Raw genomic sequence first — 57,671 nt, 5'->3', positions numbered from 1 at the left:
CACCGGGCCGTGCGCCTGCGAGGATTCCACGGACAGCGCCCAGCCCTGCATGTCGCAGACCCGCTTGGCAATCGCCAGGCCCAGCCCGCGCGTCGTCTCGGCGCCGCCATCCATCGCCGAATCGCGCAGGCGGCCGCGGAAATAGCGACGGAACAGGAAGGGCAGGTCGGCGGCGGCGATGCCCTTGCCGTCGTCGCGCAGCGCCAGCCCGCCCTGCGCGTCCAGCGTCGCCGTCAGGGTGGCCGGGGCGGCATGCTCGATGGCGTTGCGCACCAGGTTGCGCAGCACGGTCAGCAAGGCGTAGCGGTCCAGCGTCAGCACGTGGCCGGCAGGGATACGGTTGTCGAAACGCAGGTTCGCCAGCTTCGCCTGCGCGGCATAGCCGCGCCAGGCGTCATCCATGCACTCGGCGAGGTCCACGGGTTCGGGCTCGCGCAATTGGTCGCGGGCCATCGCGCGCGCGCTCTCCAGGCTGACGATGACGTCGTCGACGTTGTCGACCACGCGCGTGAGCCGTTGCTGCTGGTCCGGCGTCAGCGTCTGCGTCAGGAGCATGAGTTCGCTGTCGGAGCGGATCGCCGCGAGCGGCGTACGCACCTCATGGCTGAGATTGCCGGCGAATTCCCGTTCGCGGGCGATGGACCGGTCCACCTGGTTCTGCACGCGGTTGAAGGCCTCGATGAGCCGCCCGGCCTCGTCGTCGCGAGTGACGGCCAGGTCGGGCGAGCCGGGGGCCCAGGTCGACAGCCGGTCCGTCAGGTCGAGCAGCGGACCGACCGCCACCGCCGCCACCCGCCGCGACAGGGCGTACGCCAGCACCACGCAGAGCGCGCCCACACCCAGCACGATGAGGCCGAAATCGCGCACCCGCTCTTCATTGTCGGTCGCGTCGTACAGCAGATACACCGTGCCGCGGCCGGTCTCGGCCACCATCACATGCCAGGTGTAGGCGCCCGGCTCGATCAGATGCAGCCCATTTTCCAGCGAGAGCAATTCGGGCGGCATGCCGGCGGGCGGCTGGCCGTCGGCGCTGAGCCAGGCGCGCATGGAACCGCCCAGCTCGCGGGCGCCATGGCGCGGCAGGAATTCGTCGCTGCTGCGGGCATGCTGGACCAGGCGGTCCATTTCCGTGTTGAGGATGTCGTTGACCAGATCGTCTTCCATCTGGTCGAACGTCAGGTACGCCAGCAGGGCAAGCGCCGTGACGAACAGCGCGACCGTTCCCGTCAGCGCCCACACGACGCGCTGGGTCAACGTGCCGGCGGCGGCGCGGCTCATGAGGACGCGCCGGGCAGCGTGAGGCGCCAGCCGGTGCCGTGCACGGTCTCGATGCCGTCAAAGCCCGCGTCGGCCAGCGCGCGCCGCAGCAGGTGGACTTGGCTGCGCAGGGCGTCGGACGAGGGCGGCTCGTTGCCCCACAACGCCGATTCCAGCTCTTCGCGCCGCACGACGCGGCCCGGATCGCGCAGCAGGACCTCGATGATGAGGCAGGCCTTGCGGGTCAGGTGGACGGGAACGTCGTTGACCGACACCGCGCGGCTGCGCGTGTCGAACTGCAAGGGGCCGAAGGCGCGCACGGCGTCCACCGTGGAGCCCTTGGCGCGCTGGATCAGGGCCAGCAGCCGGGCTTCCACCTCGAGCAGCGCGAACGGCTTGGTGAGGTAGTCGTCCGCCCCGTGCGAGAAACCCGCCAGCTTGTCTTCCAGGCTGTCGCGCGCGGTCAGCATGAGCACCGGCACGTCCAGCCGCCTTTGCGTGCGCATGTCATGCAGCACGGCGTTGCCGTCCATGCCGGGCAGGCCGATGTCCAGCAGCACGGCGTCGAACCGCTGCTCCTGCAGACGCTGCAGGGCGGCCGGCCCGCTATAGGCCACGTCGGGGAGAAAGCCGCGCGCCTCCAGGAAGCTGTATAGATTGCCGGCGATGGTGGGGTCGTCCTCGACGATCAGCACCCGGTAATGCGCACCCGCTGCGGGACTGGCTGCCATGGTTTGCGTCCTGGACGTGTCAGGCCTGCAGCACCTTGCCGGGGTTCATCAGCCCCTGCGGATCCAGCGCGCGCTTGATCCGCCGCATCAGCGCAAGTTCGACCGGCTGCTTGTAGCGCGGCAGTTCGTCGCGCTTGAGCTGCCCGACGCCGTGCTCGGCGCTGATGGAACCCTGGTGCGCGTGCACGCTGTCGTGCACCACGCCGTAGATTTCGCTTTGCAGCGCCAGCAGCTCGGCTTCGGTCTGCCCCGGCGCATTGGCCACGTTGTAGTGCAGGTTGCCGTCACCCAGATGGCCGAAGATCACGTGGCGCACGCCCGGAAAGCGCGCCTGCAACAAGGCGTTGGTCTTGTGCACGAAGCCCGCGATGGACGAGATGGGGATCGACACGTCATGCTTGACCGACTTGCCGAGTTCGGCCTCGGCCAGTGGAATGCTTTCGCGCAGGTGCCACAGCGCCTTGCTTTGCGACACATTGGCGGCGATGGCGGCGTCGTTCACCAGGCCGGCCTCGATGGCCTCGCCCAGCACGCTCTCGAAGCGTTCGCGCGCGTGGCTTTCACTTTCGCTGTCGGACAGTTCCAGCAGGGCGAACCACGGCGAGGCAGCCGATTCGCCTTCGAATGGCAGGCGCTGCTGCGGGAACAGCCGTACCACGCCTTGCAGGCAGGCGCCGCTCATGAGTTCAAAGCCGGTCAGCGAGGCGCCGAACCCGGAGCGGGCGCGCGACAGGACCTCGACGGCGTTGTCGATGCTGTCCAGCGTCAGCAGCGCGGTGCAGGACGCCACCGGACGCGGATACAGCTTGAGCGTGGCGGCGGTGATGATGCCCAGGGTGCCTTCGCTGCCGATGTAAAGGTCGCGCAGGTCGTAGCCGGTGTTGTCCTTGCGCAGGCCGCGCAGGCCGTCCCAGATCTCGCCTTCCGCGGTCACGACCTCCAGTCCCAGCGTGAGGTCGCGCGCGTTGCCATAGCGCAGCACCTGCGTGCCGCCGGCATTGGTCGCCAGATTGCCGCCGATGGTGCAGCTGCCTTCGGCGGCCAGGCTCAGCGGAAACAGCCGGTTCGCGGCCGCGGCGGCCTCCTGCACGGCCTGCAGGATGCAGCCGGCTTCCACGGTAATGGTGTCGTTGTCGGTGTCCAGCGCGCGCACGGCGGTGAGCCGGGTGGTGGACAGGACGACGGCGCTGCCGGAGTCGTCCGGGGTGGCGCCCCCGCACAGGCCGGTATTGCCCCCTTGCGGCACCACGGGCACGCCGTGCTGCGCACACAGTTTGATCGCGGCGGCCACTTCCGCGGTCGATCCGGGACGGATCACCGCCAGCGCCGCGCCACGATAGCGCCGGCGCCAATCCAGCACATAGGACTCGGCGTCGTCGCCCGTCAGGACGTGGGAATCGCCCAGGAGGGCCTGTAGATCGCTCAGCAGTGTCATGGATGCCGCACAAGAGGTAGGCCCGGCCGCGAGGGCCGGGCGCTGTTCATCGGATGTGCGGACTATTGTAGGGGCTGGGCGGCCCGCCCTGAAGCCCCGCCTGTCAGCCGACCGCCTGGTCCAGCCGCGTGCCCGTCATGCCAGTGCAGAACGCCCGGGAGGCGATGCGCTCCATCAGGAAGGCGCGGTCCACGCCCGCGGGGCCGGGCAGTTCGGACAGGGCGCGATAGGCGCGGCGCAGCACTTCGCCGCGCGTCGCGCCGCAGATCATGAGATGGGTGCTCGGCAGGCGGCGATCGCCGCAGCCGTCGATGCGCACTTCCAGCACGTGCGCGGCGATGGGATCGTGTTCGGCAATCGGCATGGCCGGCGTGCGGGCCTGCGCATGGGCGTCGATGACGCGGAACACGCCGCTGCGGTCGTCGAGCGAGAACGACACCGTGCCGGCAGCCTGCCAGCCGCGGTCCCGGGCCACGCTGGCGGCCACGGTGCGCAGCGCGCTTTCAATCGAGGCGGCCAGGTGCGGCGCCGGGCATTCCGCGATCAGGACCCGGGCATCGCGCCAGACGCTGCGTTCCCAGGCGCGGCCGGTGGCCAGTTCGCCGGTGGCCGCTGCAAACACGTGGATATCGAGCCGGCGTTCCCGGCCGGCCGCTGGCCCGGCAAAGTCCGTGGGTGGTCCCCGCCTGCTGGTGGCGCCGCCCGATGACATGACTGTGGATACTTTGGCGCCCATGGCCCCTCCTGGTCTTTCTGCTTGCATGGCAAGCGTATCACCTTCGGATGACGAGCAACTTTTGTGCCATCCCTGGCCACCCCGTGCGCCCCTGTGGACGGCCTGCCGGACGGCTGGCGCATGCACCGCAATCAGGCCGCGCCGCCCCAGGCGGCGCACCATCGCGGGGCAAGTCGCCACCGGGAAAACGCCCTACTCCGCCCGAAGGATGAAGGCCCCTGCGCCGATGGGGGATAATCCAGCTTTGACCCCTAGTCATAGCGGATTGGAGGTACGGGTTTACCACTACCCGACCGTCGCCGCGCTGTCCCCCTAACAAGGAATCGTCGTGGGCAACAATACACAATTTCCGGCCTCCGTTTTCAAGGCCTATGACATCCGCGGCACCGTGCCGGACCTGATCGACGCCCCCTTCGCCCGTTCGCTGGGCGTGGCGCTCGCCGCCCGCGCCCGCGCGGAAGGCGTCCAGACGCTGGTGGTCGGGCGCGACGGCCGGCTCAGCAGCGAAATGCTGTCGCTCGCGCTGCAGGAAGGCATGCTCGAAGGCGGCGTGGACACGCTGGACGTCGGCATGGTCCCCACCCCGCTCGTCTACTTTGCCGCGAACATCATGCAGACCGGCTCGGGCGTGGCCATCACGGGCAGCCACAATCCGCCGAAGTACAACGGCTTCAAGATGATGATGGGCGGACGCGCGCTGTATGGCGATGACGTCCAGCAACTGGCCCAGGCCATGAACGGAGATGCGCCCGCCCCGGCGGCCACCGCCGGCACGCGCCGCCAGCTCGACCTGGTGCAGACCTACATCGCGCGCGTCGCCTCCGGCGTCAAGCTCGCGCGTCCCATGAAGATCGCCATCGACTGCGGCAACGGCGTGGCCGGCGCGGTCGCCCCGCAGCTCTTTCGCGCGCTGGGCTGCGAGGTCGACGAGCTGTTCTGCGACGTGGACGGCAACTTCCCCAACCATCATCCCGATCCCGCCGAACCCAAGAACCTGCAGGACCTGATCAAGCACGTCGCCGAAACCGACTGCGAACTGGGCCTGGCGTTTGACGGCGACGGCGACCGCCTGGGCGTGGTCACCAAGTCGGGCCAGATCATCTGGCCCGACCGGCAACTGGTGCTGTTCGCCCGCGACGTGCTGGAACGCAATCCCGGCGCCACCATCATTTACGACGTGAAGTGCAGCCGCCATGTGGGCCTGTCCGTCGAAGCCGCCGGCGGCGCCCCCCTGATGTGGAAGACGGGCCACTCGCTGGTCAAGGCCAAGCTGGCCGAAACCGGCGCGCCGCTGGCCGGCGAGATGAGCGGGCACATTTTCTTCAAGGAACGCTGGTACGGCTTTGACGACGGCCTGTATACCGGCGCGCGCCTGCTGGAGATCGTGTCGCGCTTTGCCGATCCCTGCGCCCCGCTGGAAGACCTGCCGCAGGACGTTTCCACGCCGGAGCTCAAGCTCGAAATGGAAGAGGGCCAGCCCTTCACGCTGGTCAAGGCGCTGCAGGAGCAGGGCCAGTTCCCCGACGCCAAGCGCGTGATCACGATCGACGGCGTGCGCGCCGAGTACGCCGACGGCTTCGGCCTGGCGCGCCCGTCGAACACCACGCCGGTCGTCGTGCTGCGGTTCGAAGCGCAGAGCGAGGAGGCGTTGGCCCGCATCCAGGCGGACTTCCGACGCGAACTCGGCAAGCTCGCGCCCAACGCCTCGCTGCCGTTCTGATCCGCCCCATGTCGTTATCCAACAGCCCCGCGTGGCAGCAGTTCATCGCCGCGACACGCACGGCATCCCGGGATGGCCAGACCCTGCGCCTGATCAATGCCCCCGGGCTGCGCCTGGACCTGAGCGCCCAGGCGCAATCGCCCGAGCTGCTGGCCGCCTCGACGGCCCTGCTGGCGCAGCAGGACTTCGAGGCGCAGCGCGCGCGGCTGTTCGATGGCGGACCGGCCAACTGGACCGAAGGACGCGCCGCCTGGCACACCGCCCTGCGCGCGGCCGAGCCGCCCGCGATGGTAGCCAAGGCGGTGCTGGCCGAGCGCGAACGCATGCGCGAGTTCGTGCGCACGGCCGATGTGGCCGGACGCTACAGCAGCGTGCTGCACCTGGGCATCGGCGGCAGCGACTGGGGCCCGCGCCTGGTCACCCGCGCCTTGCGCCACGAGGGCGCGCGCCGCGAAGTGCGGTTCGCCTCCAACGTCGACTCGCATTCCGTCGCCGACGCGATGAGCCGCCTGGACCCGCACAACACGCTGGTCATCGTGGCGTCCAAATCGTTCACCACGACCGAACCCTTGGCCAATGCCGAGGTCGCGATGAACTGGTTGCGCCAGGCTGGCGTGGCCGATCCCATCAAGCAGGTCGTGGCGATCACCTGCAACGTCGAGGCGGCGCTGAACCTGGGCATCCTGCCCGACCACATCTTCCAGATCTGGGATTGGGTGGGCGGGCGCTATTCGCTGTGGTCGGCGATCGGCCTGCCCATTGCCCTGGCGCTGGGCAACGACACCTACGACCAGCTCCTGGCGGGCGCGGCGGCCATGGACGAGCATTTCCGCCACGCGCCCCTGGCCGAGAACGCCCCCGTGCAGATGGCGCTGGCTGGGGTCGCCAACCGCAGCGTGCTGGGCTACGACTCGCTCGTCATCACGCCCTACGATTCGCGCCTGTACCACATCGTGCCCTGGGCCCAGCAGCTTGAAATGGAATCGCTGGGCAAGGTCGCCACCGCCGACGGCAGCCCCGCCGGCGTGCCGACCGGCCCAGCCGTATGGGGCATGTCGGGCACGGACTGCCAGCACACGTTTTTCCAGTGGCTGCACCAGGACGCCACGGGCGCGCCCGTCGATTTCATCCTGTGCGAAAAGCCGGACCACGCCTATGCCCGGCATCATGAGCTGCTGGTGGCCAATTGCCTGGCCCAGCGCTCGGCGTTGCTGCGCGGCAAGTCCTTTGAAGAAGCCCTGGCCGAGACGTCCGCCACGGAAAGCGATCCGGCGCGCGCGCGCCTGCTGGCGCAGCACCGCGTGCATCCGGGCGGGCGGCCGTCATCGCTGATCGTGCTGCCGCGCCTGGAGGCCTATACGCTGGGCGCGCTGCTTGCCCTGTACGAACACAAGGTCTTCACGCAGGGCGTGATCTGGGGCATCAACCCCTTCGATCAGTGGGGCGTGGAGTTCGGCAAGGCGCTGGCCAAGAACATCATGCGCGAGCTGGACGCGCCCCAGCCCAGCCAGCAGGACCCGTCCACGCGCTTCTGGATCGACGCGATCAGGCGCTAAGGGCGTCGTACAGCGCGACGTGCGTGCGCGCGACCTGGTCGATGTCGAATTCGCGTTCCGCCAGGGCCCTGCCCGCCGCGCCCATCGACTGGCGCAAGTCCGCATCCCCGGCCAGCCGGGCGATGGCATCGGCCAGGGCCTTGGCGTCGCGCACCGGCACCAGCAGGCCGGTCACGCCGGGTTCGATGGCGTCCCGGCAGCCCGGCACATCGGTCGTCACGACCGCCCGCCCGCAGGCCGCGGCTTCGATCAGCGACTTCGGCAGGCCTTCCCGATAAGACGGCAGCACCGCGATGTGCGCGGCCGCATATAGCGCCGCCACGTCGGTGCGTTCGCCCAGCGCCTGCACGCAGCCTTCGCGCTGCCAGGCATCGACGTCGGCCTGCGTGGCCGACGTGGGATTGCCGGCATCCAGGCCGCCCACCAGTTGCATCGTCACCGGCACACCGCGCTCGCGCAGCAGCCGGGCCGCCTGCACGAACTCCTGCACGCCCTTGTCGCGCAAGAGGCGCGCCACCATGGTGACGACCACCGGCGGCGCCGGAGGCTCCGGCGAGGGGGTGTAGGCCTGCAGATCGACGCCCGCGCCGCGGATGATGACCACCTGGTCGTCGCGCACCGCGCCCAGCGACTTGAGCAGGTCGCGGTCGTTGGCGTTCTGGAAGATCACGCGGCTGTTGGGATGGCCCAAGGCGATCCGGTAGAGCCGCGCCACCACGGCGCGCACCATCCGCATCTTCAGCGAATTGGACAGGAAGACAAAGCCCAGCCCCGAAATCGCCGCCACCATGCCCGGCACGCGCGTCAGGCGCGCGGCAATTCCGCCGTACAGCACCGGCTTGATGGTGACCAGGTGCACGACATCGGGGCGCAGCCGGCGGAACAGGCGGATCAGCGCCAGCAGCGTCCCCAGCTCCTGCAATGGGTGCTTGCCGCTGCGGGTCATGGGAATGGCGTGGTGGGTCATGCCCAGCGCCTGGATGTCGGCCACCGCCGGCCCGTCCATCGTGGCGACGTGCACGTCGTAGCCCGCCTTCTGCGCGGCCAGCGCGACCGGCACGCGGTGCGACATGAAGAACGCCGGGTTGTTGACGACAAACAGCAGACAGCGGCGGGCGCTCATGCCTGGACTCCAGAAATGCGGCGCCAGACGGCGATATAGCTTTGCACCATGCGCGCAAGGTCGAAGTGTTCCAGGACGCGCGCGCGTCCCGCCTCGCCGGCGCGCTCGCGGCCGCGGGCGGCCACGTCGCACAGCGCGGACTCGATGCCGCGCGCCAGGGCCTCGGGCTGCTCGGGCGGCACCACCACGCCGGTGTCGCCCACGATGTAGGCGGCGTCGCCCACGTCCGTCACCACGCAATACACGCCGCAGGCCATGGCCTCGGCCACCACGTTCGGAAAGCCCTCGGCGCAACTGGACAGCACGTGCAGGTCCAGCCCGTTCATCACGGCGGGCACGTCGTCGCTGGGGCCGTTGAGCACCACGCGGTCGCGCAGGTCCAGCTTGTCGAGCAAGGCGCCCAGCGGCGGGTTGTCTTCGGTCATGTCCCGGCCGATCAGCACGCAGCGCAGGCCGGCGTCGCGTCCGTCGCGCACCAGCGCGGCCACGGCGCGCAGCAGATTGGCATGGTCCTTGAGCGGATCCCAACGCGCCACGCAGCCGATCACGGGCACGTCCTCGGACAGCCCCCACGCGGCGCGCACCCGCGCGCGCGCCGCCGGATCGGGCGCATAGCGCGACAGGTCATACCCGTTGGAAATCACGACCAGCCGGTCGCGCCGGTATCCCTTTTCAGCGTGGCGCTGCGCCGCGTTCTGCGCCGCGCACACGATGGCGCGCGGCACGCTGCCGGACAGCAATGCGCAGGCGCGCAGCACCAGCCGCGCGGACCGGCTGCTGCGTTCGAGGTGTTCGCCGGAGTTGCGGATGCCCCAGGCGATGGCCCGCACGCCCGCCATGCGGGCCGCCAGGCCGCCGATCAGGTCGGCGTGATACATCCAGGTCTGCACGGCATGCGGGCGCATCCGGGCGATCAGGCGGCGCAGGGCGAGGAAGCCGCCCAGGCTCACGCGGCCGCGTTTCATGCCCAGGGCGTGCACCGCGACGCCGGCCGCGCGCAGCCGTTCGCCATAGATGCCTTCATCGGTCAGCGACACGACCGTGTGCGCCACGCCCGCGTCCGGCCAGGTCGCCAGGCGGAACAGCACGGATTCGGCGCCGCCCTGCCCCAGCCCGGTGATGACATGCAGAATGCGCAGCGGCTGGGTGCTCATCGTCCCTCCCGCACCGCTTCGAACAATTCATCCCACTCGCCCAGCACGCTGGACAGCGCGTAGCGCTGGCGCACGGCCGCCGCGGCGCGCGTGCCCAGCTGCTGGCGCAGGGACGCATCGCTCATCAGGCGATGCAGGGCATCGGTCATCGCGACGCGGTCGCCGGCGGGCACCAGCAAGGCGTCCTGGCCGTCGCGCGTCATCTCGCGCGGACCGCTGGGGCAGTCGAAAGCCGCGCACGGCAGGCCCAGCGACATGGCTTCCAGGAGAACATTGGGAAAGCCTTCGACCAGCGAACTCAGCACGAAGGCCTGCCCGCGGGCCAGTTCTTCCCAAGGCGCCTCGGTGCGCCCGGGCAGGCTGATGCGCGACTGCAGGCGCAGGCGCGCCACCTGCTGCTCCAGCGCGTCGCGCTCGGGTCCCTCGCCCCAGATGCGCAGGTTCCAGTCGGGGAAATCCGGCGCAAGCTGGGCAAAGATGTCGATCAGCAGGCTGAACTGCTTGTCGGGCACCAGGCGTCCCATGGCCACCAGCGTGCGCGGCGCGCTGTCCTCGTGCTGCTGCACCAGCGGCGCATCCAGCAGCGGCGCGGGGAGCGGATTGGGAATGACGGCCAGGCGCCGGATGCCGGGCACTTGCCGCGCGAACGGACCGGCGGTGCCTTCCGCCTGGACGGTCACCATGTCGGCACGGGGGTAGAGCGCGCGGCGCAGCTTGCGCCACACGGAGCCCGTCGTGGTGTCAGCGACCGGATTGGTGCGCTCGCAGACGATGAGCGGCACGTTCAGGCCGCGCGTGGCCAGGATGGCGGCCACGTTGACGTTGGTCAGGAAGGACACCACCACGTCCGGCCGCGTGTCGCGGATGTGCCTGCGCAGCGCCAGCAGGCGCTTGACCGCGGCCATCGCGCCCGACGCGCGGGTGCCGGCCAGATCCGCCAGCCACGCGAGCTTCACCTTGTCGGACAGGGGGTAGAAGCAGGTGCCCTTGGACGAATAGGTCGGCGTCAGGATGACGGTGTCTCCGCGCTCGGACCATGCGTTGACCAGGGTCGCCGCGACTCTTTCCGCGCCGCCGGCATGCATGGAGCTGACCAGCATCAGTATTTTCATTCGTCAACGGTCCTCAATCGGTCCCCCTTGATCCATGCCCGCCCGGTAGCGGTCCAGCCAGGCCTGCATCATCAGCACGCCCCACAGATGGCTGTCCCAGTTGCGATGGCCCGAGGAGTGCTCGCGCCACTTGCGCAGGATGGGCTCGGGTTCGAACCACCCTTCCTGGCGCAGGCGCGCCGGGTCCAGCAGCGCATCGGCCCATTCGCGCAAGGGGCCGCGCAGCCACGCGGCCAGGGGCACGGCAAAGCCGCGCTTGGGGCGGTCGACCAGGGCCTGCGGCACATGGCGGTGCAGCACCTGGCGCAGCAGCCACTTGCCCGTGCTGCCGCGCACCTTGTACTGGTGCGGTAGGCTCCAGGCGAATTCATAGACGCGGTGGTCGATCAGCGGCACGCGGGTTTCCAGGCTGACTGCCATGGCCGCGCGGTCCACCTTCACCAGGATGTCGTCGGGCAGGTAGGTCACCGTGTCCAGCTTCATCATCGACTCGAAGAAGGTCGATCCCTGCATGGCGCGCTCGAATTCCGACACGGGCTCGACGCCGCCCTTCACCACGCGGGCCGGGTCCGACCAGTACGACACGAAGAGGCGATAGAACTCGCCGCGCGTATCGGCGCGCAGCAGCTCGCCCAGCTTGCCCACCTTGCCGCGCCAGGCGCCCCGGCCCGGCAGATGGGTGGAGGCGCTGAGCATCGCGCCCGCGGGCTTGCGCAGCAGCCCGGGCACGCGCTCGAACTGGCGCCACCAGTTGTCCACGCGGAAATAACGCGAATAGCCGCCGAAGAGCTCGTCGCCGCCATCGCCGGACAGGGCCACGGTGACGTGCTGGCGCGCCATGCGCGTCACCAGCGATGTCGGGATCTGCGAGGAATCGGCAAAGGGCTCGTCATACATGTCGGCCAGGGTGGGCACGACGGCCAGCGCGTCATCCGCGGTGACGTAGAGTTCGGTGTGGTCGGTGCCCAGGTGCGTGGCCACGGCCTTCGCGTGCTGCGCCTCGTCGTAGCCCTTTTCATGAAAGCCGATGGCGAAGGTGCGCACCGGCTGCGAGCTTTGCGCCTGCATCAGCGCCACGATGGTCGACGAATCGATGCCCCCGGACAGGAAGGCGCCCAGGCTCACGTCGGACAGCATCTGGCCGCCCACGGCCTTGGACAGCACCTTTTCCAGCGCGTCCGTGGCCTGCGCATCGGACTCGAACGACAGCCGGGACTGCGCGGCCGCATCGGCGGCCGCGCGCGCCGACCAGTACACACGCGGTTCCGGCATGCGCCGGCTGCGGGCGTCGTCGGCCGTGAACTCGACCCACGTGCCGGGCGGCAGCTTGGCGATACCCTCGTAGATGGACTGCGGCGCCGGGATGTAGTTGTGCCGCATGAACGAGGCCAGCGCGTTGCGGTTCAGGTTGCGGCCAAAACCCGGAATGGGCATCAGCCCCTTCAGTTCCGAGGCGAACACCAGCGCCGCGCCGGAATAGCCGTAGTAAAGCGGCTTCTCGCCCATGCGGTCGCGCGCCAGCACGAGCTTGCGCGAGGCCCTGTCCCACAGCGCGATGGCGAACATGCCGACCGCGGCCTGCAGCGTGGACTCGATGCCCAGCGCGGTAAAGCCCGCGAGCAGGGTTTCGGTGTCCGAATGCCCGCGCCACGCAGGCGCCGCCCCCGACTGTTCGAGCTGCTTGCGGATGTCCAGGTGGTTGTAGATTTCGCCGTTGAACACCATCACGTAGCGGCCGCAGGCGGACGTCATGGGCTGGTGGCCCGCTTCGGTCAGGTCCAGGATCGCCAGGCGCACGTGCGCCAGCGCCAGGTCGGCGTCAGCGTCTTCCCAGAACCCGTTGCTGTCGGGCCCGCGATGGCGGATGCGCCGGCAGCTTTCCGCCAGCACATGTTCCTTGTTCCCCACCGGGCCCCAAATTCCGACTATTCCACACATGATGAGATTCTCGTGGTCACCGTAGCAACGGCGCGCGCGGGGCCCTAGCGGCCCGTCGCCCGCACGCCGTCAAAAAGTTCCTGCCATTTCCGCAGCACGCGCGCGGCCGAGAAGCGGTCGCGCACGTCCGTTGCCGCCCGCGCCATGCGCGCGCGGCCATTGTCATCGCTCATGACGGCGTCCAGCGCCTTGCAAAGCGCGGCCACGTCGCCGTTGGGCCGCACCAGCACGCCGTCGATGCCGTCGCGCACGATCTCGCGGGGCCCGGTATCGCAATCGAACGACACCGCCGCGAGCCCGCTCGCCATGGATTCCAGCAAGGTGTTGGACAGCCCCTCGAAGCGCGAGGTCAGCACGTAAAGATCAGCGCTGTCGTACCAGTCGCCGACGTTGCCGGCGCGCCCCGGCATCGACACACGCGACTGCAGCCCCGCCTCGGTCACCTGCGCCTCCAGCGCCTGGCGCTCGCCGCCCTCGCCCAGGATAACCAGATCCCACGCAGGATGCGATGGCGCCAGCCGCGCGAAGGCCTGGATCAACAGGTCGAATCCCTTGTCGCCATGCAGGCGCCCGACCGCCAGCAGCCGCTTGCGGCCTTCCTGCGCGGCCGGCGGCAGGATGGGCTCGGCGCGCGGCAGGGGGAAGTGGACGGGATTGGGGATGACCGCCAGCCGGGAGCCGGGCACGTGCTGTTCCAGCCAGTCCGCGGTGCCCCGGGTCAGCGCGACCACGCGCGCGGCGCGCGGATAGGTCAGGCGGCGCAGCCGCTGCCAGAAGCCCGACAGGGTCTGGGACGGCGGATGGGTGTGCTCGGTGGCGATAACGCGGCAGCCCAGTCCCGCGCAGGCCAGGACGGACAGCACCGACGCGGTGGTCATCATGCCCAGCACGATGTCCGGCCGGAAGGCCTTGACCACGCGCCGCAGCGCGCGCACCCGCTGCAGGTTGCTCAGGATGCCGCGCACCCCGCCGCCCTCGCCCGCGGTATGCAGGACCTCGCGCCGCACCTTGGGGTGCAGCGCGTAGACGTCGCCTTCGGCGCTGGCCTGCGTGACCACCATGACCTCGCTGCCCTCGGCCGCCCAATGGGCGCTCAGGTCGGCGGCGACGCGCTCAGCGCCCCCGCCGTGCAGGGAATGGATGAACAGCAACACGCGCGCCGGACGGGCGGAGTCGGCTACGGACATTCAATCGGCCTCCTTGGGTTCGGCCTTGCGCATCGCCACCGCCAGGTAGCACGCGAAGGACAGCACATACATGAGGCTGGTCGCCAGCATGATGCCGGCCGCGCCCATGCGGGGCGCAAGCACGGTGTTCAGCACGGCCTTCAGCGCGAAATTGCCGACGGCGATCGCGGCCATGATGCGGTAGCGGTTCTGGCTGGCCAGCAGTTGCACCAGGATCAGCACGCCAAAATAGAACGGAAGCTGCAGCAGCCCCCAGCGCAGCACGTGCGCGACGGCGGCGGTGTTTTCGGCGGTGAACGCGCCCCGCTGGAACAGCACCGACACGCCCCACGGCGCCAGGACCCAGCCCAGCGCCACCGCGGCGGCGCCCGCGCCCACCATCAGCAGCGACCACTTGAGGGCCATGCTGCGTGCGCGCGCCGTGTCGCCGCGCGCCTGCACGTCGGCCAGCACAGGCAGCGCGGCGCGCCCCACGGATACCGCGCCGATGCCCAGCAGCAGCGAAAGCAGCCGGCTCGCGTAGCCCAGTGTCGCGTTGGCGTTGGCGCCCAGGTTGGCGGCCGCGTACTGGTCCAGCGGGCCCACGAAGCTCATGGCAACCTGGCCGATCAGCATCACGCCCGCCGCGCCCATCAGCTCGGGCCAGTGCGGGGACGACAGCGACAGGCGCGGCGCACCCCAGAATCCGCCATCCGCGCGCGCCGCCAGCCAGGCCAGCCAGACGGTCTGGATGGCATAACCGACCAGCGTGCCCCACAACAGCGGTCCGACGCCGTCCGCGCTGGCGGCCAGCATGACCCACGCGAGCGTCGTCACGGCCGGCACGCTGTCCAGCAGCGTATTGACGTGCCGCTCCTGCGCGCGCAGCCGCGCGGCGCTGATGCCGGCGACCAGCAGCAATGCCGCCACGGGCGCAAAGGCCACGAGCAGGTCGCCCGTCATGTCGCGCACCTGCGCCGACAGGCCCTGCCCCAGCCGGTCCACCACATAGGGCCAGGCAAACCACGTCAGCAGGGCCAGCGCGACGCCGGCGGCGGCGACCCACCCCTGCAGTTCGCGCAGGAAAAGGGCTTTCTCGGCCCCGCCGGCGCGGTGCAGGCGCACCAGCACCGGAATCAGCACCACCGACAGCACGCCCACGATCGTGACCGGCAGCCAGGTGGCCATGGTCATCGTGAATTGGTAGGCGTCCACGGCGTCGCTGACGCCGTAGCGGTACGCCACCGCCATCTCCTTGATGGCGCCGGCGGCCTTGCCCAGCAACAGAAACACCGCCACCCGGAACGCGCCTTTGAAGATGCGCTGATGGTCCGGGTGGATGTTGCCGAGTTTTCGGACGAGTGCTTTCAAATCAACGCAGGAATTGCGTGTACCAGGGCATGGCGACTTCCAGGCCTTGCAGCACCGTGTGCGTGGGCGCGTAGCCCAGCAGGCGGCTGGCCTTGCCGATGTCGGCCTGGGAGTGACGCACGTCACCCGCGCGGAAGTCGCCGTAGACCGGCTGCTTGCCGTAGTCCACGCCCTGGTTGCCCAGAGCCTGCACCAGGAAGCTGAAGAGCTGGTTCAGGGTGCTGCGGCCGCTGACCGCCACGTTGTAGACCTGGTTGCGGGCCTCGGGCGCGGCCATCGCGCCCAGGATGTTGGCCTGCACCGCGTTTTCCACAAAGCAGAAATCGCGGCTGGTCTCGCCGTCGCCATTGATGGTGACGTCCTTGCCCTGGATCATCGCGGCGGTCCACTTCGGGATCACGGCGGCATAGGCGCCGTCCGGGTCCTGGCGCTTGCCGAACACGTTGAAATAGCGCAGGCCCACCGTCTCGAAACCGTACGAGCGCGCGAAGACGTCGGCGTACAGTTCGTTGACGTACTTGGTCACCGCATAGGGCGACAAGGGCTTGCCGATGTTTTCTTCGACCTTGGGCAGGGCCGGATGGTCGCCGTAGGTGGAGCTGGACGCCGCATAGACGAACGACTTGACCTTGGCGTCGCGCGCCGCCACCAGCATGTTCAGGAAGCCGCTGATGTTGACTTCGTTGGTGGTGATGGGGTCATTGAGCGAACGCGGCACCGACCCCAACGCGGCCTGGTGCAGCACGAAGTCCACGCCGTCGGCGGCGCGTCGGCATGCATCCAGGTCGCGGATATCGCCTTCGATGAAGGTGAAGCGCGCCCATTGTTCCGGGGAGACGGACGCGCGCACCTCGTCCAGGTTGCGCTGGTGGCCGGTGGCGAAGTTGTCCAGGCCGGTGACGGTCTGGCCCAGCTTGAGCAGGGTCTCCAGCAGGTTCGAACCGATGAAGCCGGCGCAGCCGGTCACCAGCCACTTGCGCGGCGCGGCGGTCAGTTCCTGGGTGACAGTCTCGAATCGTGTGGTCATCGCTGGATCCTTTACAGACGCAGGTCGGAGTCGGCGGGCGACAGCACGTACTTCAGGTCGTACAGGATGTGGTCGGCCTTGCCGAGCTTGCGGATGCCCGCCGCGCCCATGTCCTTGAACTGGTTGTGCGCCACCGCCAGGATCACGGCGTCGTACTTGCCTTCCTCGGGCTTGGCCACCGGGGTCAGGCCGTACTCGTGCATGGCTTCGTCGGCATCGACCCACGGGTCGTAGACGTCCACTTCGACGTTGTAGTCGCCCAGCTCGCGCACGATGTCCACGATGCGCGTGTTGCGCAGGTCGGGGCAGTTTTCCTTGAAGGCAAGGCCCATCACGAGCACGCGCGCGCCCTGCACGTGGATGCGGCGCTTGGTCATGCACTTGACCAGCTGCGACACCACGTAGCCGCCCATCGAATCGTTCAGGCGGCGGCCCGCCAGGATGATTTCAGGGTGGTAGCCGATGGACTGCGCCTTGTGCGTCAGGTAGTACGGATCCACGCCGATGCAGTGGCCGCCCACCAGGCCCGGGCGGAACGGCAGGAAGTTCCACTTGGTGCCGGCCGCCTGCAGGACGGCTTCGGTGTCGATGTCCATCTTGTTGAAGATCAGCGCCAGCTCGTTGATCAGCGCGATGTTCACGTCGCGCTGGGTGTTTTCGATCACCTTGGCGGCCTCGGCCACGCGGATGGTCGGCGCCTTGTGCGTGCCGGCGGTGATGATTTCCTTGTAGAGCTGGTCCACCAGCTCGGCGACTTCCGGCGTGGAACCGGAGGTGACCTTCTTGATGGTGCTGACGCGGTGTTCCTTGTCGCCCGGGTTGATGCGCTCGGGGCTGTAGCCGGCGTAGAAGTCCACGTTGTACTTCAGGCCCGACACGCGCTCCAGGACCGGCACGCAGTCTTCCTCGGTGGCGCCGGGATAGACGGTGGATTCGTAAATCACGATGTCGCCGCGCTTGAGCACCGCGCCGATGGTCTCGCTGGCCTTGACCAACGGGGTCAGGTCCGGCTGCTTGTACTCGTCGATGGGCGTCGGCACGGTCACGATGAAGACGTTGGCTTCGCCCAATTCAGCGCGATCGGCGGTGTAGCTCAGCTGTTTGGCTTCGGCCAGTTCGGCATCGCTGACTTCCAGCGTGTGGTCGTGGCCCGCCTTCAACGCGTCGATACGGCGCGTATTGATGTCAAAGCCGATGACCGGGCGCTTCTTGCCGAACTCCACGGCCAGGGGCAGACCGACGTAGCCAAGGCCGACGACAGCGAGTTTCACATCCTGGATTCGCAACATAACTCTCCCTTCACCGTAGAACGTTTACGGCATTTTAAAGATGGTCTGGTGATGGATACCGAGCCCCCGGCGGCGATCGCCGGGGCACTCAAACTAATCGGTGGTTCGCAGCACGGACGGCAGCAACAGCCAACCCGGGCGGCGCCAGGAGACCAGGCGCGCATACAGCCAGATGTAGACGCTGGCAAAGACAACCAGGCTGGCGCTCAGGGCCCAGGCGTTGTCCCACCAGATCGTGGCCGGCACCAGCCCGATCAGCGCCAGGACCCACATGTACGGGGACGCCAGCGCATTGCAAAGCGCGGGCACGGCATGGCGCCGGCCGCGGCTGAAGGTGACACGGACCAGGCGGCGGAACACGAGTTGGTGCAGGTGCAACGCATCCGGCTGGTCCACCGGCACACCGCGCTTGAAGCGCCGGCGCCAGATCGAAAATCCCGTTTCGAAGACGGGGTAGAACAGGACCGCCAGGGCATAGAACGGCGACACCGACGGGTTGCGCACAACCAGCAGCACGGCCAGCTCGGCCAGCATGAAGCCCAGGAAATACGCGCCGCCATCGCCCAGGAACACACGCCCGAACGGGAAATTCCACACCAGGAAGCCCAGGGTCGCCGACGCCAGCGCCGCCGCCACCAGGAAGATCGGCACGTCGCCGACCTGCAGTGCAACGAGGCTGATGGACACCGCCATCAAGGTGGCGACCATGCCGGCCAGGCCGTTCATGCCGTCGACGATGTTCAAGGCATGGGTACAGCCGCCCACCGCGAACATGGTGAACAACAGCGAGACCGGCCAGAACGAAAGCACGTAATCCACAGGCGCCATGCCGACACGGCTGACGCCGCCAAGCAGCCACCACGCGATGGCCGCGGACAGGAAGGCCGCCAGCAGGCGTTTGCTGGCGCCGATATCTTTGGTGATGTCTTCAAGCAGGCCGGCCACGAAAACGGGCAACGCCGCGACGAAAAGCGCGGGCCACAGCCAGGTAAGGGTCATGTTGCTGGGTCCGAGGACCAGCAAACCGGCCAGCGTACCGGCAAGCACCGCCAGACCGCCGACGCGGGGCGTCGCGCGGGAATGATTGGCTTGGGGCTTGTTGAGGTCGCTATCGCCGGTAAAAGCGCCATGCCAGCGCTCGGACGCCACGATGAGTCCCCCCACCATGAACGCGACCACGCATATGTACAGCCAGGTCACTGGATCACCTCTGGTTGGTCTATCGAGACAGGCCCGCCATTATCGGAGGCAGGTGTAACGCCCATATATGGGAGGGATAAAGAAGTGCAATTCCGCGGCACAGAACGTAACTCGCGCAAGCGCGCGTTGTGCCCGCCGCGCAGGTGACAGGAAGGCGCTGGCGCGCCAGCGCCCGACAGTACTGGTTTCATGAAGCGATTGTAGAGCGTTCCGCCCGCGGGCACGCGAAATATCCAAGGGAAAACGCGAAGTCCGACGAGCGGCAATGCGCCGGCAGTCTGGTGCGGCGGACTTACCGCTTCTAACAAATAGGGACAGAATAATCCGAGGCAAAAAAAAGCCCGAGATCGTGAGATCTCGGGCTAAATCCACCAAAGGAGGAGGGTGGAGGAGACAACCGTGGCATGTTGGGAGCTGACCTTCTGCTCACTGCGCTGACGGGGTTTTTCACCGCGCCGTCTGCGTTTCAACATCCGATGACTGAATAGTACCCATGTTTTTTGTGCGTTGCAAGAATTTTTTTGCGCTGTTTTCAGCGAGGGTTCCTGCGTTGCTTTTTTGCCGCAAATTTTGCGCACACCCTGTGGAAAGCCGCGCCAATCAACGTCCTTCCAAAAAACCGGGTTTGTGCCGAAGGGGTTTACCCGTTGCGGACTAACCCTAGAAAACAACGGGTAATCCCACCCTGGAAATCGCACCAAATAGGTGCGCCAGGCACCACGACGCAGCCTGATTTGCGCATTGCAACATTTTTAGCGGCCCCGTTTCAGATCCAGTAGGCGGTGGTCGTCATGACCTTGGACATGGCCCGCATGGCTGTTTTCACGGGCGTGGGCAGCGGCACGCCCCCCGCCTGCTCGGCGCTGGCGCGGTGCTGGGCCTCGTCCTCTTTCATCCTCTGGACGATCTGGCGCGACCGTTCGTCTTGCACCGGCAAGGTGCGTAGATGTTCGTCCAGATGGTCCTCGACCTGTCTTTCGGTTTCGGCCATGAAGCCCAGATTGCGCGGCACCCCGGCCACGCTCGCCATGAGGCCGAGGGCAAACGACCCGGCGTACCAGACCGGATTCAGCAGGCTGGGACGGCTGCCCAGTTCGGTCAGGCGCTCGTTGCACCAGACCAGATGGTCGACTTCTTCGGCGGCGGCGTTGAGCAGGAGCGCGCGGGGCGCGGGGTCCCGGCACACGGAGGCCTGGCCGCGGTACAGCGCCTGGGCGCAGACTTCGCCGACGTGATTGACCCGCATGAGCCCGGCCGCGTGGCGTTTTTCCTGCGCCGACATGGCTTGCGGCGATTCCGGGGCGGTGGCCGGATACGGCCGGCCGGCGCTGGCGCTGCCCGACAATACCCGCAACGCGCGATCCGCTTCGGCCAGCAAGGCGTCGAGGGGACCGTGGCGGCGCCGAAGCGAGACGGGACCGGGTTTGGGCAACGTGGTGGACATGGCAGCTCCTAGGCAAATCAGACGCACTCCGCCCCTATCGCGGGGCGGGGTTCTCGTGTCCGGGATTGTACGCAACGGGTATCATCAGCCATTGACTGCGCTCAAGCGCTCAAAGCTCAAGGACTCACGCAAATGGAATGCACGATCGACTGGGGCGGCCCCAATGGCATGCTCTTTACCGCCAGCACGGGCAGCGGCCATGTGGCCGTGATGGACGGCGCCGTGGACGGCGGCGGACACAACCTGGCGCCCCGCCCCATGGAAATGCTGCTGGCCGGCACGGGCGGCTGCACCGCCTATGACGTGGTGCTCATCCTCAAGCGCGGCCGCCACGCCGTCACCGGCTGCAGCGTCAAGCTGCAGGCCGAGCGCGCCGATGCCGACCCCAAGGTTTTCACCCGCATTCACTTCGCTTTTACCGTCACGGGCCGCAACCTGCCGCGCGCGGCGGTCGAGCGCGCCGTGCAACTGTCCCACGAGAAATATTGCTCGGCTTCGGCCATGCTGGAAAAGACCGCGGCCATGACTTTTTCAGTCGACATCGTCGACACCCAGGAAGCCGCCGCCACCGCCTGAGCCGCCTCGCGCGGCCGTGGTGTAATTCGGCTTGCCTTATCTCCATACAGGCGCCGCCGCGACACAATCGCGGCGGCGCGCGTGCTTGACCCGCCGGGCGGGCAGGCACAAGGATCGCCATGAAACAATACCTGGACCTCGTTCAATCCATCCTAGACACGGGCTCGTGGCAGGAAAACCGCACCGGCATCCGCACCCTCAGCATGCCGGGCGCCTCGCTGCGCTTTGACCTGCAGCAGGGCTTTCCCGCCGTGACGACCAAGAAGCTGGCCTTCAAGTCGGCCATCGGTGAAATGGTGGGTTTCCTGCGAGCCTCCCGCAGCGCGGCGGAATTCCGCGACCTCGGCTGCAAGGTCTGGGACCAGAATGCCAACGAAAACGCCCAGTGGCTGGCGAACCCCTACCGCGAAGGCCCGGATGACCTCGGCCCCGTCTACGGCGTGCAGTGGCGCCAGTGGCCGGCCTACAAGGTGCTGGACGCCAGCCGCACGGCGCAGATCGAAGACGCCCTGTCGCGCGGCTACGCCAAGGTGGCCGACCTGGACGAAGGCGGCGCCCCCAAGGTACTGATGTACAAGGCCGTCGACCAGTTGCGGCAATGCCTGGATACCATCCATGAGCGTCCGGGCGACCGCCGCATCCTGTTCCACGGCTGGAACTGGGCCCAGATCGAGGAAATGGCGCTGCCTCCCTGCCACCTGCTGTATCAGTTCCTGCCCAACGCCACGACGCGCGAGATCTCGCTTTGCCTCTATATCCGTTCCAATGACGTGGGCCTGGGCACGCCCTTCAACCTGACCGAAGGGGCGGCCCTGCTGCACCTGGTGGGACGCCTGACCGGCTACACGCCCCGGTGGTTCACCTACTTCATCGGCGATGCGCACATCTACGAAAACCATCTGCCGATGCTGCGCGAGCAACTGACTCGAACGCCGTACGAGTCGCCGCGCCTCGTCCTCTCGGACCGCATCCCCGATTTCGCCGTGACGGGCCGCTACGAGCCCGAATGGCTGGAAAAGGTCGAGCCGGGCGACTTCTCCCTGTCCGGCTACACCCATCACGCACCGCTCACGGCCGCCATGGCCGTTTGATTTGTGCGCCGGCCGCGCGCCGGCGCCCGCCTTTCAGGGCGCATCAACAACGCGCCGGGCAGCCGCCCGGCCCCCGGTTCCTTGCACGCCCCACAGCAGGTGAAGATTGGTGAGCTTCTGGAAGCGCGTTTTCGGTATAACCCATCCCTTAGCCACGGACGCGCGTCCAGCATGCTGCGCGCCCCGCCGCTTTCGACCGGCTCCATGGGCGCGCCATGCCGCTCGCCCGAACTCCGCCGACCGCTGGCGTTGCTCCGCCCGATCCCCCATCCCTATAAAGAGAGTGTGAGAATAGCCAGCGTCGAGAGCAGGAATCTCCTTGCGTTCGGAATGCAACTGTTGACTACCAATTGATTTGAAATTCGTGCCCCGCGCCGCGGCTGTATGCGCTTAGGACAGGACCTCACAAATGCTCGTTGGAACTTATAACCCTTCGCTCGTCCTCGTATCCCTAGGGGTCGCCGTCCTGGCGTCATACACGGCGTTGGGCATGGCCAACCGCGTGAGGGCATCGAGCGGGCTGCCCGCCGCGAAGTACTGGCTGGCGGGCGGCGCGTTCGCGATGGGGGTCGGGATCTGGGCCATGCATTTCGTGGGCATGCTCGCGTTCAGCCTGCCCATCGCGATGGGCTACGACCTGCCCCTGACCGTGCTGTCCCTGGCCATCGCCATCGGCTGCTCGGCCTTCGCACTGTGGATGGTCTGCAAGGACGAATTGCCCGCCGGGCGCCTGGCCGCGGGCGCCGTGCTGATGGGCTCGGGCATCGCCGCCATGCACTATCTCGGCATGGCCGCGATGCGCATGTCGCCCGGGATCGACTACGACCCGCGGTGGTTCGCGCTTTCCGTGGTCATCGCCATTGCCGCCTCGGGCGCGGCGCTGTGGATCACGTACCGGCTGCGCCAGGATGGTCCGCGCGTGGCGCTGTCGCGCCCGCTGGCCGCGGTGGTCATGGGACTGGCGATCGTGGGCATGCACTATACGGGCATGGAGGCGGCGGGCTTTCCGGCCGGCAGCATCTGCATGGCCGCCGACGCCGGCATCTCGGCCGGCTGGCTGGCCATCGCCGTGACCGCCGTCACGCTGAGCGTGCTGGCGATCGCCCTGGTCGTGGCGGTGCTGGACAACCGGCTCGAAGCGCGCACGTCCGCCCTCGCCTCGTCGCTGGCCGAGGCCAACGAGGAACTGGTGCAGCTCGCGCTGCACGACACGCTGACCAAACTGCCCAACCGCATTCTTCTGGAAGACCGGCTGGAACAGGCCATCGAAAGCGCCAGCCGCCGCCGAGGCCATTTTGCGGTGCTGTTCTTCGACCTGGACGGCTTCAAGGCGGTCAATGACGCCTACGGACACCACACCGGCGACGCGCTGCTCATCGACCTGGCGCAACGCATCCGGCAGGCCCTGCGCACCCAGGACACGGTCGCCCGCCTGGGCGGCGATGAATTCATCGTGCTGAGCGAAGTGCTCGAACCCACCGACGCGGCCAACGTCGCCGACCGCCTGATCGACGCCATCGCCCGCCCCGTCACGGTCTACGGCCACGAAGTGCTGGTCACGTCCAGCGTGGGCATTGCGGTCTATCCGAACGACGGCGAGGACACGCACGCCCTGCTGACCAATGCCGACGCCGCCATGTACCACGCCAAGCGGCTGGGCGGCACCGGCTACAGCTTCTTCGAGCCCTCCATGAACGCGGATGCGCACGAGCAGATCGAGCTCTTGCACGACCTGCGCCTGGCGCAGGAGCGCGGCGAGTTCGTCCTGCACTACCAGCCCAAGTACGAGGCGCCTGCCGGCCCGATCATGGGCGCCGAGGCGCTGCTGCGCTGGAACCATCCGACGCGCGGCCTGGTGGGCCCGGACCAGTTCATCCCCACGGCTGAGAAGACCGGCCTGATCCTGTCGATTGGCGATTGGGTGATCAACGAGGCCTGCCGCCAGATGCGGGAATGGATCGACGTCGGCCAGGGCCACTGGACCATCGCGGTGAATATCTCGGCGCTGCAGTTCGCGCATGCCACCCTGGTCGAAACCGTGCGTTCGGCGCTGGCGCGGCATGCGATCCCGCCGTCCTGCCTGACGATCGAGGTGACCGAATCGACGGCCATGCGCGACGCCGAAGCCAGCATGACGGTGCTCAAACGCCTGTCCGAGCTGGGCGTGACGATCTCCATCGACGACTTCGGCACGGGCTACTCCAGCCTGCTGTATCTGAAGCGGCTGCCGGCCACCGAGCTGAAGATCGACCGCGGCTTCGTGAACCAGCTCGATCATGACCATGAAGACGCGGCCATCGTCGCGGCCATCGTCGCCCTGGCGCAGCAGCTCAATCTGCGCATCGTCGCCGAAGGCGTGGAAACGGCGGCGCAGCAGAAATTCCTGACCGGGCTGGGTTGCGATTCGTTGCAGGGATTCCTCCTGGGCAAGCCCATGCCAGCCACCGAATTCCTGGAACACGCGGTGCAGTGACCGGCCGGGCCCGGCGCAATTTGCTACGCTTACGGCGTTTCTCCGGACCAACCCTTACCGTTGCCAGCACGCATGCCCGCCAGCCTTACCCTGATCGTCGCCTACTCCCTCAACCGCGCCATCGGGCGCGATAACGCCCTGCCCTGGAAGCTGCCGGGCGACCTGGCGCACTTCAAGCGCAGCACGCTGGGCCACCCCATCATCATGGGCCGCAAGACCTGGGATTCGCTGGGCCGCCCCCTGCCCGGCCGCAGCAACATCGTCATCAGCCGCAACCCCGATTTCAGCGCCACCGGCGCCATCCTGGCGCCGACGCTGGAGGCCGCCGTGGCCGCCTGTGGCGACGTCCAGGAAGCCTTTGTGATCGGCGGCGCGCAGATCTACGCGCAGGCCCTGCCGCTGGCCCGGCGCGTGCTGGCGACCGAGGTCCATGCCGAGGTCGAGGGCGACGCGTTCTTCCCGCTGCTGCCGTCGTTCCAATGGAAGGAAACGGCGCGCGAGCCCCAGCCCGCCGAGAACGGCTACCGCTACGACTTCGTCACCTACGAACGCGCCTGATGTCCTGGCGGGGCCGGCCTATGCCGCGCCCGCATTGCGCATGAAGCGCCAGAGCGCGGGCGCCGCCGAATACGCCACATTGAAGCGCACCCACGGCGTGTCGGCCTCATCGGCCTCGAAGTAGGAACCGGGCGCCAGCCAGATCCCGTCCTTGAGCGCCAGCTCCGCCAGGCCGTTGGCGCCGCGTTCGCGCCATTGCCCCGCCACCTTGGCCCACAGGAACAGCCCGCCCTGCGGCCGTCCATGGATCTCGAAGCCATGCTGGCGCATCTGTTCGGCCACTTCCGTGTGCGCCTGCGCCAGCCGCTCGCGGGTGCGCGCGATGTGCGCGCGGTATCGGCCTTCGCGGATCACCTGGTGCACGATGCGTTCCATGATCTCGGGCGTGGTCAGGCCGACCGCCATCTTGGTGCGCGCGATGTCCCGGACCAGGTCGCGGTGCGCCACCACATAACCCACCCGCACGGACGGGCTGATGACCTTGGAGTAGCCGCCCAGGTAGACGACCCGGCGCGCGCCGTCCAGCGCCGCCAGCATCGGCGTCACGCCCGGCGCCAGTTCGCGCGAGATGTCGTCTTCGATGACCCACAGCCCGTGACGCTCGGCCGCCTGCAGGATGCGGAACGCATTGGGCATGCTGATGCTCGCCCCCGAGGGATTCTGCAGCGCGGTATTGATGAAGAGCGCGCGCGGCCGATGCTGGGCCGCCACGCGCTCGAGCGCGTCGCAATCCAGGCCGTCGATGCTGCGCGGCACCGCGATGACGCGCAGGCCCGCCAGGCGCAACAACTGCAGCAGGTTGGCATAGGCCGGCTGCTCGACGACGACCGTGTCGCCGGGCCGCAGCAAGGTGCGGATCACCGTGTCCAGGCCATGCGTGACGCCCTGCGTCAGCAGCACCTGCGACACCTCGACCTCCATGCCCTGCGCGCTCAGGCTGGCGGCGATGGTCTCGCGCAGCGGCGCGTAGCCATACGGATGGCCGTAGTTGGCGATGCGCATCGCCGGCACGCGCCCCATGTGGCGCAGCGCCATGTGCAGCCCTTCCTCGTTCAGCCACTCGCCCGGCAGCCAGCCGCAGCCCGACTTGATGGGGATGGAATGGTCCGCGAAGATGTCCGACAGCAGCCACCCGGCATTCAGCCGGGGCGGCTCCCAGGACAAAGGTTCGGCGCGCCGCGCCGGCGCGTCCGGCGAGGCCACCCGGTAGCCCGCGCCGGGGCGGGCAGCCAGCCAGCCCTGCGACACCAGGCGGCTGTAGGCGCTGGCCACCGTGAAGGTGCTGACACCATGCTGGCGCGCAAACTCGCGGACCGAGGGTAGGGACATACCCGGACGCAGGGTCTGCGCCTCCACGGCGCGCAGGATGGCCGCGACCAACTGCTCGACGAGGGTGGGCGCGGCCCCGCGGCCGCGGATGGGTTGGAAGTCGATCACGGACTAACTGTACAGTTGTGGTGCCTGTAACTATACAGTTAGCGCCAAATGCGCGGATTGTATATTTTCATTCGCGGCGGGACGTTCCAGAATCGTCCGAATCCCGCTGCCTGCGCGCGTTTCGCGGCGGCCGCGGTTGTCCCTCTTCCGGAGTCACCATGAACGCCCCCGCCCAGTTGCCCGACCTGTCCCATCTCTGGATGCCTTTCACGGCCAACAAGCAGTTCAAGGCCCAGCCGCGCATGCTGGCGAAGGCCAAAGGCATGTACTACACGTCCACCGACGGGCGCCAGATCCTGGACGGCACCGCCGGCCTGTGGTGCGTGAACGCCGGGCACGGCCGCGAGGAAATCGTCGAGGCGATCGCCCGCCAGGCCGGCGTCATGGATTACGCGCCGGGCTTCCAGCTTGGCCACCCGCTCGCCTTCGAGGCCGCCACCGCCGTCGCGGGCCTGATGCCGCAGGGCCTGGACCGCGTGTTCTTCACGAACTCCGGCTCCGAATCCGTGGACACCACGCTGAAGATCGCCCTGGCCTACCACCGCGCGCGCGGCGAAGGCCAGCGCACCCGCCTGATCGGGCGCGAGCGCGGCTACCACGGCGTGGGTTTTGGCGGCATCTCGGTGGGCGGCATTTCGGCCAACCGCAAGACCTTCTCGGGCGCCTTGCTGCCCGCCGTGGACCACCTGCCCCACACCCATAACCTGGAACACAACGCCTACTCGAAGGGCCAGCCCGCCTGGGGCGCCCACCTGGCCGACGAGCTGGAACGCATCATCGCCCTGCACGACCCCTCGACCATCGCCGCCGTGATCGTCGAGCCCATGGCCGGCTCCACGGGTGTGCTGATCCCGCCCAAGGGCTACCTCGAAAAGCTGCGCGAAATCACCGCCAAGCACGGCATCCTGCTGATTTTCGATGAGGTCATCACCGCCTACGGCCGCCTGGGCGCCGCCACGGCATCCGAGTTCTTCGGCGTGACGCCGGACATCATCGCCATGGCCAAGGGCGTGAGCAACGCCGCCGTCCCGGCCGGCGCGGTCGCCGTCAAGCGCGAGGTGCATGATGCCATCGTCAACGGACCGGCGGGCGGCATCGAGTTCTTCCACGGCTATACCTATTCGGCGCACCCCCTGGCGGCCGCCGCCATCCTGGCCACCCTGGACATCTATCGCCGCGAAGACCTGTTCGGCCGGGCGCGCAAGCTGTCCGGCGCTTTCCAGGACGCGGCGCACGGCCTGAAGGGCGCGCCGCACGTCATCGACGTGCGCAACCTGGGCCTGGTGTCCGGCATTGAACTGGCCCCGCGCGAGGGCGCCCCCGGCGCACGCGCCGCCGAAGTCTTCCAGCGCTGCTTCGACAGCGGCCTGATGGTGCGCTATACCGGCGATATCATCGCCGTCTCGCCCCCGCTCATCATCGACGAAGCCCAGATCGGCCAGATCTTCGAGCAGATCGGCAAGATCCTGAAAGAGGTTGCCTGAGTATTCCCCAGCCGCGCGCCCGCCCAAGGCGCCAGTTCCGCAGACGGGCGGCCCGCGCGGCCGCCCACCGCATTCTTGACGAATTCCCGCACCGAGCCTTACACCCATGAAGAAGATTTCCCATTTCATCAACGGCCAACCCTACGAGGGCGGCAGCAGCCGCTACGCCGACGGCTTCAATCCGGCCACCGGCGAGATCTGCTCGGCGATCCCCCTGGCCTCGAACGACGACGTGGCGCTGGCCGTGGCCGCCGCCAAGGCGGCATTCCCCGCCTGGTCCGAGACGCCGGCGCTCAAGCGCGCCCGCATCCTCTTCAACTTCAAGGCGCTGCTGGACAAGCACCAGGACGAACTGGCCGAGCTGATCACCCGTGAACACGGCAAGGTGTTTTCGGACGCCAAGGGCGAAGTGATGCGCGGCATCGAGATCGTCGAATTCGCCTGCGGCATCCCGCAACTGCTCAAGGGCCAGTATTCCGACCAGATCGGCGGCGGCATCGACAACTGGAGCATGCGCCAGGCGCTGGGCGTGGTGGCCGGCATCACGCCGTTCAACTTCCCGATGATGGTGCCGTGCTGGATGTTCCCCGTCGCCATCGCCTGCGGCAACACCTTTGTCCTCAAGCCGTCCGAACGCGATCCCTCCGCCTCCGTGCGCCTGGCCGAACTGCTGGCCGAAGCGGGCCTGCCCGCCGGCGTCTTCAACGTGGTGCATGGCGACAAGCTCGCCGTGGACGCGCTGATTTCGCACCCGGACGTCGAGGCGTTGTCCTTCGTCGGTTCCACGCCCATCGCGGAGTACATCTACGCCGAAGGCACCAAGCGCGGCAAGCGCGTGCAGGCGCTGGGCGGCGCCAAGAACCATCTCGTGGTCATGCCCGACGCCGACCTGGACCAGGTGACCGACGCGCTGATGGGCGCGGCCTACGGTTCCGCGGGCGAACGCTGCATGGCCATCTCGGTGGCCGTGGCGGTGGGCGACGTGGCCGACAAGGTCGTCGAACGCCTCACGCCGCGCGTCAAGGCGCTGGTGGTCAAGGACGGCATGCAGGCCGACGCCGAAATGGGCCCGCTGGTGACCGCGCAGCATCGCAAGAAGGTGATGGGCTACATCGAGGACGGCATCGCCAGCGGCGCCGACCTGGTGGTCGATGGCCGCGACCTGACGGTGCCCGGCAACGAGAAGGGCTTCTTCCTGGGCGGCACGCTGTTCGACAACGTGAAGCCCGCGATGAACATCTACCGCGAAGAGATTTTCGGACCGGTGCTGTGCATCGTGCGCGTGCCGGACTTCGCCAGCGCGGTGGAGCTGATCAACGCGCATGAGTTCGGCAACGGCGTCGCATGCTTCACCTCCGACGGCGGCGTGGCGCGCGCCTTCGCCCGCCAGATCAAGGTGGGCATGGTGGGCATCAACGTGCCCATCCCCGTGCCCATGGCCTGGCATTCGTTCGGCGGCTGGAAGCGCTCGCTGTTCGGCGACCACCACGCGTATGGCGAGGAAGGCATCCGCTTCTATTCCCGCTACAAGAGCGTGATGCAGCGCTGGCCGGACAGCATCGCCAAGGGCGCAGAATTCACGATGCCTGTAGCGAAGTGAGGCCCCCCCCCGAAGCGCTGCCGCGCTTCCCCCCCAGGGGGGCGTCGCAGCGGACCGGCGGAGCCCGGATCCGCGCGACTGCGCTTTGGGACACCGTCACGGGTTAGGGGCGCTTAGCCTATCGCGCGATTCCATGGACGGGAGCGTCCGTGAAATTCTGACACTGGCGCGGCGTTTCGCCGCGCCATCCGAATATCTGTACGACAAGGGGAAACCTGATGCGCATCGGGATCGGCGGCTTTCAGCATGAGACCAATACGTTCGCGCCGTCGCGCGCGGCGTGGGAGGATTTTGCGGACAAGGGCGGGGGGTGGCCGAAGCTGGTCAGCGGGCCCGCGATGTTCGAGGCGGTGGCGGGGGCGAACATTCCGGTGGCGGGCTTTATCGAGGCCATGGGGCAGCATGCGCTGATACCCACGACGTGGGCCGCGGCGAGCCCCTCCGGCCACGTCACCCGCGATGCGTTCGAACGCATCAGCGCGATGATCCTGCAGGGCCTGTCGCAGGCGCTGCCGCTGGACGGCGTCTACCTGGACCTGCACGGCGCCATGGTCACCGAGCACCTGGACGACGGCGAAGGCGAACTCCTCAAACGTGTGCGCGAACTGGTCGGTCCGGACGTGCCGGTCGTGGCCAGCCTGGACCTGCACGCCAACGTGACCCGCGCCATGGTGCGCCATGCCGACGCGCTGGTCTGCTATCGCACCTATCCCCACATCGACATGGCCGAGACCGGGCAGCGCGCCGCCGGCCTGCTGGCGCAGCGCCTTGCCGGCGTGCCGCGCCACTACGTGGCTCTGCGCAGCCTGCCCTTCCTGATTTCCCTGTGCTGGCAGTCCACCGATATCGAGCCGGCGCGCAGCCTGTACCAGCGGGTGGGCGACATGGAAGCGCGCGGCGCGGCAAGCGTGTCTTTTGCGACCGGTTTTCCGGCCGCGGACTTTCCCGAATGCGCGCCCACGGTCTGGGCCTACGGCGCCACGCAGGCCGACGCCGACGCCGCCGCCGACGAGATGGCGCGCGCGGTGCTCAATGCGGAGCAGGACTTCGGCGGCAGGCTCTACACGCCGGACGAAGCCGTGCAGGAAGCGCTGCGGCTCGCCCGCGGCGCCAACAAGCCGGTGGTGATTGCCGACGCGCAGGACAACCCCGGCGCGGGCGGCAGCTCCGACACCACCGGCCTGCTGCGCGCGCTGATCCGCCACGACGCGCGCGATACCGCCATCGGCCTGATCGTGGACCCGGCCGCCGCGCTGGCCGCGCACCGTGCCGGCGAAGGCAACACGCTGCGGATTGCACTGGGTGGACATTCGGGTATTCCCGACGACGCTCCCCTGGACGCCGAATTCATCGTCGAAAAAACGTCCGACGGACGCTTCGATACGCATGGCGCGTTCTATCGCGGCTTTCACATGGACCTGGGCGCCAGCGCCTGCCTGCGCATCGGCGGCGTGCGCATCATCGTCGCCTCCAACAAGGTGCAGATGGCCGACCAGGAAATGTTCCGCTTCGCGGGCGTGGAACCCACGCGCGCGGCGATCCTGGTGGTCAAGAGTTCGGCGCATTTTCGCGCCGATTTCACCGCCATCGCGCACACGATCCTGGTCTGCGCCGCCCCCGGCTCCATGCTGATGGATGCGGCAAAACAACCATGGACACGGTTGCGTCCCGGTATCAGAATGGCGCCTTGCGGACCGGTATTCGACGGCCGGGCCGCAGCGACAGCCTGACCCTCGCGCGCCGCCGTTGCGCGGCGCGTCAACGACGTAGCGGCCCATCGCGCCGCTCACTACGCTTCAAGGGGAAATTACATGCTCAAGTTTGTCCGAGCGGCCGCATTGGCCGGCGTCACTCTCGCGATGGCTCACGGCGCCTACGCCGAGACCGTCATCAAGACGGTGATGCACTCGCCTCTGCGCCTGACCGATCCGCACGCCACCACCGCCTACATCACGACGTGGCACGGCTACATGATCTACGACACCTTGCTGGCCACCGATGCCGACAACAAGGTGCAGCCGCAGATGCTTGAGAAGTGGGAGGTCTCGCCCGACGGCAAGACCTACACCATGACGCTGCGCCCCGGCCAGAAGTGGCACGACGGCCAGCCGGTGACGGCCGAGGACTGCGTCGCGTCGATCAAGCGCTGGGCCGCGGGCGACGGCATGGGCCGCACGCTGCTGAAGTTCACCGACAAGATCGAAGTCATCGACGACAAGAGCTTTCGCATCGTCATGAAAGAACCCACGGACCTGGCGCTGCGCGCCCTGTCCAAGCCCACCGGCACCGCGCCGTTCATGATGCCCAAGCGCATCGCCGAACAGCCCATTGGCAAGCCCATCACCGACATGACCGGTTCGGGTCCGTTCAAGATCGCCGAATTCAAGCCGGGCGTGAAGACCGTCTACGTCAAGAACACCGACTACGTGCCGCGCAAGGAACCCGTCAGCGGCCTGGCCGGCGGCAAGGTCGTCAACGTGGACAAGGTCGAGTGGGACGTCATGCCCGACGCGCTGACCACCGCCAACGCGCTGCTCGGCGGCGAGATCGACTTCGTCGAGCAGTTCCCGTATGACCTGCTGCCGATGATCGAAGGCAACAAGGATCTGAAGGAAGAGTCGCTCAGCCCGGTCGGCTACTTCACGATGTACCGCTTCAACTTCAAGTACCCGCCCTTCGACAACAAGAAGATCCGCCAGGCCGCCATGTACGCCATCGGCCAGGAAGACGTGATGAAGGCGCTGGTCGGCAATCCCAAGTACTGGAAGACCTGCGCCTCGCTGTGGGGCTGCGGCACGCCGCTGGAAAGCGATATCGGCAAGGAAATGGTCGTTCCGTCGAACATCGAGAAGGCCAAGGCGCTGCTCAAGGAAGCGGGCTACGACAACACGCCCATCCTGGTCATGCACGCCACCGACGTCGGCACGCTGTCGGCGCAACCGGTCGTGATGGCCGCGGCGCTGCGCAAGGCCGGCTTCAACGTCAACCTGGCGGCGATGGACTGGCAGAGCGTGGCCACCCGCCGCGCCTCGAAGGCCGCGCCCGCCGAAGGCGGCTGGAACGTCCACAACACCAACTGGTACGCCACCGACGTGATGGATCCGGTGCGCTCGGCCCCGGCCGCCGCCAACGGCGACAACGCCTGGTTCGGCTGGCCCGACTTCCCGCAGATCGAAGAACTGCGCACGAAGATGGCGCTCACCGCCGACCCGGCCGAACAGAAGAAGATCGCCGACGAAGTGCAGCGCATCGGCATCGACGAAGGCCTGTACGTGCCGCTGGGCCAGATGTCCGTGCCCACCGTCTATTCGACCAAGCTGTCGGGCCTGGTGCACGCGCCGGTCTTTGCATTCTGGAACGTCAAAAAGGCCCCTTGAAGGGGCAGGGGCCCGCGCGCGGCTTGCGGTAGCGCGCGCGGGCCCTCTTAGATCTCATAGAGATCAGGGGGAATTACATGCTGGCATTTGTCTCACGCCGGCTCCTCGCGACCATCCCCGTGCTGGTGATGGTCGCGGTGGTGGTCTTTGCGATATTGCGTTTCAGCCCCGGGGATCCGGCCATCATCATGGCGGGCGACGGCGCCACGCCCGAGCGTATCGTCCAGATACGGCAGACGATGGGCCTGGACCAGCCGGTGGTCAAACAATTCTTCATCTGGGGCGGCAGGCTCCTGCAGGGCGACCTGGGCACCTCGCTCATGTCCGGCGTGCCGGTCACCAAGCTGATCGGACAGCGTCTCGAACCTTCCCTCAGCCTGGCAGTCCTGACGCTGGTGTTCACGCTGATCGTCGCCATTCCGCTGGGCGTTTTGGCCGCCTGGCGCCAGGGCAAGCTCCTGGATCGCGCGGTGATGGGCTTTTCGGTGCTGGGATTCTCGGTGCCGGTGTTCGTCACGGGCTATCTGCTGATCTGGATCTTCGCCATCAAGCTGGGCTGGTTCAACGTGCAGGGCTATACGCCGCTGGAAAGAGGTTTCTGGCCCTTCCTGCACCGGCTCATCCTGCCTTCGCTGGCGCTGTCCACCGTCTACGTGGCGCTGATCGCCCGCATCACGCGCACCAGCGTCATCGAGGTCATGGGCGAGGATTTCATCCGCACGGCCCGCTCCAAGGGTCTGGGCGAAACGGGCGTGCTGCTCGGGCATGCGCTGCGCAATGCCGCCGTGCCCATCGCCACGGTCGTGGGCGTGGGCATCGCGCTGCTGATCAGCGGCGTCGTCGTGACGGAATCGGTATTCAACATCCCCGGCCTCGGCCGGCTGGTGGTGGAAGCCGTGCTGGCGCGCGACTACCCGGTCATCCAGGGCCTGACGCTCTTCTTCGCGTTCGTCTACGTGTTCATCAATCTTGTTGTCGATTGCGCCTATACGGTGTTCGACCCGCGGATCAGGTACTGACACCATGAGCATGCAAACGCCAACCGACGCCGCCGCGCAGGCGGCCGCCGACCTCCCCGGAGGCGGCACTCCCCATGTCACCGCCTGGCGGCAGATCCGCCAGGGGCTCAAGAGCTGGCCCGTCATGCTGGCGCTGGTGGTGCTGACGGCGATCGTCTTGATCGCCCTCTTCGCGCCGCTGCTGGGCACGGTCGACCCAACCCTCCTGAACCCGGGCGCGCGGCTCAAGCAGCCTTTCACCGATTACCTGCTGGGCACCGACGCCTTCGGCCGCGACGTCTGGTCGCGCGTGGCCTACGGCGCGCGCATCTCGCTGATCGCGGGCCTGGGCGCGGCCGTGGTCAGCGTGGTCATCGGACTGGTCATCGGCGTCATCGCCGGCTGGTTCCGGTCGCTGGACGGTCCCATCATGCGCACCATGGACGCCATCATGGCGATTCCCGGCATCCTGCTGGCGATCGCCCTGGTGTCGGTCACCGGCGCCAGCATCACGACCGTGCTCGTGGCCATCACCATTCCGGAGATCCCGCGGGTGGTGCGCCTGGTGCGCGGGCAGATCCTGAGCGTGCGCGGCGAACCCTACGTCGAAGCCGCGCTGGCGCTGGGCACGCCGCTGCCCCTGCTGTTGTGGCGCCACATGGTGCCCAGCACCATCGCGCCGCTGACCGTGCAGGGCACGTACGTGTTTGCGTCCGCCATGCTGACCGAAGCCATCCTGAGCTTCCTGGGCGCGGGCATCCCGCCCGAGATCGCGTCCTGGGGCAACATCATGTCCGAAGGCCGCATGTACTTCCGCATGCTGCCCGGCCTGATCCTGTTCCCCGGACTGTTCCTGTCGCTGACCGTGCTCAGCGTGAACATCCTGGGCGACGCCTTGCGCGACGCGCTGGACCCGAAAATGGTGCGCAGGATCTGATGCCGATGAACTATTCCCCCAATCCCCCCGCGGGCGATACCTCGTCCGCCATCCTGGCCATCCGCAACCTGTCGGTCGAAGTCGCGGGCGCGGGCAACCGCGTCGTGCGCAACCTCAGCCTGGACGTGCACGCCGGCGAAACGGTCTGCGTGGTCGGCGAGTCCGGTTCGGGCAAGTCCGTCACGTCGCTGGCCGTCATGGGCCTGCTGCCGCAAGGCATCCTGCGCATCAGCGCCGGCTCCGTCCGCGTCGAGGGCGAAGACGTCGCCACCGCCACGCAGCGGCGCCTGCGCGAAATGCGGGCCACGCGCATGGCGATGGTCTTCCAGGAACCCATGACCGCGCTGAACCCCGTGCACACGGTGGGCAAGCAGGTCGACGAAGTGCTGCGCCTGCACCGCAAGGCCATGTCCGCGGCCGAGCGCCGCGCCAAGGTGCTGGACATGTTCCAGTCGGTGCACCTGCCCGACATCGAACGTATCTACGACGCTTATCCGCATCAGCTCTCCGGCGGCCAGCGCCAGCGCATCGTGATCGCGATGGCGCTCATCCTGGAGCCCAAGCTGCTGATCGCCGACGAGCCCACCACGGCCCTGGACGTCACCACGCAGAAGCAGATCCTGTCGCTGATCAAGGAGCTGCAGGTCAAGCACCAGACCGCGGTGCTGTTCATCACCCACGATTTCGGCGTGGTGGCCGAGATCGCCGATCGCATCGTCGTCATGAACCGCGGCGACCTGATCGAAAGCGGGACGCGCCACGAGATCCTGGCCGAACCCAAGCAGTCCTATACGCGCCGCCTGGTGTCCTCGGTGCCCAGCCTGGTGCCCTCGCGCCGCGACGCGCCCGCCGGGACGCCCGTGCTGCACGTCAAGGGCCTGGGCCGCACGTATGCCGGCAAGAGCTCGATGTTTTCCCGCAAGGCGTCGCAGGGCGTCATCGCCGCCACGGACGTCAACCTGACGCTGCGCAAGGGCGAGATCCTGGGCATCGTCGGCGAATCCGGCTCCGGCAAGTCGACGGTGGCGCGCTGCATCGTGCGGCTCATCGAGCCCACGGCGGGGCACATGATGATGGGCGGCGAAGACCTCAGCACGCTGTCCGGGTCGGCGCTGCGTCCGGTTCGCCGGCGCATCCAGATCGTGTTCCAGGATCCGTACCGCTCGTTGAATCCGCGCCGCACGGTCGGCGAATCCATCATCGAAGGGCTCCTGAACTTCGGCGTGCCGCGCGACCAGGCGCTCAAGCGCGCCGGCGAGACGCTGAGCGTGGTGGGCCTGAGCCCCGACGCCATGCGCCGCTATCCGCACCAGTTCTCGGGCGGCCAGCGCCAGCGCATCTGCATCGCGCGCGCCCTGGTCATGGACCCCGAGATCCTGGTGGCCGACGAGGCCGTCTCGGCGCTGGACGTGTCGGTCCAGGCCCAGGTGCTGGAACTGCTGGAACAGGTGCGCGAGCGCACGGGCGTGGGCGTGCTGTTCATCACGCACGACCTGCGCGTGGCCGCGCAGATCTGCGACACCATCATGGTGATGCAGCGCGGCCAGGTCGTCGAAACGGGCTCGGCCGAAACCGTGCTGACCGAGCCCCGCCATGAATACACGCGGGCCCTGATCGACGCCGCGCCCGGCCGCGACTGGGACTTCCGCAACTTCCGTCCCATCGCGTCCGGCCTGATGCCGGCCGCGTCGCCCGCCTCCTGACAAACTTGCGCACCACTGGAATCGAGATGCCGCAACCGCATGAACTGTCCGCCCATGAACTTCTCCAGGCGTATCGCAGCAAGACCCTCTCGCCCGTGGAGGTCACCCGCTCCGTGCTGGACCACATCGCGCGCTGGGAACCCCGGCTGAAGGCGACCTACGCGCTGGATCCGGAAGGCGCGCTGGCCATGGCCCGCGCGTCCGAGGCCCGCTGGATGAAGGGCGAGCCGCAGACCTGCGGCGGCGTGTCGCTCGACGGCGTGCCCGCCACCATCAAGGAGAACATCGCCACCCGCGGCGTGCCGGTGCCCCTGGGCACCGCGGCCACCGACCTGACCCCGGCGGCGGCCGACGCCCCGCCCGCGGCGCGCATGCGCGAGGCGGGCGCCGTGCTGCTCGGCAAGACCACCATGCCCGACTACGGCATGCTGTCGTCCGGGCTGTCCAGCTTCCACGACCTGACGCGCAACCCGTGGGACCTGACCAAGAACCCGGGCGGCTCCAGCGCGGGCGCCGGCGCGGCCGCGGCCGCTGGCTACGGGCCGCTGCACATCGGCACCGACATCGGCGGCTCGGTCCGGCTGCCCGCGGCCTGGTGCGGCATCGCCACCCTCAAGCCCAGCCTGGGACGCATCCCCATCGACCCGCCCTTCATGGGCCGTTGCGCCGGTCCCATGACGCGCACCATCACCGACGCGGCCCTCATGATGGGCGTGCTGTCCCAGCCGGACGCGCGCGACCACATGAGCCTGCCCTATCAGGCGTTCGACTGGCTGGACCTGGAGCAAGACGTGCGCGGCCTGCGCATCGGCCTGCTGCTGGACGCGGGCTGCGGCCTGCCGCTGGATCCGGAAACCCGCGAGGCGGTCGAGGCCGCCGCGCGCGCCTTCGAAGCCGCGGGCGCCATCGTCACGCCCATGCAGCCCTGGATGACGCCCGACATGCTGGACGGCGTGGACCGCTTCTGGCGCACCCGCTCGGCCATCGACCTGGCCGCCCTGCCCGACGAGCGCCGCGCCAAGATCCTGCCCTTCATCCGCGCCTGGGCCGAGAGCGGCGCCGGACACAGCGGCGAAGCGGTCTTTCGCAGCTACTACGAGACGCTGAACGTGCGGGCGCGCACCGTCGCGGCCTGCGCCCCGTTCGACTACGTGCTGTCGCCCGTCGCGCCGGTCGTAGCCTACAACGCCGAGTGGCCCTCGCCTACCAACGAGGTCGCCACCACCATGCACCACATCGGTTTCACGCTGCCCTTCAACATGAGCGAGCAGCCCGCCGCCTCGGTCAATTGCGGCTACACCAAGGCAGGCCTGCCGATCGGGCTGCAGATTGCCGGCCCGCGCTTTGACGACCTGGGCGTGCTGCGCATTGCGCGCGCCTGGGAGCGGATGCGCCCCGCGCAGCGCCCCTGGCCCCAGCCGCCCGCGGCAAACTGACTTTCCACGGCAACCCACAGGAACTTCCCATGCGTTGGCTTTTGGCAATGATCAAGCACGAGACGAATACGTTTTCGCCCGTGCCCACCCCGCTCGAGCGCTTCTTTCGCGGCAGTCCCGAGATCCTGGCCGGCGAGCGCGCCATCAAGGCCTATGAAAACACCGACAGCGGCCTGGGCGGCTACATCGAAGTCGCGCGCCGCGAAGGCGCCGAGATGGTGGTGCCGGTGGCGGCGGAATCCTGGCCCAGCGGTCCGACCAGCGCCGCCACGCACGAACGGCTGTGCGAGCTGGTCCTGGACGAGGTCAGGCGCGGCGGCTTCGACGCCATCCTGCTGGACCTGCACGGCGCCATGGTCGCCGAGGGCGTGGAGGACGCCGAAGGCGACCTGCTGCGCCGCCTGCGCGAGATCGATCCCACGACGCCGGTGGCCGTGACGCTGGACATGCACGCCAACCTCTACGACGACATCGTCAGCAACGCCACCGTCATCAGCGGCTTTCACACTTATCCGCACGTGGACATCCGCGACGCGGGCGTGCGCGCGGCCAATGTCATCGTCCGCACGCTCAAGGGCGAGATCAGGCCGGTGATGGCCTGGGCCAACCGGCCCATGCTGCCGCACATCATGTGCCAGGGCACGCACGCCGCGCCCAACAAGCCCCTGCAGGAGCGGTGCAAGGAACTGGAGGCGGGCGGCGTGCTGGCCGCCTCGGTCTTCGTGGGCTTTCCGCACGCGGACATCCGCGAGGCGGGCCTGAGCGCCGTGGTCTGTACCGACGGCAATCTCGCCGCCGCCGAACAGCATCGCGACGAACTGCTGGACCGCGCCTGGAACGGCCGCGCCGACTGGGTGTTCCATTCCGAACCGCTGGCGCCCACGATTGCGCGCGCCAAGGCCATCGAACAAGGCCCGGTCGTGCTGCTGGACCACTACGACAACACGGGCTCGGGCGGCACCATGGACACGACGGCCGTGCTGGCCGAAGTGATGCGCCAGGAACTGGACAACGTGGTCTTCTACGCCATCTGCGACCCGCAGGCCGCGCGCGAGGCGGCCGATGCCGGCGTGGGCAGCACCATTACGATCAAGCTGGGCGGCAAGATGGCGATGCCGGCGCTCAGCCAACCCAGCGAACCGCTGGAAGTCACCGGCCGCGTCAAGCTGGTGTTCGACGGCGTTTACCTGAACCGCGGCCCCATGTACCGCGGCGTGCGCAACGACACCGGCCTGACCGTGGTGATCGACACCGGCCGCGTGGAGATCGTGGTCGTGTCGCGCCACCAGGAGCCCTTCGACATCAATTGCCTGCTGTCGGCGGGCATCGACCCGCTGCAAAAGCGCTACGTCGTCCTGAAGAGCCGGATCCACTGGCGCGCGGGCTTTTCGGACATGGCCACCGAAATCATCGAATGCACCGGCGTGGGCGTCACCACCTCCGACTACGGCCAGCTTGAATTCAAGCACGTGCGCCGCCCGATCTATCCGCTCGACCCGCTGTAAAACCAGGCGCTTTGTCGACAAAAAAGCCGGCGCGCATGCGCCGGCTTTCATTTTGAAATCTTCGGTAACGGCACGCGCGTTCGGGTAGACACGCGTCTCGGTATACTCCGCCGCGGGCCTTACAGGCCGATGAACACGCGTATTCCGGATGCGTCCGCAGTTGCGGCAGCGGCTCCATGAGCCGCCATCGCCGGATATGACTCGATAATCAACGATACAAGCAGAACGATGAAAAAGAGCGTAGCGATCACCCTCGGCGTGGTCATAGTGGGAGCGGGAAGCTGGGTTGGCGCCACGTGGTACACCGGCAAGCGGATCGAAGCGGACTCGCAGCGCTATCTGGCGCAAGCCAATGAAAAGCTGGCCAAGATCACGCCGTTGTTCGGTCTGCGCATCGATCAGTTGAAATACGAACGCGGCCTGTTTTCGACGCAGGCGCGCTATGGCGTGTCCTTCCTCAAGAACGACAAGAGCCCGAACGACATGCCCCCGGGCATGATCGAGTTCGACGCCAACGTCGAGCATGGCCCCTTCCCCAAGAGCGCCCTGGCCCGCGGCGCCATCGCGCCCAAGCTGGCCTTCATCCACAGCGAGATCGCCAAGACCGACAACGTTGCGCCCGTGTTCGAGCTGACCAAGGGCGTCTCGCCCCTGATGAGCGACGCCATCGTCGGCTACGGCGGCAACGCCACGTCGACCGCCATGATCGCCCCCATCACCGTCACGCATGACGGCAATGCGCTCGATTTCAGCGGCATGAAGGTGGAAGGCACCTTCGACCGCGACACGCAGGCCGTCACCGCGCACGGCTTGATGGACAAGCTGGAAGTCGATGGCACCAAGAGCCACGATCCGGTGAAGATCACCCTGGCCGGCCTGACCCTGGACGTCGACAGCCGCATGGGCAAGTTCGGCATTTCGATGGGCAATTCCGACCTGAAGATCAAGCGCCTGGACGTCCTGCGCCCGACCGAAGACATCAAGTTCTCGCTGGACAACTTCGCCTATGGCGTCAAGCTGTCCGAGGACGACAAGACGATCAACGTGCAGGCCGCTTACAACACCGGCGACATGACCGTGAACGACGTGGCGCTGGGCAGCGGCCAGGCCGTGGTCAAGCTGGCCAAGCTGGACGGTCCGGCCGTCAAGCAACTGTCCGACACCTACAACCAGCTCGTGCGTCAGCTCATGATGGGCGTCAGCGACGAAGGCCTGAAGGACGAACAGTTCGACGTGATTCTGGACAACGCCGGCAAGCTGCTGGCGGGCAATCCGTCGTTCAGCATCGATCCCTTGAGCTGGAAGACGGCCAAGGGCGAGAGCAAGCTGACCTTCTCGCTGGAACTGGCCAACCCGGCCAACGTCAAGGACCTCACCCCGCAGGAAATCGCGGTCCAGGCGATCAAGAAGATCGATGCCTCGCTGGTCATTTCCAAGCCCATGATCCAGGACCTGATGGTGCAGTACGCCATCAAGAAGGAAGGCGCGGCCGCCGACCAGGCCGCCGCCCAGGCCGACGAGCAGATGCGCCAGATGGCCGGCATGGCCGAGATGCTCAACGTGGGCAAGAACGACGGCGACAACATCGTCGGCCGGTTCACCTTCGCCGACGGCGTGGGCGACCTGAACGGCCAGAAGATCCCCGCCGAGGAACTGTTCAGCGGCCTCCTGGGCGCCACCGGCATGGACTCGATGGACGACGACGAGCTGTCTGGCCTGGGCATGGACCCGGACGCGGAACCCGCCGTGCCCGCCCCGGCCGTGGGCATGATGCAGGACTTCAACCTGGACGACGTCGCCAGCATGCTGGATGACATGGGCTACACCGTCACGCGCGCCGACGGCACCGACGGTCCCGTGCTGGTGCTGAACCCGGGCACCACCGGCGCCAGCGACCTGCGCCTGGAGTTCCTGTGCAACGACTTCACCGAAAAGTGCCTGGACCTGGTGTTGACCGCCACCTACAGCACCAAGAAGCCGATGACGCTCAAGGCCATCAATGCCTGGAACCAGGAATACCGCTGGTCCCGCGCCTACCTGGATGACAAGAACCAGGCCGTGCTGCAGATGGACATGAACGCGGAAGGCGGACTGGGCAAGGACAACCTGCAGATCCTGCTCAACACCTTCATCAGCATCGCCGAAGACTTCGGCGCCGAGGCCAAGGCGCCGGCGAAGTAAGCCCGCGCTGAAGCAGGCCAAGAAAAAGCCCCCGTCGTTATGAACGACGGGGGCTTTTTTACGCCCTGGCCCGGGCGCAAAGCGTCCGGCCGGAGCCAGACCCTTCTGGCAATGCCTTATGCGTAGGCTTCGACCGGCAGGCAGGCGCACACCAGGTTGCGATCGCCGTAAGCGTTGTCCACGCGCGCGACCGGCGGCCAGTACTTGGCGTCGCGCAGCGTCGCCACCGGGTAGGCGGCCTGCTGGCGCGGGTAGTCGTGCAGCCATTCTTCGGCCAGCAGCATCTGGGCGGTGTGGGGCGCGTTCTTCAGGACGTTGTCGTCACGGTCGCGTTCGCCGCGCTCGACCTGGGCGATCTCTTCGCGGATCGCGATCATCGCGTCGATGAAGCGGTCCAGCTCGGCCACGCCTTCGGATTCGGTCGGTTCGACCATCAGGGTGCCGGCCACCGGGAAGCTCATGGTGGGCGCATGGAAGCCGTAGTCCATCAGGCGCTTGGCGATGTCTTCGGCGCTGATGCCGCTGGTTTCCTTGAGCGGACGCACGTCCAGGATGCACTCGTGCGCCACGCGGCCGTTGCGGCCCGCGTACAGGACCGGATAGTGGTCGCGCAGGCGGGTAGCGATGTAGTTGGCGTTCAGGATCGCGACTTCCGTGGCGCGGCGCAGGCCGTCCGCGCCCATCAGGGCGATGTACACGAACGGGATCGGCAGGATGCCGGCCGAACCGAACGGCGCGGCCGAGACCGGACCGACCTTGGCCTCGCCAGGCAGCTTGCCCTGCTCGTTCACGACGCCCGGCAGGTAAGGCGCCAGGTGCGCGCGCACCGCCACGGGGCCCACGCCGGGGCCGCCGCCGCCGTGCGGAATGCAGAAGGTCTTGTGCAGGTTCAGGTGGGACACGTCCGAGCCGAACTTGCCGGGCTTGGCCACGCCGACCATGGCGTTCATGTTGGCGCCGTCCAGGTACACCTGGCCGCCCGCCTGGTGCACCAGGTCGCAGATTTCAGTGACGGCTTCCTCGAACACGCCGTGCGTGGACGGGTACGTGATCATCAGCGCGGCCAGCTTGTCGCCGACCTGTTCAATCTTGGCGCGCAGGTCCGCGAGGTCCACGTTGCCGTTGGCGTCCGACGCCACCACCACCACATCCATGCCGGCGAGCTGGGCCGAGGCCGGGTTGGTGCCGTGGGCCGACGACGGGATCAGGCAGATGTTGCGCTGGTGCTGGCCGTTGGCCTGGTGGTAGCCGCGGATGGCGAGCAGGCCCGCGTATTCGCCCTGCGCGCCCGAGTTGGGCTGCAGGCTGATGTTGTCGTAGCCGGTGATCTCGCACAGCGCGGCGGACAGGCGGTCGATCAGTTCGGCGTAGCCCTGGCTCTGGGAGGCGGGCGCGAACGGGTGGATCAGCGCGAACTCGGGCCAGGTGATGGGGATCATCTCGGCCGTGGCGTTCAGCTTCATGGTGCACGAACCCAGCGGGATCATCGTGCGGTCCAGGGCCAGGTCCTTGTCGGCCAGCTTGCGCAGGTAGCGCAGCATGTCGGTTTCGGACTGGACGCTGGAGAAGACGGGATGCGTCAGGATCGCGCTTTCGCGGGCGACCGAGGCGGGGATGCCGCCAGCGGCGGCGGCGTCGAGCGCGTCGATGTCGAGTTCGACGTCATCGCGCTGCAGGCCGGCGGCGAAGACGTTGACCAGCGCCTGCAGGTCGGCCACGGTGACGGTTTCGTCCAGCGAGACGGCCACGCGCGCGCCGTCGACGCGGCGCAGGTTGATGTGCGCGCAATCGGCGGCGGTCAGGATGGCGGGCGTCGCGGCGCCCGTTTCCAGCAGCAGCGTGTCGAAGAACGTGTCGTTGACGACCTTGACGTCCAGCTTGATCAGTTCGGCGCGCAGGATGGCGGTGGCGCGCTGCACGCGCTCGGCGATGCGGCGGATGCCGGCCGGGCCGTGCCACACCGCGTACATGCCGGCCATCACGGCCAGCAACACCTGCGCCGTGCAGATGTTGGAGGTGGCCTTCTCGCGGCGGATGTGCTGCTCGCGGGTCTGCAGCGCCAGGCGCAGCGCCGGGTTGCCCTGCGCGTCCTTGGACACGCCGACCAGGCGGCCGGCCATGTTGCGCTTGAATGCGTCTTTGCAGGCCATGAAGCCGGCGTGCGGGCCGCCAAAACCGAACGGCACGCCAAAGCGCTGCGCCGAACCGATGGCGATGTCCGCGCCCCATTCGCCCGGGGCGGCCAGGAGGGCCAGCGCCAGCAGGTCGGTCGCGCAGGCGACCACCGCGCCCTGCGCGTGGGCGGCGTCTGCCAGCTTGCGGTAGTCGGAGACGGAACCCGTACTGTGCGGGTACTGCAGCAGCACGCCGAAGCACTCGGGCAGGCCTTCGGCCTCGTCGCCAATGCGGATCTCGATATCCAGGCCTTCGGCGCGCGTGCGCACGACTTCGATGGTCTGCGGATGCACGTGGCGCGAGATGAAGAACACCGGGCTCTTGGATTTGGCGCTGCGGCGCGCGAGCGTCATGGCTTCGGCGGCGGCGGTGCTTTCGTCCAGCAGCGAGGCGTTGGAAATGTCCAGGCCCGTCAGGTCGGCGACCATGGTCTGGTAGTTCAGCAGGGCTTCCAGGCGGCCCTGCGAGATCTCGGGCTGGTAGGGCGTGTAGGCCGTGTACCAGGCGGGATTTTCAAGAATGTTGCGCAACACCACGTTGGGCGTCTGCGTGCCGTAGTACCCCTGCCCGATGTAGCTGCGGTAGACCTTGTTGCGGCCCGCGACCTGCTTCAGTTCGGCCAGCACGTCGGCTTCGCTGCGCGATTGCGGCAGCGCCAGCGGCTCCTGGCTGCGGATCTTGGGAGGCACGACTTCTTCGATCAGGGCGTCCAGGCTGTCGCTGCCGATCACGGCAAGCATGGCGGCCTGGTCGGCGTCGGAAGGGCCGATGTGGCGGGGGATGAAGTCGGTATGGGTGTCTAGGGCGCGCGACATGGGGAGATCTCGGGGTAGCGGGTGTCGTCGAAGGGACGGACGGTATTGCATCTGGCGCAAGGGGCGCGGCGCCTGCCGGCCCCGCGCCGCCTGCTGGCCGGCTTAGCCGTTGGCGACGGCTTCGTAGCCGGCGGCGTCCAGCAGCTTGTCGGCGTCGGCCGCGTTGTCCGGCTTGATCTTGAAGATCCAGGCGGTGAAGGCCGATTCGTTGATCAGGTTGGGGTTGCTTTCCAGTTCTTCGTTGAAAGCGACGATTTCGCCGGCGACGGGCGCGTAGATGTCCGAGGCGGCCTTGACCGACTCGACCACGCCGGCGGTTTCGCCCGCAGCCAGCTTGGCGCCGACGTTCACGTCGCCGACGAAGACCAGATCGCCCAGTTGATCCTGGGCGGTGTCGGTGATGCCGACGACGAACACGTCGCCCTCGGCTTTGACCCATTCATGGGATTCGGTGTACTTGCGATCGGTGGGCAGACTCATGGGAACTCCTGAGGGAATGCGGGTAGATGAATGGTGTTGCGCGCCTCGCGCGGACGGCCGCCGCCCAGACCGGGTGGGCGCCCGCGCGAAGCTTCGAGTTTACGAGTGTTCGACGGCTTTGCCGTTACGCACGAAAGGCAGCTTGCACGCCACGGCGGGCACCCACTTGCCGCGGATGTCGACCTCGACCGTGTCGCCGGGCGCCACGCCTTGCGGCAGGCGCGCAAAGCCGATGGACACGCCCAGCGTGGGCGACATGGTGCCGCTGGTGAGTTCGCCCATGCCCTGCGGGGTGCGCACGGCCATGTGCGCGCGCATGACGCCGCGATCCTGCAGCTTCAGGCCGATGAAGGTGGCCGGCTTGGCGAATTGTTCCAGCGCGTCGCGGCCGATGAAGCGGCGCTCGGCGTTCTTGAGCGATACCGTCCAGGTCAGGCCGGCTTCGCCGGGGTGGGTGAGCTCGTCCATGTCCTGGCCGTAGAGATTCATGCCGGCTTCCAGGCGCAGCGTGTCGCGCGCGCCCAGGCCCGCCGGACGCACGCCCTGGGCGACGAGGTCGCGCCAGAACTGCACCGCGTCGGCGGCGGGCAGGACGATTTCAAAACCGTCTTCGCCGGTGTAGCCCGTGCGGGCGACCAGGGTGTCGTCGCCCACGCGGGCGGCGACGAAGGGGGTGAGGGATTCGCTGGCGGCCTTCCAGGCCGGGCGCGCGGCCCAGACCTTGGCGCGGGCATTGGGGCCCTGCACGGCGACCATGGCCAGGTCGCGGCGCGGCGTGATGGCGACGTCGAACGCGCCGGCCTGCTTGACGCGCTGCATCCAGGCCACGTCCTTGTCCGCGGTGCCGGCGTTGACCACCACGCGCCATTCGTCGACGGCGAAGAAATAGATGATGAGGTCATCGATGACGCCGCCCTGCGGATTGAGCATGCAGCTATACAGCGCCTTGCCCGGCACCGTCAGCTTGGCCACGTCGTTGGCGACCAGGCGCTGCAGGAAGGCGTAGGCGTCGGGCCCGGCCACGTCGACGTTCAGCATGTGCGAGACGTCGAACATGCCGGCGTCCTGGCGCACGGCGTGGTGCTCTTCGAGTTGCGAACCGTAGGCGAGCGGCATGTCCCAGCCGCCGAAATCGACCATGCGGGCGCCGGCCGCGATGTGTTCTTCGGCCAACGGGGTGCGTTTGAGGGGTGCGGACATGCGGGGAACTCCGGGACGGCAGTGATGCCAGGGTTACGGAATGCCGCTGGTTGCGGGCGGATGGCGCCCGCGCAACGGCTGAATCTTCCGCCCCTCTGTCCTTTTGCCTGAGAGTTGCCCCGCGTGGCGGGTTTGCACCTTCGGCGCCTGGGCTGCTCGCCATGTCCCTGATTAGGGCGGCGGTGCCAGGTCTCTCCAGAGTACTGTTTTGCCGCGTCCGCATGGCCGGTTGGGCAACAAATGCGGGACGGGACAAGCCTGCGCGGTATCGGTTACCTGAGCGATTCTGGGCGAATTGCGCCTTCGGCGGCGGCCGGACTGTGTGCCTTCGGCCGCTCTCTCCCGCAACATGCGTGACAGCGGCCAAAGCATACAACGAAAATCCCGGATCAGCCTAGGCCCGCGGGGTGTCTGCGGGCATCTGCGGGCATCTTTCCGGCGCCTCTGCGCCTTATCCCAGGGCCGTGTCCAGCAGCATCATCAGGACGAATCCCAGCATCAGGCCGCAGGTCGCATAGACCTCATGCCCCTTGCGGTGCGATTCTGGAATGATCTCGTGGCTGATGACGAACAGCATCGCGCCGGCCGCGAAACCCAGGCCCCACGGCAGCATCGGCGCCGACCAGCCGACGATGGCCGCGCCCAGCACCGCGCCCACGGGCTCGATCAGCCCCGACAGCATGCCCAGCGCCACGGCGAACGTGCGTTTGTAGCCGGCAGCCAACAGGGCCACAGCCACCACCAGTCCTTCGGGGATGTCCTGGATCGCAATGCCCGTCGCCAGGGCCGTGCCCCGCACGGGATCGCCGCCAGCGTAGCCCACGCCGATCGCCAGGCCTTCGGGCAGGTTGTGCAGCATGATCGCGAACACGAACAGCCAGGTTCGGCGCAGCCGGTGCGCCTCCATGCCCTCCCTGCCCTTGATGAAATGCTCGTGGGGCAGGATGCGGTCCATGAGCAGCAGCACCGCCGCGCCAAGCAGAACGGCCGCGCCCACCGTCAGGCCGGCCCCCCATGGCCCATAGCCCAGCTCCTCGCCCGCCGCGATGCCCGGCGCCACCAGCGAAAAGGCGCAGGCGGCCAGCATCACGCCAGCCCCGAAGCCGAACATGCTGTCCTGCGCCTTTTGCGGAATGGTGCGGGCAAAAAGAATGGGCAGCGTGCCCAGCCCGGTCGCCGCGGCCGCGACCAGGCCGCCCAGCAGGGCGTCGGCCACGTGCGGCGCGCGCACGTCCAAAAAGACCCAGAGTTGGTACAGGGCCAGGCAGGACACCATGACGGCCAGCGTCCAGACGCTGATGCTGGTGGCCGCCGGCCGAACACGATGACGGCTGAAGGTATTCATATGCCGCTGCGCTCCTTGCGGGAGAGGCGCTCAGCCCTTCGCCGCCACATAGCGGCGCGACACTTCGGGCCAGTTCACCACGTTGTAGAAAGCGCCGATGTATTCCGGCCGGCGGTTCTGGTACTTCAGATAGTAAGCGTGTTCCCAGACATCCAGGCCCAGGATGGGCGTGTTTCCGTCCATCAAGGGGCTGTCCTGGTTGGCGCTGCTCTCGACCACCAGCTTGCCGGCCGGCGTCACGCTCAGCCAGGCCCAGCCGCTGCCAAAGCGCGTCAGCGCCGCCTTGGTGAAGGCTTCCTTGAAGGCGGGCAGCCCGCCCAGTTCCGCTTCGATGGCCGCCGCAAGGGCCCCATCCGGCTCGCCGCCGCCCTGCGGCGACATGACGGACCAGAACAGGCTGTGATTGGCATGGCCGCCGCCATGGTTGCGCACGGCGCCGCGCACGGCATCCGGCAGTTCCTTGATGCGGGCGACCAGAGCCTCGACCGGCTCGTCCGTGGCGATCCCGGCGCCTTCCAGGGCGGTGTTCAGGCCGTTGACGTAGGTCTGGTGGTGCTTGGTGTAGTGGATCTCCATCGTCATTGCGTCGATGTGAGGTTCCAGCGCGTCATAGGCGTACGGCAGGGGCGGTAGGGTGTAGGCCATGCGAGTCTCCGGCTGATCCATCCCCGTGGGGACAGGCTTGATAAAGATCAAAACATAAATGATATGTATTTTTATTTAATATCACAATGCCGGAGTGGCCAGAAAAGCGCCCGGCGGCCTACAGCGCCTGGCCGCAGGCCACGCCCGAGGCCCAGGCCCACTGGAAGTTGTAGCCGCCCAGCCAGCCGGTAACGTCGACGGCCTCGCCGATGAAATACAAGCCCGGTGCGGCCTTGGCCTGCATGGACTTCTGGTCCAGGCCGCGCGTGTCCACGCCGCCCCGCATGACCTCGGCCTTTTTGTAGCCCGCCGTGCCGCTGGGCACGAGCGTCCATTGATGGATGTCCTGCGCCAGCGCGCGCAGCGTCTTGTCGGGCGCGTCCGCCAGGCGCAGCGCCGCCAGTCCCGGCTTGCCCGCCTGTTCGGCCAGGTGCAGCCAGCGGTCGGCCAGGCGCTTGGGCCACAGCCCGCCCAGCACGGTATGAAGCTGCTGGCGGTTGCCGGACTTGGACGCCAGCAGTTCCTGCGCCAGGTCGCGGCCCGGCGCCAGGTCGATGACGATGGGCTCGCCCGGTTTCCAGTAGCTGGAGATCTGCAGGATGGCCGGCCCGGACAGCCCGCGGTGCGTGAACAGCAGGTCTTCCAGGAATTCGCCGCGCGCCTTGCCCTGCCCCGTCTGCAGGTTCACTTCCAGCGCCACGCCGGACAGCTCGGACAGCGGCTGCCATTGGACGGGGTCGAAGGTCAGCGGGACGAGCGCGGGCCGCGGCTCCACGACCTTCAGGCCGAACTGGCGGGCGATCTTCAGCCCGAAATCGGTGGCGCCCAACTGGGGAATCGCCATGCCGCCGGTCGCGACGACCAGCTTGGCGGCGCGGATGACGCCCTGGCTGGTGCGCAGTTCAAAGCCGGCCTCGCCCTGCGCGATCTCGGCCACCGAACAGCCCATGCGCCATTGCACATTGCCCGCGCCGCATTCGGCGCGCAGCATGTCGATGATGTTTTCGCTGGAGTCGTCGCAGAACAACTGGCCGCGATGCTTCTCGTGCCAGGCGATGCGGTGGCGCTTGACCAGCGCCAGGAAGTCCTGCGGCGTGTAGGCCGACAGCGCCGACCGGCAGAAATGCGGGTTCTCGGAAAGAAAGTTGGCGGGCCCGGCTCCGATGTTCGTGAAGTTGCAGCGCCCGCCGCCCGAGATGCGGATCTTCTCGGCCAGGCGCTGCGCGTGGTCGACCAGCACCACGCGCAGGCCGCGCTGGCCGGCGACCGCCGCGCACATCATTCCCGCGGCGCCGGCGCCGAGTACTGCGACATCGAACATCAAGATTCCAGGTCCGCCCGCGCTCAGTCTTCGATCAGGCAGTCGACGTAGTAACGCTTTTCGCCGTCCGGTCCCACTTCGTCGGCCAGGCCGTGGATGTAGGTTTCAAAGCCGGGGAAGCGTTCGTTGAACTCGCGCGCGAACTGCAGATATTGCACGATGGTGCGGTTGAAGCGCTCGCCCGGAATCAGGAGCGGGATGCCCGGCGGGTAAGGCGTCAGCAGCACGCCCGTGACGCGGCCTTCCAGCTTGTCGATGTCGACGCGCTCGACCTCGCGGTGCGCCATGCGGGCAAACGCGTCCGACGGCTTGAGCGCGGGCACCATGTCGCTGAGATACATCTCGGTCGTCAGGCGGGCGACGTCGCGCTCGCGATAGGCCTCGTGGATCTGCTGGCAGAGGTCGCGCAGGCCCATGCGCTCGTAGCGGCGATGGTCGCGGCAGAACTCCGGCAGGATGCGCCACAGCGGCTGGTTGCGGTCGTAGTCGTCCTTGAACTGCTGCAGGGCGGTCAGCAGCGTGTTCCAGCGGCCCTTGGTGATGCCGATGGTGAACAGGATGAAGAACGAGTACAGGCCCGTCTTCTCGACCACCACGCCGTGCTCGGTCAGGTACTTGGAGACCAGGGCGGCGGGAATGCCGGTTTCACCAAAGCTGCCGGACATGTCCAGCCCCGGCGTGATGACCGTGGCCTTGATCGGGTCCAGCATGTTGAAGCCTTCGGCCATCTCGCCGAAGCCGTGCCAGTGGTCGTTGGCTTCCAGGATCCACTCGTCGCGGTTGCCGATGCCTTCGGACACCAGCCGGTTCGGGCCCCAGACCTTGAACCACCAGTCGTTCTTGCCGAATTCGGATTCCACCTTGCGCATGGCGCGGCGGAAATCCAGGGCTTCGCGGATGCTTTCCTCGACCAGCGCGGTGCCGCCCGGCGGCTCCATCATGGCCGCGGCCACGTCGCAGGACGCGATGATCGCGTACTGGGGCGACGTGGACGTGTGCATCAGGTACGCCTCGTTGAAGACGTTGCGGTCCAGCTTGCGGGTCTCGGACTCCTGCACGATGATCTGCGAGGCCTGCGAGATGCCGGCCAGCAGCTTGTGCGTGGAGTGCGTCGCAAACACCATGGCGTCCTGGCTGCGCGGGCGGTCCTGCCCGATGGCGTGCATGTCCTGGTAGAACTCGTGGAACGACGCGTGCGGCAGCCAGGCCTCGTCGAAGTGCAGCGTGTCGACATAGCTGCCCAGCTGCTTCTTGATCATTTCGACGTTGTAGATGACGCCGTCGTACGTGCTCTGCGTCAGCGTCAGGATGCGCGGATTCTTGTTGACCGCTTCGCGCGCGAAGGGGTTGGCCTCGATCTTCTTGCGGATGTTGTCCGGGTGAAATTCTTCCAGCGGGATCGGCCCGATGATGCCCAGGTGGTTGCGCGTGGGGCGCAGGAACACCGGGATCGCGCCCGTCATCGTGATGGCGTGCAGGATCGACTTGTGGCAGTTGCGGTCCACCACCACCACGTCGCCCGCGGCGACGTTGGCGTGCCACACGACCTTGTTCGAGGTCGACGTGCCGTTGGTCACGAAGAAGCAATGGTCCGCGTGGAAGATGCGCGCGGCGTTCAGTTCGGATTCGGCGACCGGGCCGGTGTGGTCCAGGAGCTGGCCCAGTTCGTCCACCGCGTTGCAGACGTCGGCGCGCAACATGTTTTCACCGAAGAACTGGTGGAACATCCGGCCGACCGGGCTCTTCAGGAACGCCACGCCGCCCGAGTGGCCCGGGCAGTGCCAGGAATACGAGCCGTCCTGCGCGTACTTCACCAGCTCGCGGAAGAACGGCGGCGGCAGGCTGTCGACGTAGCTGCGCGCTTCGCGGATGATGTGGCGCGCCACGAATTCCGGCGTGTCCTCGAACATGTGGATGAACCCGTGCAGCTCGCGCAGGATGTCGTTCGGAATGTGTTCCGAGGTGCGGGTCTCGCCGTACAGGTAGATGGGGATGTCGGCGTTGCGAAAACGCAGCTCGCCGATGAAGGCGCGCAGGTTCTTGATCGCGCTGGCCACGTCCTCGGGCGAGTCCACGTCGAACTCTTCATCGTCGATCGACAGGATGAAGGCGCTGGCGCGGCTTTGCTGCTGCGCGAACGAGCTCAGGTCGCCGTAACTGGTCACCCCGATCACCTCGACGCCCTCGGCCTCGATTGCGGCGGACAAGGCACGGATACCCAAACCGGACGCGTTCTCGGAACGGTAGTCCTCGTCGATGATGAAGATGGGGAAGCGGAATTTCATGCAGGCGCTCCTGGGGCAAGGCGTATCGGACGCGTATCGCGGCGCGAATGTACTGCTAGTAAAAACCCGTCCGATGACAGACGGCGCGAGCACCCGCCGGGTGGCGGGAATTGCGGAATTGTAGGGCTGTTTTTCTTACAGCCCTACGGGAAATCCCCAGAAGGCGTAAGCAGGCGTTGTCCGGCCGCCAAAAGGAGGCCGCGACGATGGCGGGCCAGGGAGAAATCCGGCCCCGCCCAGGGCCGGCGGCCGGGTTCCGGGCGCGCCCTGAACCGGCAGCCAGGCAGCGCCCCGCGCAGGCGGTCCCGGCCTAGCGGATGGTCCGGGCTTCGCCGGTCTGCAGGGCGTCCATGAATAGTTCGAAGTAGGCGGGAATCGCCTCGGCGGCCCCATAGCGGATGCGCCGCTCGACCTTGGCGATGGCGCCGAAGCACACTTCCGCGCCGGGTTCCCCGCAGACCAGGACGACGGGATCCTCGTCGTCGCAGACCTCGTACAACCCGCCGTGCGCCCGGCGGCCGACCTCGTAGAGATAGGCGGCGGCGCCGACCGTTTGCATGGGGGTCAGGGGAAGCGTGCCCAGATGGGCGGCCTCCAGCGCGTCATCCAGCGCATGGATGCTGGCCGGTGAGTAGTCCAGCACGGCGCCGGTGGAACCGGCTGCCTCCACGAAGTCCTGCGCTGCACCCGCGACACGGGCCACGAACTCTTCCTGCACTTCATGGCGCGTCGCAACCTGGTTTGTCTTGAGGAAACCGAACATCAGTGGCTCCTTTGTGAAAACCGCAAGCGGCGTTGAAACCATTATAGGCAAGGCCACCGGCCTATACTGCCCGAACGTTTCCTATTCCCAACACTTGCGCCGCCCATGTCCGAGCCCGTCGTTCGACGCCTGACCGCCCTCGATGCCGCGCCCTTGCGGCAATTGCGGCTGGACGCCCTGGTCGAGACGCCGGAGTCCTTCGGATCGAGTTACGAAGAGGAACACACGCTGACATTGGCGGACATCCGCGAATGGATCACCCCGGCCGACGATGGCGCCATGTTCGGCGTGTTCATGCAGGACGCCTTGGCAGGCATGGTGGGCGTGGGACGGCAGCGCAAGCTGAAGATGCGCCACAAGGCCCACATCTGGAGCATGTACGTGGCGCCCGCCCAACGCGGACGCGGGCTCGGGCGGCTGCTGATGCACGCCGCGATTGCCCACGCGCGGACCATGCGCGGCGTACGCCAGGTGCAGTTGAGCGTGACCGCCAACAACGCCGCGGCCGCGGCGCTGTATGCCAGCCTCGGATTCACCGTGTATGGCCACGAGCGCGAGGCGCTGTGCGTCAACGGCAGGCTGTACGACGAAACCCTGATGGCGCTGCCGCTGGCGAACGGGTAGCGCGGCGGGTTCAGGCGGCGCCCGCGCGGCGGGTTCAGGCGGCGCCCGCGCGGCGGCGCGCGCCGTAGGCGCACACCTGGTTGCGCCCGCCATCCTTGGCCTTGTAGAGCGCCTGATCGGCCGCCTTGATGACCGCGTCGGGCGCGCGCAAGGTCTCGCTGCGCTCGGCCACGCCGATGCTGACCGTGACGCGCAGCGGCCGGGCGCCACGCCCGCCCCGCGCGCCGCGCCGCCGCTGGCCAAGCTGGTCGGCCTTGGGCCGGGCGGGTTTGTCGCGCAGGCGCATCTGATACGCCTCGATGGCGCGCCGGACCGTTTCCAGGTGCGGCATCGCTTCGGCCGCGGTCTTGCCCGGGAACACCAGCGTGAACTCCTCGCCGCCGTACCGGTAGGCGCGGCCGCCGCCCGGCACGCGCCGCAACTGCGAGGCGACCATGCGCAGCACCTGGTCGCCCACGTCGTGGCCGTGGGTGTCGTTGAATGCCTTGAAGTGGTCCACGTCGGCCATCGCCAGCGTGTAGACGCGGCCCATGCGCTGCAGCCGCTCGTTCAGGGCGCGGCGGCCCGGCAAGCCGGTGAGTTCGTCCCGGAACGCCATGTGAAAGCCTTCGTGCGCCAGCGAGATGCACAGGGCCGTGAGCGACGCGGCGGACATCAGCGCCAGTTCAATGGGGTGGGCCGCGCCGCGCGGCAGCGCCCATGCCATGCACACGAAGCCCAGCCACTGTCCCGCCTGCTGCGGACGCCCGTAGCGCAACAGCAGCAGCGTCAGCGTCAGTCCGCTTGCCAGCAGCGCGATCAGCGCCTCGGCCGGCACGCCCATGCGCGCCAGCATGCCCTGCAGCGCGAAGGTGCTGAAGAGGCTGTCCACCCCGTCCTTGCCCGCCAGCGCGATCACCGCCACGCCCGCGGCCATCAGGCCGATGCGCAGCGCCATGTCGAGCAGCATGCTGGATCGTTCGGACCACAAGGCGTTGCTGGTGTAGACGAGCGCCCACCAGGCCAGCAATGGCCCCATCGCCCAGGGCGCCTGCCGCGCCAGCGTGGGCCAGGCCGCCGTGACGGCCAGCACGCACAGGATCAGCGCCATGGTCTGCGAGCGTTGATACATCAGGCAGATGGCCGAGCCGATCAGCGCCATCACCCACGGCACGAACGGCAGGATCAGGCTCAGCGCGGGCGGCCATTCCCGCCAGAACAGGAGACCGAACGCCGCGGCCACCGGCAACGCGGGGTAGAACAACAGGGGCAGCCAGGGAATATGGGGGTAACGCACAGATGGGCCTTGCTAACGCTTGCAGATATGACGTCGCCAAATCGGCAAACACATGTACTCATTTTACGGACGCGGCGTGGGGTTCTTTAGCGCCCGCCGCGTAACAACGGGCGCGGCGCCCGTGCTATGTTGGCGCTCCACCGTTGTTGGCTCCACCATTGGAAGGCATCCATGCGAATCCTGGTCAATATCGATGTGCCCGATCTCGAACACGCCATCGGCTTCTATGAGAACGCCTTCGGCCTGACGCTGAACCGCCGCCTGGGTCCGGCCGGCGCCGAGATGCTGGGCGCCGACGCGCCCATCTACCTGCTCGAAAAGGCTGCCGGCACGCCGGCCGCCGGCGCCCTGCGCCAGCCGCGCGACTATGCGCGGCACTGGACGCCCGTGCACCTGGACGTGGTGGTGGATGACGTGGACGGCGCGGTGGCCAGGGCGGTCGCGGCCGGCGCGCGGCTGGAGGATCCACCCGCCACGCATGCCTGGGGCCGCATCGCGCACCTGTCCGACCCCTACGGCCATGGCATCTGCATCCTGCAATTCCTGAACCGCGGCTACGACGAGCTGGCGCCCGATGCCGCCTCCCCGGCGGCGCCGCTGCGCTTCACCCCCGCGTCGCAAACCGATTTCGAGGCGCTGCTGGCCCTGCGGATCGCGGCCATGCGCGAAAGCCTGGAGCGGCTGGGCCGCTTCGACCCGGACCGGGCGCGAGCGCGCCTGCAGAGCACGTTCCAGCCGCAATACACCTGGCACATCGAGCTGGACGGCAAACGCGTCGGCTTCTACTGCCTGCGCCCGGACGGCGCAGGCTTGCGCCTGGATCATCTGTACGTGCACCCCGACGCGCAAGGACTCGGCGTGGGCGGCCAGGTGTTGCGGCGCCTCCTGCAGGAGGCCGACCGGCGCGGCCAGAGCGTGACGCTGAGCGCATTGCGCGGCAGCGACTCGAACCGCTTCTATCGCCGGCACGGCTTCGTGCAGACCGGCGAAGACGTGTGGGACATCGATTACCTGCGGCCCGCGGCCGCAGGCTGACGCATCAGGTGCGCGGCAGCGTGACGCCGCGCTGGCCCTGGTATTTGCCGCCGCGGTCGCGGTACGAGGTTTCGCAGACCTCGTCGCTTTCCAGGAACAGCATCTGCGCGCAGCCTTCGCCCGCGTAGATCTTGGCGGGCAGCGGCGTCGTGTTGGAGAACTCCAGCGTGACGTGCCCTTCCCATTCGGGTTCCAGCGGCGTGACGTTGACGATGATGCCGCAGCGCGCGTAGGTGCTCTTGCCCAGGCAGACCGTCAGGACGCTGCGCGGAATGCGGAAGTACTCCACAGTGCGCGCCAGCGCGAACGAATTGGGCGGGATGATGCAGACGTCGCCCTTGAAGTCCACGAACGAACCTTCGTCGAAATTCTTGGGATCGACGATGGTGGAATTGATGTTGGTGAAGATCTTGAATTCGTCGGCACAGCGCACGTCGTAGCCGTAGCTGCTGGTGCCGTAGCTGACGATGCGCCCGCCATTGGCTGTACGGACCTGGCCCGGTTCGAAGGGTTCGATCATGCCGGCGTCGGCCTGGCGGCGGATCCAGCGGTCGCTTTTGATGCTCATGGTGGGTGTGGTGCTAGGGATTTGAGTGGACGCCATTTTATCCCGAGCGCGCCGGCCCGCCCCTGACCGGGGCGGGACCGGCTTGTCCCGCCTCAAGCGGGGCGCCCGGTCAATTGCCGAACAGCGTCCGGTACACCAGCGAGATCCCGTTCACCGACCCGCCCTTTAAATCCAGGGACAGACCACGCGCCAGCCGGTAACTGGCGCGCCCGACGGTGTCGCTGCCGGACAGCGCCTGCTCGACGCTGAGCGTGATGCCGTTGGCGAAGTTCTTGCTGGCCACCAGGAATTGCGTGGACAGGTCGCTGTTGATGTCGCGGTTCACGTTGCCGGCCACCGTGCGGTCGGGCAGGATGCTGCCCGAACTGCCCATGTTGCCGGTGCGCACGGCCACGTCGTCCAGGCCGAACTGCTTGTAGAACGGCTGCCCGCCGCCCAGCAGCGCGGTGCCGATCGACACGAGCAGGGCCGCGTCGCCGCCGCTTTCGTCCGGGCCGCGGCCCAGCAGCAGCCACGACAGTTTCTCGACGTCGCTGACCTCGGGATAGGACACCAGGTCGATGCGCGGCCGCTGGGCGGTGCCGACCACCCGCACGCCCGCCTCGACCAGTTCGCCGGTGCGCAGGGCCTCGATGTCCAGGATGGGATTGTCCAGGCGGCCCTGGAAGGTCAGCGTACCCCGGCTCAGGCGCAGCCGCTGGCCATAGGCCTCGATGCCGCCGCCGCGGGTGCGCAGTTGTCCCCAGCCCGTCAGCCTGCCCTCGTTGAGCCGGATCTGGATGGAGCCGAGCAGCCCGGCATCCAGCCCCATCCCGGTGATGTAGAAGCGCGGCCCCATGTCGAACTTCAGGTCCATGCTGGTCTGCAGCGGCGTCGAGACCTTGTTGGGGTCGTCGCCCGCGCGGATCACGCGCACGTCGTCATCCAGCGTCGGCACGCCCTGCAGGATCTCCAGGCTGAACCAGCCCGCATCGGCGCTCAGGTTGCCGACGATTTCCAGGCGCGGCATGGCCGCGCGCACCTCCACGGTGCCGGACACCATGGCGTAGCGGTCCGAGCGCTGCAAGGCCGGGAAACGGAACAGCGTCAGGTTGATGGCCCCGCCGCCGTCCATGATGTTCCAGTCTCCCTTGGCCTCGGCGTAGCCGCCCTTCGCCCCCGGGTTGGTCGTGATCCATTCCTTGGTGCGCCATTCGGCCGGCATGACGCGCAACGACGCCGGAAAGCGCAGGCTGTCCAGGATCAGCCGCTGGCCGTCCAGGCGCGCGGACAGCGTGCCGTCGATCAGCCGCACGCCGTCGTCGATGCGCACCAGCCGCAGCTTGTCGCCCCGGATGTTGCCGGTGGCGCCCCACTGGCCGGCGAGCGTGCCCTGGACGTCGATGTTGGCCTTGAGCGCGCCGCCGACCTCCATGGCGTCGCCCACGAAGAGGCCCACCCACGCCAGGTCGGCGATGTCCGCGTTCAGCCGCGCCCGCAGCGGCTGGCGCGAATCGAGCGCCATGCCGCCCTGGGCGTCGACCA

At 67.8% G+C, this 57,671-nt stretch carries 44 protein-coding genes and 2 riboswitches (2 of these 46 only partly in view); of the genes, 18 read left to right on the top strand and 26 right to left on the bottom strand.

What is annotated here, in order from left to right; translation table 11 throughout:
• The 4 genes from ACZ50Q_RS04575 to ACZ50Q_RS04560 all read right to left on the bottom strand — a co-directional run.
• On the bottom strand, positions 1–1,278 hold the 5' portion of the coding sequence (locus ACZ50Q_RS04575; RefSeq protein ID WP_464080712.1) for a sensor histidine kinase. The gene continues 66 nt to the left of window position 1, outside the view; only the first 1,278 of its 1,344 coding nucleotides appear in the window; it begins with the start codon at positions 1,276–1,278; its stop codon lies off the left edge, out of view.
• Entirely contained in the window at positions 1,275–1,988 is a 714-nt protein-coding gene (locus ACZ50Q_RS04570) for a response regulator transcription factor (RefSeq protein ID WP_092581102.1), read from the bottom strand. The genes ACZ50Q_RS04575 and ACZ50Q_RS04570 overlap by 4 nt, the downstream gene beginning before the upstream one ends.
• Positions 1,989–2,007: 19 nt before the next feature.
• Positions 2,008–3,423 (bottom strand): FAD-binding oxidoreductase, encoded by a 1,416-nt coding sequence (locus tag ACZ50Q_RS04565; protein ID WP_464080711.1) that lies wholly within the window; start codon positions 3,421–3,423, stop codon positions 2,008–2,010.
• A gap of 103 nt (positions 3,424–3,526) precedes the next feature.
• Positions 3,527–4,159, bottom strand: a complete 633-nt coding sequence (locus tag ACZ50Q_RS04560) for a BPTD_3102 family carboxylase-like protein (RefSeq protein ID WP_092581098.1) — start codon at positions 4,157–4,159, stop codon at positions 3,527–3,529.
• A 328-nt stretch (positions 4,160–4,487) separates the two neighbouring features.
• Between ACZ50Q_RS04560 and ACZ50Q_RS04555 the strand changes: the two genes are divergently transcribed.
• Together ACZ50Q_RS04555 and pgi are read left to right on the top strand one after the other, a co-directional pair.
• Complete coding sequence (locus tag ACZ50Q_RS04555) at positions 4,488–5,879, top strand: phosphomannomutase/phosphoglucomutase (RefSeq protein ID WP_464080710.1); 1,392 nt, start codon at positions 4,488–4,490, stop codon at positions 5,877–5,879.
• Positions 5,880–5,887: 8 nt separating this feature from the next.
• Complete coding sequence (gene pgi / locus ACZ50Q_RS04550) at positions 5,888–7,435, top strand: glucose-6-phosphate isomerase (RefSeq protein ID WP_464080709.1); 1,548 nt, start codon at positions 5,888–5,890, stop codon at positions 7,433–7,435.
• On the opposite strand, the gene ACZ50Q_RS04545 is transcribed toward pgi, so the two are convergent.
• The 10 genes from ACZ50Q_RS04545 to coq7 form a co-directional block, all read right to left on the bottom strand.
• Entirely contained in the window at positions 7,425–8,558 is a 1,134-nt protein-coding gene (locus ACZ50Q_RS04545) for a glycosyltransferase family 4 protein (protein WP_092581094.1), read from the bottom strand. The genes pgi and ACZ50Q_RS04545 overlap by 11 nt on opposite strands.
• The gene (locus ACZ50Q_RS04540; protein WP_175493202.1) at positions 8,555–9,712 is read right to left on the bottom strand and encodes a glycosyltransferase family 4 protein; all 1,158 of its coding nucleotides are present in this window, start codon (positions 9,710–9,712) and stop codon (positions 8,555–8,557) included. Before ACZ50Q_RS04540 ends, ACZ50Q_RS04545 begins: the two co-directional genes overlap by 4 nt.
• Positions 9,709–10,824 (bottom strand): glycosyltransferase family 4 protein, encoded by a 1,116-nt coding sequence (locus tag ACZ50Q_RS04535; RefSeq protein WP_464080708.1) that lies wholly within the window; start codon positions 10,822–10,824, stop codon positions 9,709–9,711. The genes ACZ50Q_RS04540 and ACZ50Q_RS04535 overlap by 4 nt, the downstream gene beginning before the upstream one ends.
• 3 nt (positions 10,825–10,827) lie before the next feature.
• Entirely contained in the window at positions 10,828–12,762 is a 1,935-nt protein-coding gene (gene asnB / locus ACZ50Q_RS04530; RefSeq protein ID WP_464080707.1) for an asparagine synthase (glutamine-hydrolyzing), read from the bottom strand.
• 44 nt (positions 12,763–12,806) lie between these two features.
• On the bottom strand, positions 12,807–13,949 hold the full coding sequence (locus ACZ50Q_RS04525; RefSeq protein ID WP_464080706.1) for a glycosyltransferase family 4 protein: 1,143 nt from the start codon (positions 13,947–13,949) through the stop codon (positions 12,807–12,809).
• Positions 13,950–15,299: a murein biosynthesis integral membrane protein MurJ gene (gene murJ, locus ACZ50Q_RS04520; RefSeq protein ID WP_092581086.1), complete on the bottom strand. Its 1,350-nt coding sequence runs from the start codon at positions 15,297–15,299 to the stop codon at positions 13,950–13,952.
• Between the two features lies 1 nt (position 15,300).
• Positions 15,301–16,326 carry an SDR family oxidoreductase gene (locus tag ACZ50Q_RS04515; RefSeq protein ID WP_092581084.1) on the bottom strand — a complete coding sequence of 342 codons (1,026 nt, stop codon included), beginning with the start codon at positions 16,324–16,326 and terminating at the stop codon, positions 15,301–15,303.
• A gap of 11 nt (positions 16,327–16,337) precedes the next feature.
• Positions 16,338–17,615: a Vi polysaccharide biosynthesis UDP-N-acetylglucosamine C-6 dehydrogenase TviB gene (gene tviB, locus ACZ50Q_RS04510; protein ID WP_092581082.1), complete on the bottom strand. Its 1,278-nt coding sequence runs from the start codon at positions 17,613–17,615 to the stop codon at positions 16,338–16,340.
• A gap of 93 nt (positions 17,616–17,708) precedes the next feature.
• Complete coding sequence (locus ACZ50Q_RS04505) at positions 17,709–18,815, bottom strand: MraY family glycosyltransferase (RefSeq protein WP_056325286.1); 1,107 nt, start codon at positions 18,813–18,815, stop codon at positions 17,709–17,711.
• 766 nt (positions 18,816–19,581) lie between these two features.
• Complete coding sequence (gene coq7, locus ACZ50Q_RS04500) at positions 19,582–20,259, bottom strand: 2-polyprenyl-3-methyl-6-methoxy-1,4-benzoquinone monooxygenase (protein WP_464080705.1); 678 nt, start codon at positions 20,257–20,259, stop codon at positions 19,582–19,584.
• Positions 20,260–20,391: 132 nt separating this feature from the next.
• Here coq7 and ACZ50Q_RS04495 point away from each other — a divergent pair, with 132 nt between their 5' ends.
• The 4 genes from ACZ50Q_RS04495 (at position 20,392) to ACZ50Q_RS04480 (ending at position 24,957) form a co-directional block, all read left to right on the top strand.
• Entirely contained in the window at positions 20,392–20,835 is a 444-nt protein-coding gene (locus ACZ50Q_RS04495; RefSeq protein ID WP_076516792.1) for an OsmC family protein, read from the top strand.
• A 119-nt stretch (positions 20,836–20,954) separates the two neighbouring features.
• A complete protein-coding gene (locus ACZ50Q_RS04490; protein ID WP_092581077.1) occupies positions 20,955–21,926 on the top strand; it encodes a thymidylate synthase in 972 nt (323 codons plus the stop codon).
• A gap of 409 nt (positions 21,927–22,335) precedes the next feature.
• Entirely contained in the window at positions 22,336–24,399 is a 2,064-nt protein-coding gene (locus tag ACZ50Q_RS04485; RefSeq protein WP_092581075.1) for a putative bifunctional diguanylate cyclase/phosphodiesterase, read from the top strand.
• Positions 24,400–24,471: 72 nt separating this feature from the next.
• Positions 24,472–24,957, top strand: coding sequence for a dihydrofolate reductase (locus ACZ50Q_RS04480; RefSeq protein WP_464080704.1), 486 nt, complete (start codon positions 24,472–24,474; stop codon positions 24,955–24,957).
• A gap of 18 nt (positions 24,958–24,975) precedes the next feature.
• Here the strand turns inward: ACZ50Q_RS04480 and ACZ50Q_RS04475 are convergent, their stop codons facing one another.
• Positions 24,976–26,394 (bottom strand): aminotransferase-like domain-containing protein, encoded by a 1,419-nt coding sequence (locus tag ACZ50Q_RS04475; protein ID WP_092581071.1) that lies wholly within the window; start codon positions 26,392–26,394, stop codon positions 24,976–24,978.
• Between the two features lie 158 nt (positions 26,395–26,552).
• Between ACZ50Q_RS04475 and aptA the strand changes: the two genes are divergently transcribed.
• The 10 genes from aptA to ACZ50Q_RS04425 all read left to right on the top strand — a co-directional run bounded on the left by aptA (position 26,553) and on the right by ACZ50Q_RS04425 (position 41,615).
• Positions 26,553–27,878, top strand: coding sequence for an omega-aminotransferase AptA (gene aptA, locus ACZ50Q_RS04470; protein WP_076516802.1), 1,326 nt, complete (start codon positions 26,553–26,555; stop codon positions 27,876–27,878).
• A 106-nt stretch (positions 27,879–27,984) separates the two neighbouring features.
• Positions 27,985–29,478 carry a CoA-acylating methylmalonate-semialdehyde dehydrogenase gene (locus ACZ50Q_RS04465; RefSeq protein ID WP_092581069.1) on the top strand — a complete coding sequence of 498 codons (1,494 nt, stop codon included), beginning with the start codon at positions 27,985–27,987 and terminating at the stop codon, positions 29,476–29,478.
• A 218-nt stretch (positions 29,479–29,696) separates the two neighbouring features.
• On the top strand, positions 29,697–31,208 hold the full coding sequence (locus tag ACZ50Q_RS04460; protein WP_076516806.1) for a M81 family metallopeptidase: 1,512 nt from the start codon (positions 29,697–29,699) through the stop codon (positions 31,206–31,208).
• An 81-nt stretch (positions 31,209–31,289) separates the two neighbouring features.
• Positions 31,290–32,855: an ABC transporter substrate-binding protein gene (locus ACZ50Q_RS04455; protein WP_076516808.1), complete on the top strand. Its 1,566-nt coding sequence runs from the start codon at positions 31,290–31,292 to the stop codon at positions 32,853–32,855.
• A gap of 77 nt (positions 32,856–32,932) precedes the next feature.
• A complete protein-coding gene (locus ACZ50Q_RS04450; RefSeq protein WP_464080703.1) occupies positions 32,933–33,874 on the top strand; it encodes an ABC transporter permease in 942 nt (313 codons plus the stop codon).
• A 10-nt stretch (positions 33,875–33,884) separates the two neighbouring features.
• Entirely contained in the window at positions 33,885–34,790 is a 906-nt protein-coding gene (locus tag ACZ50Q_RS04445) for an ABC transporter permease (protein ID WP_092581150.1), read from the top strand.
• 5 nt (positions 34,791–34,795) lie between these two features.
• A complete protein-coding gene (locus ACZ50Q_RS04440) occupies positions 34,796–36,493 on the top strand; it encodes an ABC transporter ATP-binding protein (protein WP_464080702.1) in 1,698 nt (565 codons plus the stop codon).
• Positions 36,494–36,519: 26 nt separating this feature from the next.
• Positions 36,520–37,929, top strand: coding sequence for an amidase (locus ACZ50Q_RS04435; protein WP_092581065.1), 1,410 nt, complete (start codon positions 36,520–36,522; stop codon positions 37,927–37,929).
• Between the two features lie 29 nt (positions 37,930–37,958).
• Positions 37,959–39,434 carry a M81 family metallopeptidase gene (locus tag ACZ50Q_RS04430; RefSeq protein ID WP_464080701.1) on the top strand — a complete coding sequence of 492 codons (1,476 nt, stop codon included), beginning with the start codon at positions 37,959–37,961 and terminating at the stop codon, positions 39,432–39,434.
• Between the two features lie 228 nt (positions 39,435–39,662).
• Positions 39,663–41,615 carry a DUF945 family protein gene (locus tag ACZ50Q_RS04425; RefSeq protein WP_464080700.1) on the top strand — a complete coding sequence of 651 codons (1,953 nt, stop codon included), beginning with the start codon at positions 39,663–39,665 and terminating at the stop codon, positions 41,613–41,615.
• Between the two features lie 116 nt (positions 41,616–41,731).
• Here the strand turns inward: ACZ50Q_RS04425 and gcvP are convergent, their stop codons facing one another.
• The 8 genes from gcvP to ACZ50Q_RS04385 form a co-directional block, all read right to left on the bottom strand.
• A complete protein-coding gene (gene gcvP / locus ACZ50Q_RS04420; protein WP_464080699.1) occupies positions 41,732–44,605 on the bottom strand; it encodes an aminomethyl-transferring glycine dehydrogenase in 2,874 nt (957 codons plus the stop codon).
• 102 nt (positions 44,606–44,707) lie between these two features.
• Positions 44,708–45,085, bottom strand: coding sequence for a glycine cleavage system protein GcvH (gcvH, locus tag ACZ50Q_RS04415; RefSeq protein WP_076516823.1), 378 nt, complete (start codon positions 45,083–45,085; stop codon positions 44,708–44,710).
• A 99-nt stretch (positions 45,086–45,184) separates the two neighbouring features.
• Positions 45,185–46,285, bottom strand: coding sequence for a glycine cleavage system aminomethyltransferase GcvT (gene gcvT, locus ACZ50Q_RS04410; RefSeq protein WP_464080698.1), 1,101 nt, complete (start codon positions 46,283–46,285; stop codon positions 45,185–45,187).
• A gap of 85 nt (positions 46,286–46,370) precedes the next feature.
• A riboswitch (glycine riboswitch) is annotated at positions 46,371–46,494 on the bottom strand.
• 44 nt (positions 46,495–46,538) lie between these two features.
• A riboswitch (glycine riboswitch) is annotated at positions 46,539–46,640 on the bottom strand.
• A 96-nt stretch (positions 46,641–46,736) separates the two neighbouring features.
• A complete protein-coding gene (locus ACZ50Q_RS04405; protein WP_092581055.1) occupies positions 46,737–47,630 on the bottom strand; it encodes a ZIP family metal transporter in 894 nt (297 codons plus the stop codon).
• Between the two features lie 30 nt (positions 47,631–47,660).
• Positions 47,661–48,275 (bottom strand): superoxide dismutase, encoded by a 615-nt coding sequence (locus ACZ50Q_RS04400; protein WP_092581053.1) that lies wholly within the window; start codon positions 48,273–48,275, stop codon positions 47,661–47,663.
• A gap of 118 nt (positions 48,276–48,393) precedes the next feature.
• Positions 48,394–49,596: a BaiN/RdsA family NAD(P)/FAD-dependent oxidoreductase gene (locus ACZ50Q_RS04395; RefSeq protein ID WP_464080697.1), complete on the bottom strand. Its 1,203-nt coding sequence runs from the start codon at positions 49,594–49,596 to the stop codon at positions 48,394–48,396.
• Positions 49,597–49,619: 23 nt separating this feature from the next.
• Positions 49,620–51,881 carry an arginine/lysine/ornithine decarboxylase gene (locus tag ACZ50Q_RS04390; RefSeq protein ID WP_076516833.1) on the bottom strand — a complete coding sequence of 754 codons (2,262 nt, stop codon included), beginning with the start codon at positions 51,879–51,881 and terminating at the stop codon, positions 49,620–49,622.
• A gap of 310 nt (positions 51,882–52,191) precedes the next feature.
• Complete coding sequence (locus ACZ50Q_RS04385; RefSeq protein ID WP_092581047.1) at positions 52,192–52,644, bottom strand: hypothetical protein; 453 nt, start codon at positions 52,642–52,644, stop codon at positions 52,192–52,194.
• A 105-nt stretch (positions 52,645–52,749) separates the two neighbouring features.
• Between ACZ50Q_RS04385 and ACZ50Q_RS04380 the strand changes: the two genes are divergently transcribed.
• Positions 52,750–53,268, top strand: coding sequence for a GNAT family N-acetyltransferase (locus ACZ50Q_RS04380; RefSeq protein WP_076516837.1), 519 nt, complete (start codon positions 52,750–52,752; stop codon positions 53,266–53,268).
• A gap of 34 nt (positions 53,269–53,302) precedes the next feature.
• On the opposite strand, the gene ACZ50Q_RS04375 is transcribed toward ACZ50Q_RS04380, so the two are convergent.
• A complete protein-coding gene (locus ACZ50Q_RS04375; RefSeq protein ID WP_464080696.1) occupies positions 53,303–54,544 on the bottom strand; it encodes a GGDEF domain-containing protein in 1,242 nt (413 codons plus the stop codon).
• Between the two features lie 171 nt (positions 54,545–54,715).
• Here ACZ50Q_RS04375 and ACZ50Q_RS04370 point away from each other — a divergent pair, with 171 nt between their 5' ends.
• Entirely contained in the window at positions 54,716–55,579 is an 864-nt protein-coding gene (locus ACZ50Q_RS04370) for a GNAT family N-acetyltransferase (protein WP_464080695.1), read from the top strand.
• Positions 55,580–55,583: 4 nt separating this feature from the next.
• Here ACZ50Q_RS04370 and dcd read toward each other — a convergent pair whose 3' ends face one another.
• Entirely contained in the window at positions 55,584–56,147 is a 564-nt protein-coding gene (gene dcd, locus ACZ50Q_RS04365) for a dCTP deaminase (RefSeq protein ID WP_076516843.1), read from the bottom strand.
• Between the two features lie 109 nt (positions 56,148–56,256).
• Positions 56,257–57,671, bottom strand: the 3' end of a protein-coding gene (locus ACZ50Q_RS04360; protein ID WP_464080694.1) for a translocation/assembly module TamB domain-containing protein. It continues 2,230 nt past the right edge of the window; only the last 1,415 of its 3,645 coding nucleotides appear in the window; its start codon lies off the right edge, out of view; the stop codon is at positions 56,257–56,259.

Source organism: Achromobacter sp. T5-5 (assembly GCF_055397965.1).
The sequence above is the reverse complement of the archived record's forward strand: the minus strand, read 5'-3'. Positions and strand labels throughout refer to the sequence as shown.

Coding starts and splice junctions, on each gene's coding strand:
- ACZ50Q_RS04485 (WP_092581075.1), top strand. CDS start 22,336: ATGCTCGTTGGAACTTATAACCCTTCGCTCGTCCTCGTATCCCTAGGG.
- ACZ50Q_RS04395 (WP_464080697.1), bottom strand. CDS start 49,596: ATGTTCGATGTCGCAGTACTCGGCGCCGGCGCCGCGGGAATGATGTGC.
- ACZ50Q_RS04570 (WP_092581102.1), bottom strand. CDS start 1,988: ATGGCAGCCAGTCCCGCAGCGGGTGCGCATTACCGGGTGCTGATCGTC.
- asnB (WP_464080707.1), bottom strand. CDS start 12,762: ATGTGTGGAATAGTCGGAATTTGGGGCCCGGTGGGGAACAAGGAACAT.
- tviB (WP_092581082.1), bottom strand. CDS start 17,615: ATGTTGCGAATCCAGGATGTGAAACTCGCTGTCGTCGGCCTTGGCTAC.
- ACZ50Q_RS04435 (WP_092581065.1), top strand. CDS start 36,520: ATGCCGCAACCGCATGAACTGTCCGCCCATGAACTTCTCCAGGCGTAT.
- ACZ50Q_RS04535 (WP_464080708.1), bottom strand. CDS start 10,824: ATGAAAATACTGATGCTGGTCAGCTCCATGCATGCCGGCGGCGCGGAA.
- pgi (WP_464080709.1), top strand. CDS start 5,888: ATGTCGTTATCCAACAGCCCCGCGTGGCAGCAGTTCATCGCCGCGACA.
- ACZ50Q_RS04525 (WP_464080706.1), bottom strand. CDS start 13,949: ATGTCCGTAGCCGACTCCGCCCGTCCGGCGCGCGTGTTGCTGTTCATC.
- ACZ50Q_RS04545 (WP_092581094.1), bottom strand. CDS start 8,558: ATGAGCGCCCGCCGCTGTCTGCTGTTTGTCGTCAACAACCCGGCGTTC.
- ACZ50Q_RS04460 (WP_076516806.1), top strand. CDS start 29,697: ATGCGCATCGGGATCGGCGGCTTTCAGCATGAGACCAATACGTTCGCG.
- ACZ50Q_RS04495 (WP_076516792.1), top strand. CDS start 20,392: ATGGAATGCACGATCGACTGGGGCGGCCCCAATGGCATGCTCTTTACC.
- ACZ50Q_RS04390 (WP_076516833.1), bottom strand. CDS start 51,881: ATGAAATTCCGCTTCCCCATCTTCATCATCGACGAGGACTACCGTTCC.
- ACZ50Q_RS04560 (WP_092581098.1), bottom strand. CDS start 4,159: ATGGGCGCCAAAGTATCCACAGTCATGTCATCGGGCGGCGCCACCAGC.
- ACZ50Q_RS04465 (WP_092581069.1), top strand. CDS start 27,985: ATGAAGAAGATTTCCCATTTCATCAACGGCCAACCCTACGAGGGCGGC.
- ACZ50Q_RS04400 (WP_092581053.1), bottom strand. CDS start 48,275: ATGGCCTACACCCTACCGCCCCTGCCGTACGCCTATGACGCGCTGGAA.
- ACZ50Q_RS04455 (WP_076516808.1), top strand. CDS start 31,290: ATGCTCAAGTTTGTCCGAGCGGCCGCATTGGCCGGCGTCACTCTCGCG.
- ACZ50Q_RS04540 (WP_175493202.1), bottom strand. CDS start 9,712: ATGAGCACCCAGCCGCTGCGCATTCTGCATGTCATCACCGGGCTGGGG.
- gcvH (WP_076516823.1), bottom strand. CDS start 45,085: ATGAGTCTGCCCACCGATCGCAAGTACACCGAATCCCATGAATGGGTC.
- ACZ50Q_RS04440 (WP_464080702.1), top strand. CDS start 34,796: ATGAACTATTCCCCCAATCCCCCCGCGGGCGATACCTCGTCCGCCATC.
- aptA (WP_076516802.1), top strand. CDS start 26,553: ATGAACGCCCCCGCCCAGTTGCCCGACCTGTCCCATCTCTGGATGCCT.
- ACZ50Q_RS04515 (WP_092581084.1), bottom strand. CDS start 16,326: ATGACCACACGATTCGAGACTGTCACCCAGGAACTGACCGCCGCGCCG.
- gcvT (WP_464080698.1), bottom strand. CDS start 46,285: ATGTCCGCACCCCTCAAACGCACCCCGTTGGCCGAAGAACACATCGCG.
- ACZ50Q_RS04425 (WP_464080700.1), top strand. CDS start 39,663: ATGAAAAAGAGCGTAGCGATCACCCTCGGCGTGGTCATAGTGGGAGCG.
- gcvP (WP_464080699.1), bottom strand. CDS start 44,605: ATGTCGCGCGCCCTAGACACCCATACCGACTTCATCCCCCGCCACATC.
- ACZ50Q_RS04380 (WP_076516837.1), top strand. CDS start 52,750: ATGTCCGAGCCCGTCGTTCGACGCCTGACCGCCCTCGATGCCGCGCCC.
- ACZ50Q_RS04565 (WP_464080711.1), bottom strand. CDS start 3,423: ATGACACTGCTGAGCGATCTACAGGCCCTCCTGGGCGATTCCCACGTC.
- ACZ50Q_RS04370 (WP_464080695.1), top strand. CDS start 54,716: ATGCGAATCCTGGTCAATATCGATGTGCCCGATCTCGAACACGCCATC.
- ACZ50Q_RS04405 (WP_092581055.1), bottom strand. CDS start 47,630: ATGAATACCTTCAGCCGTCATCGTGTTCGGCCGGCGGCCACCAGCATC.
- ACZ50Q_RS04480 (WP_464080704.1), top strand. CDS start 24,472: ATGCCCGCCAGCCTTACCCTGATCGTCGCCTACTCCCTCAACCGCGCC.
- ACZ50Q_RS04445 (WP_092581150.1), top strand. CDS start 33,885: ATGCAAACGCCAACCGACGCCGCCGCGCAGGCGGCCGCCGACCTCCCC.
- ACZ50Q_RS04490 (WP_092581077.1), top strand. CDS start 20,955: ATGAAACAATACCTGGACCTCGTTCAATCCATCCTAGACACGGGCTCG.
- ACZ50Q_RS04430 (WP_464080701.1), top strand. CDS start 37,959: ATGCGTTGGCTTTTGGCAATGATCAAGCACGAGACGAATACGTTTTCG.
- coq7 (WP_464080705.1), bottom strand. CDS start 20,259: ATGTCCACCACGTTGCCCAAACCCGGTCCCGTCTCGCTTCGGCGCCGC.
- ACZ50Q_RS04450 (WP_464080703.1), top strand. CDS start 32,933: ATGCTGGCATTTGTCTCACGCCGGCTCCTCGCGACCATCCCCGTGCTG.
- ACZ50Q_RS04385 (WP_092581047.1), bottom strand. CDS start 52,644: ATGTTCGGTTTCCTCAAGACAAACCAGGTTGCGACGCGCCATGAAGTG.
- dcd (WP_076516843.1), bottom strand. CDS start 56,147: ATGAGCATCAAAAGCGACCGCTGGATCCGCCGCCAGGCCGACGCCGGC.